The organism is Streptomyces lusitanus (assembly GCF_042647945.1).
Lineage (GTDB): Bacteria > Actinomycetota > Actinomycetes > Streptomycetales > Streptomycetaceae > Streptomyces > Streptomyces pseudogriseolus.
In genome coordinates, this window is sequence record NZ_JBHRWL010000030.1 from 56,481 (window position 1) to 113,356 (window position 56,876).

Annotated in this window: 50 protein-coding genes, 4 tRNA genes and 1 pseudogene (1 of these 55 only partly in view); 40 read left to right on the forward strand and 15 right to left on the reverse strand. The window is 70.1% G+C overall.

Going from position 1 to position 56,876, the window contains the following annotated elements:
• The 6 genes from nuoK to ACFOSY_RS30955 form a co-directional block, all read left to right on the forward strand.
• Positions 1-110, forward strand: the end of a protein-coding gene (gene nuoK, locus ACFOSY_RS30930; RefSeq protein WP_394313307.1) for an NADH-quinone oxidoreductase subunit NuoK. 304 nt of this gene lie to the left of the window's left edge; only the last 110 of its 414 coding nucleotides appear in the window; the start codon falls outside the window, past its left edge; the stop codon is at positions 108-110.
• Positions 107-2,101: an NADH-quinone oxidoreductase subunit 5 family protein gene (locus ACFOSY_RS30935; RefSeq protein WP_394313309.1), complete on the forward strand. Its 1,995-nt coding sequence runs from the start codon at positions 107-109 to the stop codon at positions 2,099-2,101. The genes nuoK and ACFOSY_RS30935 overlap by 4 nt, the downstream gene beginning before the upstream one ends.
• Before the next feature lie 6 nt (positions 2,102-2,107).
• Positions 2,108-3,682: a complex I subunit 4 family protein gene (locus tag ACFOSY_RS30940; protein WP_394313311.1), complete on the forward strand. Its 1,575-nt coding sequence runs from the start codon at positions 2,108-2,110 to the stop codon at positions 3,680-3,682.
• Positions 3,679-5,205: an NADH-quinone oxidoreductase subunit N gene (locus ACFOSY_RS30945; protein ID WP_394313314.1), complete on the forward strand. Its 1,527-nt coding sequence runs from the start codon at positions 3,679-3,681 to the stop codon at positions 5,203-5,205. The genes ACFOSY_RS30940 and ACFOSY_RS30945 overlap by 4 nt, the downstream gene beginning before the upstream one ends.
• A gap of 239 nt (positions 5,206-5,444) precedes the next feature.
• Complete coding sequence (gene htpX, locus ACFOSY_RS30950; protein ID WP_006133065.1) at positions 5,445-6,305, forward strand: zinc metalloprotease HtpX; 861 nt, start codon at positions 5,445-5,447, stop codon at positions 6,303-6,305.
• Positions 6,302-6,697 carry a YccF domain-containing protein gene (locus ACFOSY_RS30955; RefSeq protein ID WP_006133063.1) on the forward strand — a complete coding sequence of 132 codons (396 nt, stop codon included), beginning with the start codon at positions 6,302-6,304 and terminating at the stop codon, positions 6,695-6,697. Before htpX ends, ACFOSY_RS30955 begins: the two co-directional genes overlap by 4 nt.
• Positions 6,698-6,855: 158 nt before the next feature.
• Here ACFOSY_RS30955 and ACFOSY_RS30960 read toward each other — a convergent pair whose 3' ends face one another.
• Positions 6,856-8,136, reverse strand: coding sequence for an APC family permease (locus tag ACFOSY_RS30960; RefSeq protein WP_394313318.1), 1,281 nt, complete (start codon positions 8,134-8,136; stop codon positions 6,856-6,858).
• A gap of 93 nt (positions 8,137-8,229) precedes the next feature.
• Here ACFOSY_RS30960 and ACFOSY_RS30965 point away from each other — a divergent pair, with 93 nt between their 5' ends.
• Positions 8,230-8,496 (forward strand): GlsB/YeaQ/YmgE family stress response membrane protein, encoded by a 267-nt coding sequence (locus ACFOSY_RS30965; RefSeq protein ID WP_394313321.1) that lies wholly within the window; start codon positions 8,230-8,232, stop codon positions 8,494-8,496.
• Positions 8,497-8,629: 133 nt separating this feature from the next.
• On the opposite strand, the gene ACFOSY_RS30970 is transcribed toward ACFOSY_RS30965, so the two are convergent.
• Entirely contained in the window at positions 8,630-9,118 is a 489-nt protein-coding gene (locus ACFOSY_RS30970) for a YajQ family cyclic di-GMP-binding protein (RefSeq protein WP_006133059.1), read from the reverse strand.
• A gap of 235 nt (positions 9,119-9,353) precedes the next feature.
• Between ACFOSY_RS30970 and ACFOSY_RS30975 the strand changes: the two genes are divergently transcribed.
• Both ACFOSY_RS30975 and ACFOSY_RS30980 read left to right on the forward strand, forming a co-directional pair.
• Positions 9,354-9,435: transfer RNA gene (locus ACFOSY_RS30975), tRNA-Tyr, on the forward strand.
• Between the two features lie 72 nt (positions 9,436-9,507).
• Positions 9,508-10,275, forward strand: a complete 768-nt coding sequence (locus tag ACFOSY_RS30980; RefSeq protein ID WP_394313324.1) for a class I SAM-dependent methyltransferase — start codon at positions 9,508-9,510, stop codon at positions 10,273-10,275.
• Positions 10,276-10,333: 58 nt separating this feature from the next.
• On the opposite strand, the gene ACFOSY_RS30985 is transcribed toward ACFOSY_RS30980, so the two are convergent.
• A complete protein-coding gene (locus ACFOSY_RS30985; RefSeq protein WP_394313326.1) occupies positions 10,334-10,870 on the reverse strand; it encodes a hypothetical protein in 537 nt (178 codons plus the stop codon).
• A 125-nt stretch (positions 10,871-10,995) separates the two neighbouring features.
• Between ACFOSY_RS30985 and ACFOSY_RS30990 the strand changes: the two genes are divergently transcribed.
• Positions 10,996-11,208 carry a hypothetical protein gene (locus ACFOSY_RS30990; RefSeq protein WP_093765450.1) on the forward strand — a complete coding sequence of 71 codons (213 nt, stop codon included), beginning with the start codon at positions 10,996-10,998 and terminating at the stop codon, positions 11,206-11,208.
• Between the two features lie 31 nt (positions 11,209-11,239).
• On the opposite strand, the gene ACFOSY_RS30995 is transcribed toward ACFOSY_RS30990, so the two are convergent.
• Both ACFOSY_RS30995 and ACFOSY_RS31000 read right to left on the reverse strand, forming a co-directional pair.
• Positions 11,240-11,896, reverse strand: coding sequence for an NAD(P)H-binding protein (locus ACFOSY_RS30995; protein WP_394313330.1), 657 nt, complete (start codon positions 11,894-11,896; stop codon positions 11,240-11,242).
• Between the two features lie 136 nt (positions 11,897-12,032).
• Entirely contained in the window at positions 12,033-13,301 is a 1,269-nt protein-coding gene (locus tag ACFOSY_RS31000) for an amidohydrolase family protein (protein WP_394313332.1), read from the reverse strand.
• A 209-nt stretch (positions 13,302-13,510) separates the two neighbouring features.
• Between ACFOSY_RS31000 and ACFOSY_RS31005 the strand changes: the two genes are divergently transcribed.
• The 7 genes from ACFOSY_RS31005 (at position 13,511) to ACFOSY_RS31035 (ending at position 16,913) form a co-directional block, all read left to right on the forward strand.
• Positions 13,511-13,583 (forward strand) — tRNA-Thr (locus tag ACFOSY_RS31005).
• Positions 13,584-13,629: 46 nt separating this feature from the next.
• Positions 13,630-13,702: transfer RNA gene (locus ACFOSY_RS31010), tRNA-Met, on the forward strand.
• Positions 13,703-13,790: 88 nt separating this feature from the next.
• Positions 13,791-13,955: a 50S ribosomal protein L33 gene (rpmG, locus tag ACFOSY_RS31015; protein ID WP_003948671.1), complete on the forward strand. Its 165-nt coding sequence runs from the start codon at positions 13,791-13,793 to the stop codon at positions 13,953-13,955.
• A gap of 119 nt (positions 13,956-14,074) precedes the next feature.
• Positions 14,075-14,527, forward strand: coding sequence for a MaoC family dehydratase N-terminal domain-containing protein (locus ACFOSY_RS31020; RefSeq protein WP_006130613.1), 453 nt, complete (start codon positions 14,075-14,077; stop codon positions 14,525-14,527).
• An 8-nt stretch (positions 14,528-14,535) separates the two neighbouring features.
• Complete coding sequence (locus ACFOSY_RS31025; protein WP_225654515.1) at positions 14,536-14,964, forward strand: MaoC family dehydratase; 429 nt, start codon at positions 14,536-14,538, stop codon at positions 14,962-14,964.
• A gap of 97 nt (positions 14,965-15,061) precedes the next feature.
• A complete protein-coding gene (locus ACFOSY_RS31030; RefSeq protein ID WP_394313337.1) occupies positions 15,062-16,123 on the forward strand; it encodes a UDP-N-acetylmuramate dehydrogenase in 1,062 nt (353 codons plus the stop codon).
• Between the two features lie 70 nt (positions 16,124-16,193).
• The gene (locus tag ACFOSY_RS31035) at positions 16,194-16,913 is read left to right on the forward strand and encodes a hypothetical protein (protein ID WP_394313339.1); all 720 of its coding nucleotides are present in this window, start codon (positions 16,194-16,196) and stop codon (positions 16,911-16,913) included.
• On the opposite strand, the gene ACFOSY_RS31040 is transcribed toward ACFOSY_RS31035, so the two are convergent.
• Together ACFOSY_RS31040 and ACFOSY_RS31045 are read right to left on the reverse strand one after the other, a co-directional pair.
• On the reverse strand, positions 16,858-17,898 hold the full coding sequence (locus ACFOSY_RS31040; protein ID WP_394313341.1) for an adenosine deaminase: 1,041 nt from the start codon (positions 17,896-17,898) through the stop codon (positions 16,858-16,860). The genes ACFOSY_RS31035 and ACFOSY_RS31040 overlap by 56 nt on opposite strands.
• A 126-nt stretch (positions 17,899-18,024) precedes the next feature.
• Positions 18,025-19,251: a pyridoxal phosphate-dependent aminotransferase gene (locus ACFOSY_RS31045; protein WP_369157640.1), complete on the reverse strand. Its 1,227-nt coding sequence runs from the start codon at positions 19,249-19,251 to the stop codon at positions 18,025-18,027.
• 284 nt (positions 19,252-19,535) lie between these two features.
• Here ACFOSY_RS31045 and ACFOSY_RS31050 point away from each other — a divergent pair.
• From ACFOSY_RS31050 to ACFOSY_RS31125, 16 genes are all read left to right on the forward strand, one after another.
• A tRNA-Trp gene (locus ACFOSY_RS31050) sits at positions 19,536-19,608 on the forward strand.
• A 108-nt stretch (positions 19,609-19,716) separates the two neighbouring features.
• Positions 19,717-19,986, forward strand: a complete 270-nt coding sequence (secE, locus tag ACFOSY_RS31055) for a preprotein translocase subunit SecE (protein ID WP_225654460.1) — start codon at positions 19,717-19,719, stop codon at positions 19,984-19,986.
• An 80-nt stretch (positions 19,987-20,066) separates the two neighbouring features.
• A complete protein-coding gene (gene nusG / locus ACFOSY_RS31060) occupies positions 20,067-20,924 on the forward strand; it encodes a transcription termination/antitermination protein NusG (RefSeq protein WP_394313346.1) in 858 nt (285 codons plus the stop codon).
• 178 nt (positions 20,925-21,102) lie between these two features.
• Positions 21,103-21,537, forward strand: coding sequence for a 50S ribosomal protein L11 (rplK, locus tag ACFOSY_RS31065; RefSeq protein WP_024883170.1), 435 nt, complete (start codon positions 21,103-21,105; stop codon positions 21,535-21,537).
• Between the two features lie 82 nt (positions 21,538-21,619).
• The gene (gene rplA / locus ACFOSY_RS31070) at positions 21,620-22,345 is read left to right on the forward strand and encodes a 50S ribosomal protein L1 (RefSeq protein WP_006130604.1); all 726 of its coding nucleotides are present in this window, start codon (positions 21,620-21,622) and stop codon (positions 22,343-22,345) included.
• Positions 22,346-22,513: 168 nt separating this feature from the next.
• Complete coding sequence (locus ACFOSY_RS31075; RefSeq protein ID WP_394313350.1) at positions 22,514-23,455, forward strand: hypothetical protein; 942 nt, start codon at positions 22,514-22,516, stop codon at positions 23,453-23,455.
• 295 nt (positions 23,456-23,750) lie between these two features.
• A complete protein-coding gene (gene rplJ, locus ACFOSY_RS31080) occupies positions 23,751-24,281 on the forward strand; it encodes a 50S ribosomal protein L10 (RefSeq protein WP_006130602.1) in 531 nt (176 codons plus the stop codon).
• Between the two features lie 114 nt (positions 24,282-24,395).
• Entirely contained in the window at positions 24,396-24,785 is a 390-nt protein-coding gene (gene rplL, locus ACFOSY_RS31085) for a 50S ribosomal protein L7/L12 (RefSeq protein ID WP_394313353.1), read from the forward strand.
• A 581-nt stretch (positions 24,786-25,366) separates the two neighbouring features.
• Positions 25,367-28,852 (forward strand): DNA-directed RNA polymerase subunit beta, encoded by a 3,486-nt coding sequence (gene rpoB, locus ACFOSY_RS31090; RefSeq protein ID WP_394313355.1) that lies wholly within the window; start codon positions 25,367-25,369, stop codon positions 28,850-28,852.
• A gap of 94 nt (positions 28,853-28,946) precedes the next feature.
• Positions 28,947-32,846, forward strand: coding sequence for a DNA-directed RNA polymerase subunit beta' (locus ACFOSY_RS31095; RefSeq protein WP_394313358.1), 3,900 nt, complete (start codon positions 28,947-28,949; stop codon positions 32,844-32,846).
• 190 nt (positions 32,847-33,036) lie between these two features.
• Positions 33,037-33,567, forward strand: a complete 531-nt coding sequence (locus ACFOSY_RS31100; protein WP_394313360.1) for a DUF1707 and DUF4190 domain-containing protein — start codon at positions 33,037-33,039, stop codon at positions 33,565-33,567.
• A 326-nt stretch (positions 33,568-33,893) separates the two neighbouring features.
• Positions 33,894-34,265 (forward strand): 30S ribosomal protein S12, encoded by a 372-nt coding sequence (gene rpsL / locus ACFOSY_RS31105; protein ID WP_003948652.1) that lies wholly within the window; start codon positions 33,894-33,896, stop codon positions 34,263-34,265.
• 2 nt (positions 34,266-34,267) lie between these two features.
• Positions 34,268-34,738 carry a 30S ribosomal protein S7 gene (rpsG, locus tag ACFOSY_RS31110; RefSeq protein ID WP_003998848.1) on the forward strand — a complete coding sequence of 157 codons (471 nt, stop codon included), beginning with the start codon at positions 34,268-34,270 and terminating at the stop codon, positions 34,736-34,738.
• A gap of 39 nt (positions 34,739-34,777) precedes the next feature.
• Positions 34,778-36,904: an elongation factor G gene (gene fusA, locus ACFOSY_RS31115; RefSeq protein ID WP_394313364.1), complete on the forward strand. Its 2,127-nt coding sequence runs from the start codon at positions 34,778-34,780 to the stop codon at positions 36,902-36,904.
• Positions 36,905-37,073: 169 nt separating this feature from the next.
• Positions 37,074-38,267 carry an elongation factor Tu gene (gene tuf, locus ACFOSY_RS31120; protein ID WP_006130799.1) on the forward strand — a complete coding sequence of 398 codons (1,194 nt, stop codon included), beginning with the start codon at positions 37,074-37,076 and terminating at the stop codon, positions 38,265-38,267.
• Positions 38,268-38,781: 514 nt separating this feature from the next.
• A complete protein-coding gene (locus ACFOSY_RS31125) occupies positions 38,782-39,252 on the forward strand; it encodes a hypothetical protein (RefSeq protein WP_394313368.1) in 471 nt (156 codons plus the stop codon).
• Positions 39,253-39,324: 72 nt separating this feature from the next.
• On the opposite strand, the gene ACFOSY_RS31130 is transcribed toward ACFOSY_RS31125, so the two are convergent.
• Positions 39,325-39,945, reverse strand: a complete 621-nt coding sequence (locus tag ACFOSY_RS31130) for a TetR/AcrR family transcriptional regulator (RefSeq protein WP_394313370.1) — start codon at positions 39,943-39,945, stop codon at positions 39,325-39,327.
• A gap of 144 nt (positions 39,946-40,089) precedes the next feature.
• Between ACFOSY_RS31130 and ACFOSY_RS31135 the strand changes: the two genes are divergently transcribed.
• The 3 genes from ACFOSY_RS31135 to ACFOSY_RS31145 all read left to right on the forward strand — a co-directional run bounded on the left by ACFOSY_RS31135 (position 40,090) and on the right by ACFOSY_RS31145 (position 43,362).
• Positions 40,090-41,115 carry an aldo/keto reductase gene (locus tag ACFOSY_RS31135; protein ID WP_394313372.1) on the forward strand — a complete coding sequence of 342 codons (1,026 nt, stop codon included), beginning with the start codon at positions 40,090-40,092 and terminating at the stop codon, positions 41,113-41,115.
• Positions 41,116-41,146: 31 nt separating this feature from the next.
• Positions 41,147-42,046, forward strand: coding sequence for an LLM class flavin-dependent oxidoreductase (locus ACFOSY_RS31140; RefSeq protein WP_394313374.1), 900 nt, complete (start codon positions 41,147-41,149; stop codon positions 42,044-42,046).
• A gap of 134 nt (positions 42,047-42,180) precedes the next feature.
• The gene (locus ACFOSY_RS31145) at positions 42,181-43,362 is read left to right on the forward strand and encodes an endo-1,4-beta-xylanase (RefSeq protein WP_394313376.1); all 1,182 of its coding nucleotides are present in this window, start codon (positions 42,181-42,183) and stop codon (positions 43,360-43,362) included.
• A 184-nt stretch (positions 43,363-43,546) separates the two neighbouring features.
• Here ACFOSY_RS31145 and drmC read toward each other — a convergent pair whose 3' ends face one another.
• From drmC to drmA, 3 genes are read right to left on the reverse strand one after another with little or no spacing between them, the layout of a single operon-like run.
• A complete protein-coding gene (gene drmC / locus ACFOSY_RS31150) occupies positions 43,547-44,482 on the reverse strand; it encodes a DISARM system phospholipase D-like protein DrmC (protein WP_394313378.1) in 936 nt (311 codons plus the stop codon).
• Positions 44,377-46,230 (reverse strand): DrmB family protein, encoded by a 1,854-nt coding sequence (drmB, locus tag ACFOSY_RS31155; RefSeq protein ID WP_394313380.1) that lies wholly within the window; start codon positions 46,228-46,230, stop codon positions 44,377-44,379. Before drmB ends, drmC begins: the two co-directional genes overlap by 106 nt.
• Positions 46,227-49,841 (reverse strand): DISARM system helicase DrmA, encoded by a 3,615-nt coding sequence (drmA, locus tag ACFOSY_RS31160; protein ID WP_394313382.1) that lies wholly within the window; start codon positions 49,839-49,841, stop codon positions 46,227-46,229. Before drmA ends, drmB begins: the two co-directional genes overlap by 4 nt.
• Before the next feature lie 233 nt (positions 49,842-50,074).
• On the opposite strand from drmA, the gene ACFOSY_RS31165 reads away from it, so the two are divergent.
• The 4 genes from ACFOSY_RS31165 to ACFOSY_RS31180 all read left to right on the forward strand — a co-directional run bounded on the left by ACFOSY_RS31165 (position 50,075) and on the right by ACFOSY_RS31180 (position 53,855).
• Entirely contained in the window at positions 50,075-50,689 is a 615-nt protein-coding gene (locus ACFOSY_RS31165) for a DUF4365 domain-containing protein (RefSeq protein WP_394313384.1), read from the forward strand.
• Positions 50,686-51,861 carry a hypothetical protein gene (locus tag ACFOSY_RS31170; RefSeq protein WP_394313386.1) on the forward strand — a complete coding sequence of 392 codons (1,176 nt, stop codon included), beginning with the start codon at positions 50,686-50,688 and terminating at the stop codon, positions 51,859-51,861. The genes ACFOSY_RS31165 and ACFOSY_RS31170 overlap by 4 nt, the downstream gene beginning before the upstream one ends.
• 204 nt (positions 51,862-52,065) lie before the next feature.
• Complete coding sequence (locus tag ACFOSY_RS31175) at positions 52,066-52,767, forward strand: hypothetical protein (RefSeq protein WP_394313389.1); 702 nt, start codon at positions 52,066-52,068, stop codon at positions 52,765-52,767.
• Complete coding sequence (locus ACFOSY_RS31180) at positions 52,764-53,855, forward strand: hypothetical protein (protein ID WP_394313391.1); 1,092 nt, start codon at positions 52,764-52,766, stop codon at positions 53,853-53,855. Before ACFOSY_RS31175 ends, ACFOSY_RS31180 begins: the two co-directional genes overlap by 4 nt.
• 59 nt (positions 53,856-53,914) lie before the next feature.
• On the opposite strand, the gene ACFOSY_RS31185 is transcribed toward ACFOSY_RS31180, so the two are convergent.
• The 4 genes and pseudogenes from ACFOSY_RS31185 to ACFOSY_RS31200 all read right to left on the reverse strand — a co-directional run bounded on the left by ACFOSY_RS31185 (position 53,915) and on the right by ACFOSY_RS31200 (position 56,446).
• Positions 53,915-54,814 (reverse strand): helix-turn-helix domain-containing protein, encoded by a 900-nt coding sequence (locus ACFOSY_RS31185; protein WP_394313393.1) that lies wholly within the window; start codon positions 54,812-54,814, stop codon positions 53,915-53,917.
• Between the two features lie 244 nt (positions 54,815-55,058).
• Positions 55,059-55,507, reverse strand: a pseudogene (locus tag ACFOSY_RS31190) (ATP-binding protein).
• 184 nt (positions 55,508-55,691) lie between these two features.
• Positions 55,692-56,150 (reverse strand): hypothetical protein, encoded by a 459-nt coding sequence (locus ACFOSY_RS31195; protein ID WP_394313395.1) that lies wholly within the window; start codon positions 56,148-56,150, stop codon positions 55,692-55,694.
• The gene (locus tag ACFOSY_RS31200; RefSeq protein ID WP_394313397.1) at positions 56,150-56,446 is read right to left on the reverse strand and encodes a hypothetical protein; all 297 of its coding nucleotides are present in this window, start codon (positions 56,444-56,446) and stop codon (positions 56,150-56,152) included. The genes ACFOSY_RS31195 and ACFOSY_RS31200 overlap by 1 nt, the downstream gene beginning before the upstream one ends.
• Between the last annotated feature and the right edge of the window lie 430 nt (positions 56,447-56,876).

The window sequence follows — 56,876 nt, forward strand, 5'->3', positions numbered from 1 at the left end:
ACACCGCCGAGGGTCACGGCCCCGACGACCCCGACGACACCGACAGCGACGCCACCGGCCGCGCGATCCCCGCCCCGGCCGCCGGCGAGAAGGCCGAGGCCACCGCGTGACCACGACCACCCTCGCCGTCCTCGTTCCCCTCCTTCCGTTCCTCGGCGCGCTCGCCGGACTGCTGCTGGGCCGCACCGCACCCGGCTTCGTCCGCCCGCTCGCCGTCCTCCCGGCGCTCGCCTCCCTCGCGCTCGCCGCCACCGTCGCCGCGCGCCAGGGCGGCGGCGCCCCGGTCGACGCCGCGACGGAGCTCACCCCCACCGGCTCGGTCCCCGTCGAACTCGCCCTGCACATCGACGGCTTCGCCGCCCTCACCGCCGTGGTCGTCGGCACCGTCGCCACCTGCGTGCAGATCTACTCCACGGGCTATCTGCGCGACGACCCGCGCTACCCGTCGTACGCCGCTCTCGTCTCGCTGTTCACCTCCGCGATGCTGCTGGTCGTCTACACCGGCGACCTGATGGTGCTGCTGGTCGGCTGGGAAGTCATGGGCATCTGCTCCTACTTCCTCGTCGGCCACTACTGGGAGACCCCCGAGGCGCGCGCCGCCTCGCTGAAGGCCTTCCTGGTGACCAAGCTCGGCGACGTCCCCTTCCTCATCGGCCTGTTCGCGCTCGCCGCCGACGCCGGGTCCTTCCGCATCACCCGGATCCTCGGCGCCGTCACGCACGGCGGCATCGACCACCCGACCCTGATCGCCCTGCTGCTCCTCGCGGGCGTGGCCGGCAAGTCCGCGCAGTTCCCGCTGCACACCTGGCTGCCGGACGCGATGGCGGGCCCCACACCCGTCTCCGCGCTGATCCACGCCGCGACGATGGTCGCCGCCGGCGTCTACTTCGTCGCCCGTCTCCTTCCGCTGTTCGAGGCCTCGCAGGCCGCGATGACCGTCCTCGCCGTCATGGCCGCCGTGACGATGACCGGCTCGGCGCTCGCCGCCCTCGCCCAGGACGACGTCAAACGCGTCCTCGCCTACTCGACGATCGGCCAGCTCGGCTACATGACCGGCGCCCTGGCCGTCGCCGACCGCGGCGCCGCCGTCTTCCACCTCCTGTCCCACGGCGCCTTCAAGGCGCTGCTGTTCCTCGCCGCCGGCGTGATCATCCACGCCGCCGGCACCAACTCGCTGGCCGCCATGTCCCGCATGAGCCACCTGCGCGACCGCGTCCCCGACGCCTACTGGACGATGACCGTGGCGCTCCTCGCGCTCGCCGCGATCCCGCCGTTCAGCGGCTTCTTCTCCAAGGAGGCCGTCCTCGGCGTCGCCGAGCACGTCGTCACCGGCCACACCGGCAACGCCCCCGCCGCCGCGGGCTGGATCGTCCTCCTCGCCGGACTGCTCACCGCCCTCCTCACCGCCGCGTACGCGACGCGACTGTGGCTGCTCGCCTTCCGTGGCAGCGGCACCGAGGCGCCCGACCACGGCCGGCAGCCGCTCACCATGACGACCGTGCTGTGGGTGCTCGCCGTGCCGTCCCTGGCGTTCGGCGGCTTCGCCTTCCGGGTGCTGCCCGACTGGTTCGACGGCCACGACCTGACCCCGACCCTCACCACCTCCGTGCTCGGCACGGGCGTGGCCCTGGTCGGCGGCATCGTCACCTATGCCACCTGGCGGCACACCACCGCGCACGCCGCCCGGGTCCCCCTCGGCGCCGTCGCCGCCCACCCCGGCGGCGACGCCGGACAGGTCGAGGCGGAGGCCATCGCGAGCCACGAACCGGCCTACGGGGACGTCGCGTACGCGGCCGACCCGTCGGACCCCGGGCGGCTGCTGCTCGGCCGGCTGCACCGGCACGCCGCCGTCGGCTTCCACCTGGACGCCGTGTACTCGGCGCTCTTCGTCCGCCCGGTCCGGGCCGGCGCGAGCCTCGTGCGGTTCCTCGACCGGGAGGTCGTCGACACCTACGTACGCGGCGCGGGCACCCTGCCCCGCTGGCTCGGCGCCGCCGTCCGGCGGGCCCAGACCGGCAATCTGCAGACCTATGTGAGCGCGCTGCTCGCCGGCACCGTCGTCCTCGCGGTCGCCGCCGTCCTCGTCGCCACGGGAGCGTGAGCAGGCGTGATCGATATCAACGAGTCCGTGATGCAGTTCCTTCTGGCGTTCCTGGTCGTCGGCCCGCTCCTCGGCGCCGCCGCCGCTCTGCTGCCCGCCCCGCCCGGACTGAAGGGGAAGTCGCCCGAGCAGGCCGTGCTCCGCCACGGCGTGACTGTCACCGGCGTGATCCTGGCGGCGGCGATCGTCCTCGCGCTCGGCTTCGACCACCACCACCCGTCGACGATGCAGGCCACGACGGACATCAGCTGGATCCCCGCACTCGACGTGCGCATCCACCTCGGCACCGACGGCATCTCGCTCCCCCTTCTGGTCCTGACCGCCCTGCTGACCTTCCTCAGCGCCCTCTACTCGTATTTCAAGCCGCCCGCGGGACCGTCCCCGAAGGCCTTCGTCGCCCTGCTGCTCGTCCTCGAGTCCGGCACCCTGGCGACCTTCGCCGTCCTCGACCTGATCCTCTTCTTCCTCGCCTTCGAGACGGTCCTCATCCCCATGTACTTCCTCATCGCCCGCTGGGGCGGCGAGGGCCGGGCCGAGGCCGCCTGGAAGTTCATCCTGTACACGCTGCTCGGCTCCGTGGTCATGCTGCTCGGCCTGCTCCTGACCGGGATCGAGGCGGGCACGTTCGACATGGTGGCACTCGCCACTGACAACGGCCGGTCACTCAGCGTGTCCGTGCAGGTCATCGCCGTACTCGCGATCGGGATCGGACTCGCGGTGAAGACGCCGATGTGGCCCCTGCACAGCTGGCTGCCCGACGCCCACACCGCCGCCCCCACCGTCGGCTCCGTCCTGCTCGCCGGCGTTCTGCTGAAGATGGGCACGTACGGCTTCGTCCGCATCCTGCTCCCGGCCGCCCCCGACGGCTTCCGCACCTTCGCGCCGTACCTCGCCGCGTTCGCCGTCGTCGGCATCGTCTACGGGTCCCTCGCCTGCCTCGCCCTGGCCAGGAAGGGCGCGAAGGGCGACCTCAAGCGCCTGATCGCCTACTCCTCCGTCGGCCACATGGGGTTCGTCCTGCTCGGCATCGCCACCATGACCCCGACGGGAGTCAACGGCGCCCTGTTCGCGAACGTCGCCCACGGCCTCATCACCGGCCTGCTGTTCTTCCTGGTCGGCGGCCTGAAGGAGCGCACCGGCAGCACCGACCTGGACGCCCTCGCCCAGGAGACCGGGGCCGCCCTCTACGGCAGGGCCCCCCGCCTCGGCGGGCTGCTGGCCTTCGCCGCCGTCGCCTCCCTCGGCCTGCCCGGCCTCGCCGGGTTCTGGGGCGAGATGCTGGCGCTGTTCGGCGCGTTCGACCCCGCCGACGGGCTCAGCAGGCCGGCCTTCCTCACGTTCATGTCGATCGGCGCGTTCGGCACCCTGCTCACCGCCGCCTACCTGCTGATCGTGGTCCGCCGGGTCTGCATGGGCGCCGCGCCGAAGGACACGCCGGCCTGGGCCGACGTGCGCTCCTACGAGTTCGCGGCCTGGACCCCGCTCGTCGTCCTCACCGTCGTCGCCGGCCTGTGGCCCAAGGCCCTTCTGGGCCTGACCGACCCGGCCGTGCAGCAGCTCCTCGCAGGAGGCACCCGATGAGCTCCCTCGTCCAGTCCGTCGACTGGCTGGCCGTCGCACCGCCCACCGTCGCGGCGGTCGTCGGACTCGTCGTGCTCGTCGCCGACCTGTTCGTCACCGAGTCCAGGAAGCCGCTGCTCGGCTGGATCGCGGTGGCCGGACTCGCGGCCTCCGCGCTCCTGCTGCTGCCCCTCCTCGACGCCGACCGCTCCACGTTCTGCCTGGTCGGCGACACCGAGGTGTGCAGCTACACCGCGGACCGCTTCACCCTCGTCATCCAGTTCCTGGTGCTCGGCGGCGCCCTGCTCTGCGCCCTGCTGTCGGTCACCGCGCTGAAGGACTCCGGCAAGCGGTTTCCCGAGGGCGAGTACTGGTTCCTGTTCCTCTCCTCCGCCGCCGGCGCGGCCCTGCTGCCCGCCTCCCGGGACCTCGCGACCCTCGTCGTCGCCCTGGAGGTGGCGTCCCTGCCCGCCTTCGCCCTGGTCGGCCTGCGGCACGGCGACCGCAGGTCCTCCGAGGCGGCCCTGAAGTTCTTCCTGTCCTCCGTCACCGCCACCGCGGTCAGCCTGCTCGGCATCAGCTTCGTCTACGCCGCCACCGGCACCCTCCACCTCACCCGGGTCGCCGAACGCATCCAGCACGTCGACGGGCAGCTCCAGACCCTCGCGCAGACCGGCGTCGTCCTCACCCTCGTCGGCTTCGCCTTCAAGACGGCCGCCGTCCCCTTCCACTTCTGGGTGCCCGACACCTATGTGGGCGCCCCGCTGCCTGTCGCCGCCTACCTGTCCGTCATCGGCAAGGCGGTCGGCTTCTCCGGCCTCATCCTGGTCACCGTCGTCGCCCTCCCTTCGTACGCCGACGCCTGGGCCCCCGCCCTGGCCGTGCTGGCCGCGCTGACCATGACCGTCGGCAACGTGGGCGCCCTGCGCCAGCGGTCCACGCGCGCGTACAGCGCCGTACGCCTGCTCGCCTGGTCGTCCGTCGGCCAGGCCGGGTACCTGCTCGTGCCGATCGCCGCCGCCGGGTACTCCGACGACCCCGAGAAGCAGATCGGCTCCACCCTCGCCTACGCCCTCATGTACGGCGCCGTGAACCTGGGCGCCTTCGCGGTGGCCGCCCTCGTCGGGCGCGCGCACCGGCTCAACCGGGTCGCCGACTACCGCGGCCTGTACGCAGCGAGCCCCCTCACCGCGCTGCTCATGGGCTTCTTCCTGCTGTGCCTCGCCGGTCTCCCGCCGGGCGTCATCGGCCTCTTCGCCAAGGTCACCGTGTTCGCGGCGGCCGTCGACGCGGGGCTCGGCTGGCTGGCCGTCGTCATGGCCGTCAACGTCGTCATCGCGCTGGTGTACTACCTGCGCTGGACGGCGCTGCTGTTCCGCGCGCCGGAGACGGCCCCCGAGGGGGCGGCGGCGGGAGACGCGGCCGCGACCCGCCGCCTGCCCGCCCCGCTGACCGCGGCGCTCGCCCTGACCGGCGTCCTCGGCATCGCCCTGTCCGGGGCCCCGCAACTGGTGCTGCGCTTCACGGAGACCGGCCTCTTCTGAGCGGTACGCCTCTTCCGGGCGGCACGCGCGCGTGGCCGCTCGTCCGGCCCCGCGCGGCCGTTCACCCGGACGGTTGACACGCGCCACCACGCGCACAAGGGAACTAGTGCCCTTCGCCTGGCGTTGACCGGTACGGGAGGGTCCACTGGACGTGACACCGCGCCATCAGTGGGCAGCGCAGGTCAGACGGAAGATCCGCCGCAAGGGTTCCCCCTGCCGCACGACTTGGAGGGCGTACCGTGCACCGCCGGCACAACGGGCTCAGGACCGCGGTCCTCCTCGGGGGACTGTCCGCGCTCATCATCGTCATCGGCAGCTTCTTCGGCCGCACGGGGCTCGTCATCGCCGTCGTCGTCGCGCTGGGCACCAACGCCTACGCGTACTGGAACAGCGACAAGCTGGCCCTGCGGGCGATGCGGGCCCGCCCGGTCAGCGAGTTCGAGGCCCCCGGCCTGTACCGGATGGTCCGGGAGCTGTCCACGCAGGCCCGCCAGCCCATGCCCCGCCTCTACATCTCGCCGACGGAGGCCCCCAACGCCTTCGCCACCGGCCGCAACCCGCGCAACGCGGCCGTGTGCTGCACGGAGGGCATCCTGCGCCTCCTCGACGAGCGGGAGCTGCGCGGCGTCATCGGCCACGAGCTCAGCCATGTCTACAACCGCGACATCCTGATCTCCTCGGTCGCCGGCGCCCTCGCCTCCGTGATCATGTTCCTGGTCAACTTCGCCTGGCTGATCCCGATCGGCCGCTCGGACGACGACGACGGCCCGGGCCTGCTCGGCATGCTGCTGATCCTGATCCTGGGCCCGCTCGCGGCGTCCCTCATCCAGCTCGCCATCAGCCGCTCGCGTGAGTACGAGGCGGACGCCTCCGGCTCCCAGCTCACCGGCGACCCCCTGGCCCTGGCGAGCGCCCTGCGCAAGCTGGAACACGGCACCAAGCAGCTCCCCCTGCCGCCCGAGCCTCGCATCGAGACGGCCAGCCACATGATGATCGCGAACCCCTTCCGCCCGGGGCAGGGGCTCGCGAAGATGTTCTCCACCCACCCGCCGATGGCGGAACGCATCGCCCGGCTCGAGAAGATGGCAGGTCACCTGTGAAGACCATCCTGAATCTCATCTGGCTCGTCTTCAGCGGCTTCTGGCTGTTCCTCTGCTACATGTTCGCCGGCGTGCTGCTGTGCGTCACGATCATCGGCATACCGTTCGGTGTGGCCGCGTTCCGCATCGGCGTCTACGCCCTGTGGCCCTTCGGGTACACGACGGTGGAGCGCCGCGACGCGGGAGCCCCGTCCTTCGTCGTCAACGTGCTGTGGCTGATCCTCGCGGGCTGGTGGCTCGCCCTCGGCCACATCGTCACGGGCCTCGCCCTCTGCGTGACGATCATCGGCATCCCGCTCGGCATCGCCAACTTCAAGCTGATCCCGGTCTCGCTGTTCCCGCTGGGCCGCGAGATCGTCCGCACGGACCGGGCGTTCACGGACCGCTGGTGAGGTGAGCGGCGGCCCTTGCCGGGGCCGGGGGTGGACGGGCGGGACGTCGTCCACAACCCCGGCGTTGTCCACGAACCCGCCGTTGTCCACAAGCCCCGCGTTTTCCACAGCCCCGCACACGCCTCGCCGCCGCCGCGCATCATGAACGCGTGGACGGGCTACCGCCCGCCCGGACCGCCCTGCCGCCGACCCCACACGTTCCGCACCCCGTACGCCACCACACCCGCACCGAGCACCGCCGCGCCCACGGCCACCGAGGTCCACGGCAAGGAGAACGCCAGCACCAGGCACCCGGCGAAGCCCACCGCCGGCACCACCCGGGCCACGAGACCCGAACGCAGGGTCCAGGCCGAGGCGTTCGCCACGGCGTAGTACGTCAGCACACCGAAGGAGGAGAACCCGACAGCGCCCCGCACATCGACGACGGCGGCCAGGACGGCGACGACACCGCCCACGGCCAGCGCCGCCCGGTGCGGCACATGGAACCGCGGATGGACGGCGGCCAGCGGCCCCGGGAGATGCCGGTCCCGGGCCATGGCCAGCGTCGTCCGCGACACCCCGAGCAGCAGGGCGAGCAGCGACCCGAGCGCGGCGACCGCCGCCCCCACCCGCACCACCGGCGCGAGCCCGGGCACCCCGGCCGCTCGCACCGCGTCGGCGAGCGGCGCGACGGACGCACCCAACGACTCGGCACCCAGCACGGAAAGGACGGCGACAGCGACAGCCGCGTACGCGGCCAGCGTGATGCCCAGGGAAATCCGGACCGCCCGCGGGACGGTGCGCGCCGGATCCCGCACCTCCTCGCCGAGGGTCGCGATCCGCGCGTACCCGGCGAACGCGAAGAAGAGCAGACCGGCCGCCTGGAGCACCCCGCCGGCCCCGCCCGGCACGCCCTCGTGCAGCCGGCCCGGGTCGGCGTCCCCCGACGTCAGACATACGACCACCACGGAAGCGAGGACCGCCAGGACCACACCCACGATCACCCGCGTCAGACACGCGGACTTCTGCACCCCGCCGTAGTCGACCGCCGTGACCAGCACCACGGCGGCGACAGCCACGGCATGCGCCTGCCCCGGCCAGACGTACGCGCCGACGGTGAGCGCCATCGCCGCGCAGGACGCCGTCTTGCCGACGACGAAGGCCCACCCGGCCAGGTAGCCCCAGAACGCCCCGAGCCGCTCCCGCCCGTACACGTACGTGCCGCCCGAGGCCGGGTACAGGGCGGCCAGGCGCGCCGAGGAGCCGGCGTTGCAGTAGGCGACGACGGCGGCGACGGCCAGCCCGAGGAGCAGCCCGGAGCCGGCGGCCCGCGCGGCGGGCGCGAGCGCGGCGAAAATGCCCGCGCCGAGCATCGCGCCCAGGCCGACGACGACGGCGTCGCCCGTGCCGAGGGTGCGGCGCAGTGCGGAGGGGGCGGGTTCGGCGGGGGCGTCGGTCATGAGGCCGCACCCTACTGACCGGGGGCAACCGGAAAGTGTCCCCGTGACGTCGTTCATGGTGCAAAGGCCGGCGGCAAAGGGCAGGTACTCGGCATGACGATCATCAGCTGGATCATTCTGGGCCTGCTGGCCGGAGCCATCGCGAAGTTCCTGCTGCCCGGCCGCGACCCGGGCGGCCTGGTCGGCACGACCCTGATCGGCGTGGCCGGCGCCTTCATCGGCGGCTGGATCTCGTCCCGCTGGCTGGACCACCCGATCAGCAAGGACTTCTACGACGGCACCACGTGGGTGGCCGCGATCGGCGGTTCCCTGGTCCTGCTGATCGCCTACCGCATCCTGTTCGGCAACTCGCGCGACTGACGACGTCGCGAAGGACGACGACGCGTAGGGCGACGAGACGACGGACACACAGAGGGTGGGCGCCCGAGCGGCACCCACCCTCCTCCAGCCGTCCAGCCGTCCAGCCGTCCAGCCGTCCGGCGCGTCGGCCGTCCTACCGGTAGTTCACGAACTGCAACGCGAAGTCGAAGTCCTTGCCCTTGAGCAGCGCGATGACGGTCTGGAGGTCGTCCCGGCTCTTGGAGCTGACGCGCAGCTCGTCGCCCTGCACCTGGGCCTTCACGCCCTTCGGGCCCTCGTCGCGGATGATCTTCGCGACCTTCTTCGCGTTCTCCTGGGAGATGCCCTCCTCGATCGTCGCGAAGATCTTGTACTCCTTGCCCGAGAGCTGCGGCTCACCCGCGTCCAGGGCCTTCAGGGAGATGCCCCGCTTGATCAGCTTGGACTGAAAGACGTCGAGGACAGCCTTCACCCGGTCCTCGGAGTTCGCCTCCATGAGGATCTTCTCCCCGGACCACGAGATCGAGGCGCCCACGCCCTTGAAGTCGTAGCGCTGCGAGATCTCCTTGGCGGTCTGGTTGAGGGCGTTGTCGACCTCCTGCCGCTCGACCTTCGAGACGATGTCGAAACTGGAGTCGGCCATGTCCTGTGGCTCCTTGATTCGGGGTGCGTATCGGGCTGCGCACCGGCTGCGTACCGGCGTACTGAGGCGGCCCCCGAGCCCGGCATCGGCCCCGGACCGCATCCGGACCAGCCTAGTCACCCCCCGGCCCCGGGGTGGCGATCAATCGGGTGGCGGAGCACCCCTGTCCATCGGGTATTGTTTACGTCGTTGCCAGCGAGCACCGCCGGAAGGCGGGGTTCAGCGCAGCAACCCCGGCGGTGTGCCCGAGCGGCCAAAGGGAGCAGACTGTAAATCTGCCGGCTCAGCCTTCCCAGGTTCGAATCCTGGCGCCGCCACACGACCGAAAGGGTCTGTGATCAGCACAGCTGATCACAGACCCTTTCGTCATTCCGATGGAGGTGGTCGCGGTGGCTGGTTACGGTGCGCTTTCCGAGGTGTACGAGTGGCTGATCGGGGACGACAAGCTGACCCCCGCTCAGGCGGCCTCGGCCTACTGCACCGATGTCGTGGGCCCTCTGCCGCCCGACACGCGCGTCCTCGACTGCTCGTGCGGAACCGGCCAGCTCGCCGTCGGCCTCGCGGGTCTTGGCCTCGACGTGGTCGCCGCCGACGCCAGTGAGGGGATGGTCCGCCGGACCGAGAGGCTCGCCGGCGAGCAGGGTGTCCCGCTTCGCACCCTCCGCGCGAGCTGGGACCAGCTGCCCGGCCACCTGGAGGACTCCACGTTCGACCTGGTGTTCTGCGTCGGCAACTCGCTCGGGCACGCCGAGGGCGCAGCCGGGCGCCTGGCCGCACTGGAAGCGATGGCGCGGCTGCTGAAGCCGGGCGGACGCCTCGTGCTCACGTCACGCAACTGGGAGCTCGTGCGCTCCGCCGGCTCACGGGTGGACGTGCGCGACCGGCTGATCCGCCGCAACGACCGCGACGCGGTCGTCAGCTACTACTGGCAGATCGAGCAGGGCTGGGAGCAGGAACACTTCCTCGAGATCGTGGTCGCCCGGATCGAGCCGGACAGGGAAGTGCGAGCCATCTCGGAGCGGTTGTCCATCTGGCCCTACCGGTACGAGGACCTCGTGGCGCAGTTGCGGAGCGTCGGGCTCACGGTGCGGTCCACCACCTTCGACCCCGAGGCCGACAACTACGTGGTGGTCACCGGCCGCGACCAGGAGCACTGATCCGCTCCGCGTCGTGGCCGACCCGCATATCCGCCGACCTCCTGGCTCGCGACCGCCGTCAGCGGGTGCCGGGGCCGGCCGTCGCCAGGACCCCGTTCACCGCCTGCCGCAGCGAGCGCTGCGTGAGCCGGCTGTTCTTCCCGCCGGTCAGGCCGGCCACGGCGCGGCCCACCCAATCCGGGTCGCCGAGAAGGTGCGGCTTCCCGTCGTCGACGAGCTGCCGCAGCAGACTCTCCAGCCGGAGGGCGTCCACCGCCCGGTACGGGCGCGCGTGTTGGTCGAAGCGCAGCTGGTCGTCCTCGTACGGGTGGCGCAGCGTCATGTGCAGCCAGCCCCCGTCGCGCCCGGCGACCATCCCGCCGAACGTGTACATGCCCCTGCTGTTCGTGTCCCAGGAGCGCTTGCCCCAGGTGAGCCGGATGCCGGTCATGAGCCGCGACCACGGGATCAACCGTCCCTCGGAGTCCGGCTCGTGCTGGTGGAGTCCCTCCGGGCGGAACTCCACCCAGTGGGCGTCCGGTCGTGTGGCGTCTCCAACTGCCCAACGCCCACCGGTCAGTTCCAGCGGTCCCAAGTACGTGACATCCGTCCCCATACGGGCATTGAAACACGCGATACGGGCATGGAAACACGCGTTCGCGTACGCGTGCGGCCGTGCCGGAGGCGGCCTCCGCCGGTGACTTCCCCTCCGGTGGGGCGGGGCGCGGGCACACTGGGGGCATGTCGCCGCGTCGCCGTCCCTGCCCCGAGTGCCGTCGTGAGATCGCCGTCGTCGCCGGGCGGTACGCGCGGCACGACCCGCCCGGCGCCCGCGGCAGCGGGGAGCTGACCTCCTGCCCGGGATCTCGCCGGCACGCCCAACCGGGCGCCGAGCAGCCGTCGTTGGACGGTTACGTCGTCCCGCCGTTCCCCGGGCAGATGCCCCTCTTCTGACGTCCGGGCCCGCGCCTCGGCTGCCCGCGCCTCAGTTGCCCGCGACCGACCTCACCGCCACCGACGCCGGTACGGAGCCGCTGATCAGTTCCAGGGTCAGGCCCGCCGTCGCGGGCGTGTCCACCAGTTCGGCGAGGACGGCCGCCACGTCGTCGCGGGGGATCGGACCGCGGCCCGTGCGGGCCTCCAGGCGGACCAGGCCCGTGCCCGGCTCGTCCGTGAGCTGCCCCGGCCGCAGGATCGTCCAGTCCAGGGCGTCCAGGCTCCGCACGTACGCGTCCGCCTCGCCCTTGGCGCGCAGGTACACGTCGAAGACCTCGTCCCCCTGGTGCTCCGCGTCCGCGCCCATCGACGACACGATCACGAACCGGCGCACGCCCGCGCGCACGGCCGCGTCCGCGAAGAGGACCGCCGCCGCCCGGTCCACGGTGTCCTTGCGGCCCACACCGCTGCCCGGCCCGGCGCCCGCCGCGAACACCGCCGCGTCCGCGCCCTCCAGGACCCTCGCGACCTCCTCCACGGACGCCGACTCCAGGTCGAGCACGATCGGCTCCGCGCCCAGCTCCCGCAGGTCGTCCGCCTGTTCGGGTTTGCGGATGATGCCCGCCGCCTCGTCCCCGCGCGCGGCGAGCAGCCGCTCCAGCCGCAGCGCGATCTGACCATGACCACCAGCGATGACAATGCGCATGCCTTCGACCGTACGCCGCACCGCGCCCGTCCGCCGTGCGACGCAACCGTGCGACACCCACGCCCCCAAGCCCCCACCCGAACCCCTGCCAAGCCCTCTGCCCAAGCCCCATGCCTGAGCCCCCCGCCCGAGCCTCCTACGCCGGCCCCCGCCCCTGCCGCGGCAGCCCCGCCCCCGAGCCCGACGCCTCCGAGTCGCGGTACTCCCGTACCGCGCTCGTGCGGGCGACCACACGCCCCCCGTGCACCACGATCCGGCTGTACGCCAGGGACAGCGCGGCCGGCAGGCCGTCGCCCCGGACCGCCAGCAGGTCGGCCGGGAACCCCGCCTCCACCCGCACCTCCGACAGCCCCATCGCCGCCCGCGCCCGCGTGCTCACCGCCGCGTACGCGTCCTCGGGGGACAGGCCCTGACAGGACGCCAGCAGGTACGCCGCCTCCAGCGGGTCGCCCCGGCCCACCGGGTTCGACACGTCCCGCAGCGAGCCGCTGCCGGCCGCCACCCGTACGCCCGCCGCGCGCAGCAGCCGTACCGGTGCGGCGTCCCGGCCGTCCGCCGCGCCGCAGCCGCCCTGGGGCAGGCACACCACCGTCACCCCGGCCGCCGCGAGCCGGTCCGCCGTACGGGCCGCGACGTCGGAGGGGAGGGCGGACAGCCCCCCGCACGGGCCGAGGGTCACACCGGGGCGCAGGCCGCCCGCCATCGCCGCGAGGCGGGCCAGCCGGGCCGGGTCGGACGCGTCCGTGTGCAGGTCGACGGGCAGGCCGTGCTCGGAGGCCGTCTCCAGCACCGCCTCCACATAGCCCGTGGGATCGGGGTCGAGGTCCGGGCAGCCGCCCACCACGGACGCGCCCATCTTCACCGCGTCCCGCAGCACCGCCAGCCCGTCCGCGCCGGCCGCCCCCGTCAGCACCCTGGGCATCGCCACCGTGGCCAGCTCGGCCAGCCCGCGCAGGGAGCGCGCCGCGCGCAGCACGGCCCGCAGCGCGCCGAGTCCCGCCATGTCCCCCACGCGCACGTGCGCGCGCAGGGCCGTCGCCCCGTGCCCGAGCTGGAGCAGCGCCGCCTCCGTCGCGCGGCGCTGGACGTCCTGGGGGTCGTGGGAGACGGGGCCGGGCTCGTCGGCGGACAGGGCGGTGTCCGCGTGGGCGTGCGGTTCGGCCGGGGCCGGCAGCAGCAGGTAGCCGGTGAGGTCGAGCCGTGCCACGCACGCGCGCGTGGCGTCCGCGACGAGGCTGCCCGCCGTGCCGACGGCCTCGATGCGCCCGCCGCCGAGCCGTACGTCCACGGTCCGGCCGTCGGTGAGGCGGGCGCCGCACAGCAGGAGCGGGGGCGGGCCGGCCGGGCCCGAACCGGAGGGCGAGGACCACGGGTGGGACGGTGGCTGCGGCCGGTTGTCGGGCATCGCGCTCCTGGGGCTCGGGCTGCGCACGAGGACGCACGTCACGCTGAGACAAGATCACGCAGAGTGAGTCGAGCCTAGGACGGCCCTCCGTCCCGCGCCGGGAGGAGCGCAATAGTCGTACCGGTGTGGCCCGTCCGCCCGGGAGGGGGACAGGGGACCGAAACGGATTTGGGCGAACGGCGGCGGACCGTGTAATGTCTTCATCGCTCGCCCCAATAGCTCAGTCGGCAGAGCGTCTCCATGGTAAGGAGAAGGTCAACGGTTCGATTCCGTTTTGGGGCTCTGGTGTGTGAGGTTCCCGCCGTGAGGCGGGGCCCGATCGCATCAAAGCGGTGTAGCTCAGTCGGTAGAGCAAGCGGCTCATAATCGCTGTGTCACCGGTTCAAGTCCGGTCACCGCTACTCTCAGTAGCCGATTGCGGGGTCGGTCCTTCGATCGGCTACTCTTCTTGCGTTAAACAGTCCATCCGTTCGTCTTAGGAGCACTCACGTGGCTGCCACCGACGTCCGCCCGAAGATCACGCTGGCCTGCGTGGAGTGCAAGGAGCGGAACTACATCACCAAGAAGAACCGGCGTAACAACCCGGACCGTCTTGAGATGAAGAAGCACTGCCCGCGTTGCAACGCGCACACCGCGCACCGCGAAACGCGATAAATCAGGCTCGTACACGAGGCCGTCCCCCCACTCGGGGGGCGGCCTCGTGTCGTTTCCCCACCGACACCACACACCGTGAGACATGTCGGTTCCGGACCGACACAGGAGGTGCCGCGCGCATGGCGCTCGACCAGTCCTTCGTGGGGCGGACCTACCCGCCCACCGAGCCCTACGAGGTGGGCCGCGAGAAGATCCGCGAGTTCGCCGAGGCGGTGGGGGACGCCAACCCGGCGTACACGGACACGGAGGCGGCCAAGGCGCTCGGCCACCCCGACGTGATCGCCCCGCCGACCTTTGTGTTCGCCATCACGTTCAAGGCCGCCGGCCAGGTGATCGCCGACCCGCAGCTCGGCCTCGACTACAGCCGGGTGGTGCACGGCGACCAGAAGTTCGCCTACAAGCGCCCGGTGCGCGCGGGCGACCGGCTCACGGTCACCTCCACCATCGAGACCATCCGCACGATGGCGGGCAACGACATACTGGACGTCCGCGGCGAGGTGCACGACCAGAACGGCGAGCACGTCGTGACCGCCTGGACCAAGCTGGTGGCCCGCGCGGCCGAGGAGGCGTGAACCACACCATGACGGCGAAGATCTCCTACGCCGACGTCGAGGTCGGCACCGAGCTGCCCGCGCAGACGTTCCCCGTGACCCGCGCCACCCTTGTCCAGTACGCGGGCGCCTCCGGCGACTTCAACCCCATCCACTGGAACGAGCGGTTCGCCAAGGAGGTCGGCCTGCCCGACGTCATCGCGCACGGCATGTTCACCATGGCCGAGGCGATCCGCGTGGTCACCGACTGGGCGGGCGACCCGGGCGCGGTCGTCGAGTACGGCGTCCGCTTCACCCGCCCCGTCGTCGTGCCCGACGACGACAAGGGCGCCGTCATCGAGGTCAGCGGCAAGGTCGCCGCCAAGCTCGACGACAACACGGTCCGCGTGGACCTCACCGCGACCAGCGCCGGACAGAAGGTCCTCGGCGCCTCGCGGGCGGTCGTCCGCCTGGCCTGAGCCGGGCCGCCGCGGCGGCGGGGGAGCGGCGACGGGGGAGCGGGGACGGGGGAGCGGGGACGGAGAGCCGAGGCGGCCGTCTCGTAGTCTTGAGCCCGTGCAGGAACTCCACGACGCTCCCCTCGCCCCGCTGACCACCTTCCGGCTGGGCGGCCCCGCCGCCCGGCTGGTCACCGCGACCACCGACGACGAGGTGATCGCCGCCGTCCGCGAGGCCGACGCCGCCGGCACCCCGCTGCTGGTCATCGGCGGCGGCTCCAACCTGGTCATCGGCGACAAGGGCTTCGACGGCACCGCCCTCGTCGTCGCCACCAAGGGCGTCACCCTCGACGGCACCGGCCTGGAGCTGGCCGCCGGCGAGGTGTGGACCGACGCCGTCGCGGCGAGCGTGGAGGCCGGACTCGCCGGCATCGAGTGCCTGGCCGGAATCCCCGGCTCCGCCGGCGCCACCCCCATCCAGAACGTGGGCGCGTACGGCCAGGAGGTCGCCTCGACGATCACCGAGGTCGTCGCCTACGACCGGCGCTCCGGCGAGACCGTCACGCTCTCCAACGAGGAGTGCGCCTTCTCCTACCGGCACAGCCGCTTCAAGGCCGACCCCGAGCGGTACGTCGTCCTGCGCGTCCGCTTCCGGCTGGAGGACGCCGGCGGGATGTCCGGCCCGGTCAAGTACGCCGAGACCGCCCGCGTGCTCGGCGTCGCGCCCGGCGAGCGGGTGCCGCTGGCCACCGCCCGCGACACGGTGCTGAAGCTCCGCGCAGGCAAGGGCATGGTGCTGGACCCCGAGGACCACGACACCTGGTCGGCCGGCTCCTTCTTCACCAACCCGATCCTCGACGACGAGACGTTCGCCGCATTCCGTACGCGTGTGCGGGAGCGGTTGGGCGAGGACGTCGAGCCGCCCGCCTACCCCGCCGGCGAGGGGCGCACCAAGACCTCCGCGGCCTGGCTGATCGACAAGGCCGGCTTCACCAAGGGGTACGGCAGCGGACCCGCCCGCATCTCCACCAAGCACACCCTCGCCCTCACCAACCGCGGCGACGCCATGACGGAAGACCTGCTGGCGCTGGCCCGCGAGGTCGTGGCGGGCGTCCGGGACGCGTTCGGGGTCACCCTGGTCAACGAGCCGGTCATGGTCGGCGTCGGCCTGGAGCCGTAAAACTCCGTTGCCGCGCCCGGCCCCTCGCGCGTATCCCTGACGTCATGAGGACGTCGATGAGGGAGCATCCGTGCGGCTGAGGGTCGAGGAGTTCCGGCCGCGCGCCGGGCGCTACGCCTTCCGGGTCGTCCAGCCGCGCCCCGCGCTGCGGCACACCACGCTCAGCGACCCGCTGCGCGACTGGGGCTACCTGGTCGGGGACCACGACGGACTGGCCCGCCTCGCCGGGCTGTTCTCCTTCGCGGCGTACTCCCCGCACACGGTCGTCCACGTCCCGCTCCGGCGAAGCGTGCCCCGGGACTACGCCCCGGGCGTGCCCGTCGACCTGGTGCTCGCCCACCAGTCGCTCGGACTGCGGCCCTCCGTGTGGCCCGCCCTGCGCCGCGGACTCACCCACGGCATCCCGGGGACCGTCCGCACCGACGAACGGCGCACCGCGCGCCACGGCTCGGCCTGGGAGGAACGCTGGGAGCGGCGCTGGGACCGCCTGCCCCGGGCCGACCGCATCCAGCCCGCCGTCCACGCCCGGACGCTGTTCCTGTCCGGCGCGCGGGACACCTTCGCCGCCGCGTCCCTGCAACTCGCCTGGGCGGCCGGTGTCGGCCCGCTCAGCAAGAGGGCGGGCATGGGGTACGACGTGCTCAGCGCCTCGCTCACCACGCTGCTGCCCCTGTCCCGGGGGCGGGGGACGGAGCTGGACATCGGCTTCCAGGCGTATCCGCCCCTGGCCCACTTCAGACGACCGGGGCGGCCAGCCAGGCGTCGACGTCCGACAGCAGTGTGGCCTTGACGTCCTCGGGCGCCGCCGAGCCCCGGACCGACTGCCGGGCCAGCTCGGCCAGCTCCGCGTCCGTGAAGTCGTGGTGCCGGCGCGCGATCTCGTACTGCGCCGCCAGCCGGGAGCCGAACAGCAGCGGGTCGTCCGCGCCCAGCGCCATCGGCACACCCGCCTCGAACAGCGTGCGCAGCGGCACGTCCTCCGGCTTGTCGTACACGCCGAGGGCGACGTTCGACGCCGGGCACACCTCGCAGGTGACGCCCCGGTCCGCGAGCCGCTTCATCAGCCGCGGATCGTCCGCCGCCCGCACCCCGTGACCGATCCGGTGCGCCTCCAGGTCGTCCAGGCAGTCCCGCACCGACGCGGGGCCCGCCAGCTCGCCGCCGTGCGGCGCCGACAGCAGCCCGCCGTCGCGCGCGATGGCGAAGGCCCGGTCGAAGTCGCGCGCCATGCCGCGCCGTTCGTCGTTGGAGAGGCCGAAGCCGACGATCCCCCGGTCGGCGTAGCGCACGGCGAGGCGGGCCAGCGTGCGGGCGTCCAGGGGGTGCTTCATCCGGTTGGCGGCCACCAGGACCCGCATGCCGAGCCCGGTGTCGCGGGACGCCGCGTCCACGGCGTCGAGGATGACCTCCAGCGCCGGGATCAGCCCGCCCAGCCGGGGCGCGTACGAGGTCGGGTCGACCTGGATCTCCAGCCAGCGCGAGCCGTCCTTCAGGTCCTCCTCGGCCGCCTCCCGCACCAGGCGCTGGATGTCCTCCGCCGACCTGATGCACGAGCGTGCCGCGTCGTACAGGCGCTGGAAGCGGAACCAGCCGCGCTCGTCCGTGGCCCGTAGCCGCGGCGGTTCCCCGCCGGTCAGGGCGTCGGTCAGCGCCTCGGGGAGTCGCACCCCGTACCTGTCGGCCAGTTCCAGCAGGGTGCCGGGCCGCATGGACCCGGTGAAATGCAGATGCAGATGGGCCTTCGGCAGCTCAGAGACATCACGTACACGCTCCATTCCAGGATCCTGCCGTACGTCACGGCCGTCCCGGTAGCGCTTTCCCCGTACGTGGTCTTGCTCGCACAGACGAACGGGGGCACCCAGGACTGTCCTGGGCGCCCCCGGAGCGGAACGGAAGGGACGTCAGTCGCGCGCCTCCGCCAGCAGCTTCTGGATCCGGCTCACGCCCTCGACGAGGTCCTCGTCGCCCAGCGCGTAGGACAGCCGCAGGTATCCCGGTGTGCCGAACGCCTCACCCGGGACCACCGCGACCTCGGCCTCCTCCAGGATCAGCGCGGCCAGCTCCACGGTGTCCTGCGGGCGCTTGCCGCGGATCTCCTTGCCGATCAGCGCCTTCACCGACGGGTAGGCGTAGAACGCGCCCTCGGGCTCGGGGCAGACCACGCCGTCGATCTCGTTGAGCATCCGCACGATGGTCTTCCGGCGCCGGTCGAACGCCTCACGCATCGCCGCGACCGCGTCCAGGTCGCCGGAGACGGCGGCGAGGGCGGCGGCCTGCGCGACGTTCGACACGTTGGACGTGGCGTGCGACTGGAGGTTGGTCGCGGCCTTCACGACGTCCTTCGGGCCGATGACCCAGCCGACCCGCCAGCCGGTCATGGCATAGGTCTTGGCGACGCCGTTGACCACGACGCACTTGTCGCGCAGCTCGGGCAGGAGCGCCGGCAGCGAGACGGAGACGGCGTCGCCGTACACCAGGTGCTCGTAGATCTCGTCGGTGAGCACCCACAGGCCGTGCTCGACGGCCCAGCGGCCGATGGCCTCGGTCTCGGCCTCGCCGTAGACCGCGCCGGTCGGGTTGGACGGGGAGACGAAGAGGACGACCTTCGTCTTCTCCGTGCGGGCCGCCTCCAGCTGCTCGACGCTCACCCGGTAGCCGGTGGTCTCGTCGGCGACGACCTCCACCGGGACACCGCCCGCGAGCCGGATCGACTCGGGGTACGTCGTCCAGTACGGCGCCGGGACGATGACCTCGTCGCCCGGGTCGAGGATCGCGGCGAAGGCCTCGTAGATGGCCTGCTTGCCGCCGTTGGTGACCAGGATCTGGGAGGGGTCGACCTCGTAGCCGGAGTCGCGCAGCGTCTTGGCGGCGATCGCCTGCTTCAGCTCGGGCAGACCGCCGGCCGGGGTGTACCGGTGGTACTTCGGGTTCTTGCAGGCCTCGATCGCGGCCTCGACGATGTAGTCGGGTGTCGGGAAGTCGGGCTCACCGGCGCCGAAGCCGATCACCGGTCGCCCGGCGGCCTTGAGGGCCTTGGCCTTGGCGTCCACGGCGAGGGTGGCGGACTCGGAGATCGCGCCGACTCGGGCGGAGACCCGGCGCTCGGTGGGAGGGGTTGCAGCGCTCATGAGGCCCATCGTTCCAGACACGAAACACGGACGGCACAGCGGTTTCACGGACTGAACAACACCGGGCAAAGGGTGGAACACCAGTCCGGTTCACGCGTCCGCGAGCCGGGCCCGCCAGGACGATCACCGTCCTTCCGTGGCCGGTGCGTCCCCTCCCAGGCACTTTCTGTTCGACGCCCGGCCCAGGAACACGTACACTCTCACCTCGTTGGCCTTCAGCGGCCCGCACTCAGCCGGTGCACACCAAGCTTCCGGCCGGATGCGGTACGTTGGGGGACGCACAAAGGGTCGTAGCTCAATTGGTAGAGCACTGGTCTCCAAAACCAGCGGTTGGGGGTTCAAGTCCCTCCGGCCCTGCTACACACACCTTCGCCAGGATGTGTGCGCATGTACGTACAGCAATGCACCGCCGTGCGGCTCAGACCGGGCGCGGCACGGCCACGACCCGGAATCAGGTGAGGACGAGTGACGGACGCCGTGGGCTCCATCGACATGCCTGATGCCCAGGAGCAGAAGCCCCGCAAGGGCGGCAAGCGTGCCAAGAAGGGCCCCCTGAAGCGTCTCGCGCTCTTCTACCGCCAGATCGTCGCGGAACTCCGCAAGGTCGTCTGGCCCACTCGCAACCAGCTGACGTCGTACACGACCGCGGTCATCGTCTTCGTGGTGCTGATGATCGGCCTGGTGACCCTGATCGACTATGGCCTCAGCAACGCCGCCAAGTACGTCTTCGGCTGATCCCCGAGCGAAGAGCGCCGAGGTACCCGGCGCTCCTTTCGCATGTTCCACCCCTATGTATCCAGGAAGAAGCAGCCACCGTGTCTGACCCGAACGTGAACGACGCCGTCGAGCCTTACGGCGAAGGGGCCGAGTCCGCCGAGGACGCGCTCGCCGCCGTCGAGGGCGCGGACGTCGAGGACACCGAGGCCTCCGCCGAGGCCGAGGCTGCCGACACCACCGACGCCGAGGCCGACGAGGCCGCGGACGAGAAGTCCGCCGACGCCGAGGAAGAGGCCGACGAGGCCGCGGAAGAGGCCGAGGCCGAGCCGGAGGACGACCGGGACCCGGTCGAGAAGCTCCGCGAGGAACTGCGGTCCCTGCCCGGCGAGTGGTACGTCATCCACACCTACGCGGGTTACGAGAACCGCGTGAAGACCAACCTCGAGCAGCGCGCCGTGTCGCTGAACGTCGAGGACTACATCTTCCAGGCCGAGGTGCCGCAGGAAGAGGTCGTCCAGATCAAGAACGGCGACCGCAAGACGATCAAGCAGAACAAGCTCCCGGGCTACGTCCTGGTCCGCATGGACCTGACGAACGAGTCCTGGGGCGTCGTCCGCAACACCCCCGGCGTGACCGGCTTCGTGGGCAACGCCTACGACCCGTACCCGCTGACGCTGGACGAGATCGTCAAGATGCTCGCCCCGGAGGCCGAGGAGAAGGCCGCCCGCGAGGCCGCCGAGGCCGAGGGCAAGCCGGCTCCGCAGCGCAAGGTCGAGGTCCAGGTGCTGGACTTCGAGGTCGGCGACTCGGTCACCGTCACCGACGGCCCGTTCGCCACGCTCCAGGCGACCATCAACGAGATCAACCCGGACTCCAAGAAGGTCAAGGGCCTGGTGGAGATCTTCGGCCGCGAGACGCCGGTCGAGCTCTCCTTCGACCAGATCCAGAAGAACTAGCCCTTCCGGACCGGCTGGCACACAGCTTCCGCGCAGGTCAGGCGAACGCTCGCGCGTACGTCTGACCTGCTCGGTTTTTGGCCGCGCATCCATACCCGTTATCGTTGTGCGGTATGCCTGCGTCCTGGATGTTTCCGGGACACGGGCAGGACCCGAATTCGAAAGGACCCGGAGAGCCATGCCTCCCAAGAAGAAGAAGGTCACGGGGCTCATCAAGCTCCAGATCCAGGCCGGTGCCGCGAACCCGGCCCCGCCGGTCGGCCCCGCGCTGGGCCAGCACGGCGTGAACATCATGGAGTTCTGCAAGGCCTACAACGCCGCGACCGAGTCGCAGCGCGGCTGGGTCATCCCGGTGGAGATCACGGTCTACGAGGACCGTTCCTTCACCTTCATCACCAAGACCCCGCCGGCCGCGAAGATGATCCTCAAGGCCGCGGGCGTGGAGAAGGGCTCCGGCGAGCCGCACAAGACCAAGGTCGCGAAGATCACCGCCGACCAGGTCCGTGAGATCGCCACGACCAAGATGCCCGACCTCAACGCCAACGACCTGGACGCCGCGTCGAAGATCATCGCCGGCACCGCCCGCTCCATGGGCATCACGGTCGAGGGCTGACCTCCACCCCCGTAAGCCAAGCAGTAGTGGCAGGGCCTGCTCGGCCCGGACCACGACTCCTCGAAACGCACAGGAGCTTTCAGTGAGCAAGCGCAGCAAGTCTCTCCGCGCTGCGGACGCCAAGATCGACCGGGAGAAGCTGTACGCCCCGCTCGAGGCCGTCCGTCTCGCCAAGGAGACGTCCACGACCAAGTTCGACGGCACCGTCGAGGTCGCCTTCCGTCTGGGTGTCGACCCGCGCAAGGCCGACCAGATGGTCCGTGGCACCGTGAACCTCCCGCACGGCACCGGTAAGACCGCCCGGGTCCTGGTCTTCGCGACCGGTGACCGTGCCGAGGCCGCGCGTGCCGCGGGCGCCGACATCGTCGGCGCCGACGAGCTGATCGACGAGGTGTCGAAGGGCCGTCTGGACTTCGACGCCGTCGTCGCCACCCCGGACCTCATGGGCAAGGTCGGCCGCCTGGGCCGCGTGCTCGGTCCCCGCGGTCTGATGCCGAACCCGAAGACCGGCACCGTGACCCCGGACGTCACCAAGGCCGTCAACGACATCAAGGGCGGCAAGATCGAGTTCCGTGTCGACAAGCACGCGAACCTGCACTTCATCATCGGCAAGACGTCCTTCGACGACACCAAGCTGGTGGAGAACTACGGCGCGGCCCTGGAGGAGATCCTCCGTCTGAAGCCGTCCGCCGCCAAGGGTCGCTACATCAAGAAGGCCGCCGTCAGCACCACGATGGGCCCCGGCATTCCGCTCGACCCGAACCGCACCCGCAACCTCCTCGTCGAGGAGGACCCGGCCGCCGTCTGAGCCGGGTGAGCCGGCCGACGGGCCGGTGCGCGCACGCGTGAAGAACCCGTCCCCATGCCCAACTCGGGTGTGGGGGCGGGTTTTTTCGTACGCGTGTGTCGGTGGCGTCCGCTACGGTTCACAGGAATCACACAAGTGGTGCGGAGAGACAGCAGGGGTGGGATCGGTATGGCCATGGCCGCATGGAAGCGCGCGGGTGTCTGTCTGACGGCCGCGGCGGTCGTCGTGGGCCTCGCGGGGTGCCAGGACGGTGACGGCGGGGGGAGCAAGAAGAAGGCCGGCGCCTCCTCCGGCTCCGCGGCCCAGTCGCGGACCGAGGCGGCAGAGGTGCTCCAGGCCGCGTTCAAGAAGACGTCCGAGGCGAAGTCCTCGAAGGTGCGGATGACCATCGAGACGTCCGGGGCCGCCGCGCAGGGCGGCACCATGGAGATGTCCGGGGTGCAGGGCTGGGACCCGGCGGTCATGGACGTCACCATGAAGGGCGGCGGGTTCGCCGCCGCCGGTCCCGGGGCCCCCGAGCAGATGCGCGTGATCATGCTCGACGGCGTCATGTACATGGACATGGGCGCCGAGCAGGCCGCGGAGATGGACGGCAAGCGCTGGGTGAAGATGGACTTCAAGGCCCTCGCCGACGCGACGGGCGACCCGAAGATCCAGAAGCAGATGACCGGCGGCCTGGAGAACATGAACCAGGACCCGGCGCAGCAGCTCGCCCTGCTGCTGGAGTCGCCGAGCCTGAAGCACGTGGGCCCCGAGAAGGTCGACGGCGTGGAGGCGCAGCACTACAAGGGCACGCTCAGCTTCGAGGAGATGATCGACGCCAACACCTCCTTCGACCTGCTCTCGAAGGAGGAGCGGGACGAGCTCGTCGCCACGGCCGAGAAGTCGGGGATGAAGGGCTACGACACCGAGATCTGGGTCAACGAGGACGACCTCCCGGTCAAGATGGTGGTCGGCATGACCATGGCCCAGGGCACGACGAAGATGACCTCGCACTTCTCGGACTACGGCGCCAAGGTTGAGGTCGAGGCCCCGCCGGCCGGCGAGACCTTCGACTTCATGGAGATGCTCGAGGAGCTTCAGTCGCTGGGCGCCGGCGGGACCGCCTAGGACGGCCCCCGGGCCGATTTGCCTGGCGCCGACCCCGTCCCGTACTCTTCCGGGGAAGCCAAAGACCGCTGGTCGTTGCCGTGCGCTCGCAAGAGGGTGCGGTGGCCGAAGGATCCGCTGAACTGCGGACGACCCGCGCAGGTGACAGTGGAAGAGTTCCCGGTGGGCCGCAGCCGTGAGGCGCGGAGAACCGGTCGAGCTTCGCCCCGTGCGCCTGCGCCCGGGGCGTTTCGTTTTCCCCAGTCCTCCTTCGGGTCCGCGCGGTCCGAATCACCCGGAAGGAGGCCGAGGCTCTATGGCGAGGCCCGACAAGGCTGCCGCGGTTGCCGAGCTGACGGACAAGTTCCGCAGCTCCAACGCCGCCGTGCTGACCGAGTACCGCGGTCTCACCGTGGCGCAGCTCAAGACGCTGCGCCGTTCGCTCGGTGAGAACGCCCAGTACGCCGTGGTGAAGAACACGCTGACCAAGATTGCGGCCAACGAGGCCGGGATCACGCTCGACGACCAGCTCTTCGCTGGCCCGACGGCGGTCGCCTTCGTCACCGGTGACCCGGTGGAGTCGGCGAAGGGTCTTCGTGACTTCGCCAAGGACAACCCGAATCTCGTCATCAAGGGCGGTGTCCTTGACGGCAAGGCGCTGTCCGCCGACGAGATCAAGAAGCTCGCGGACCTCGAGTCCCGCGAGGTGCTGCTCTCCAAGCTGGCCGGTGCCTTCAAGGCGAAGCAGTCCCAGGCTGCCTCCGTCTTCCAGGCGCTGCCGTCGAAGCTCGTCCGCACCGTGGACGCGCTCCGTGCCAAGCAGGACGAGCAGGGCGGTGCCGAGTAATTCGGCTCGCTTTCCGGCCCTCGCCGCATGACGTGAGGGCCGTTGCGGGCCCGAGTAACGCCCGCCTCACCCAGTACACCCGGCACCTGCCGATTTAGTGGAAGGACCGCCATCATGGCGAAGCTCACCCAGGACGAGCTGCTGGCCCAGTTCGAGGAGATGACCCTCATCGAGCTCTCCGAGTTCGTGAAGGCCTTCGAGGACAAGTTCGACGTCACCGCCGCCGCGGCCGCCCCGGTCGTCGTCGCCGGTGGTGCCGCCGGTGGCGCCGCCGCCGAGGCCGTCGAGGAGAAGGACGAGTTCGACGTCGTCCTCACCGGCGCCGGCGACAAGAAGATCCAGGTCATCAAGGTCGTGCGCGAGCTGACCTCCCTGGGTCTGAAGGAGGCCAAGGACCTCGTCGACGGCACCCCGAAGCCGGTCCTCGAGAAGGTCAACAAGGAAGCCGCCGACAAGGCCAAGGAGGCCCTCGAGGGCGCCGGCGCCTCCGTCGAGGTCAAGTAAGACCTTCCGGGTCCGCAAGGATCCGTCACGCGCCTTCGCGGGCGTGTAACGCTCATGTGCCGAGGAGCGATCATCCATCCGGGTGGTCGCTCTTCGGCGTATCGGGGGGTCGGCCGCGACCGCCTTGCACCCGGGACGGCGGGGGGTATGGTGATCTTCGTTGCGCCTCCGAGGGGCCGCGGAGATGAGCCGGACGGCGGCGGTTCGGGCAAGGGGGGCCCTTGACGAACCGCACGCAGCGCGCAATTCTCAGGACGCGTCGTCACAAGGATCCGAATCCGAGGCATGGATCGACGGCAAAGAGGGCAGTATCACCGTGCGTTGAGGGCAGCGCCTTGCCGCAGGAGTTGATGACAACGAGGGCCTCCAACCGGTCTCGTACACCGCACTGGACATCAGTGTGCCAAGTGGCTACACTGACCCTTTGCGCTGCCTGTTAGCTGTCCCCTGCCCGTCACCAGGGGCATGCCCTCACTCGAGCATGGACGACCGGATCATCTCCGACCTGGAATGTCCGTCTCTGCGCCCAGTGGGGGGCCGGTACGCGCGTAGTGAGTCCGAGCCCTCGGAAGGACCCCCTCTTGGCCGCCTCGCGCAACGCCTCGACCGCGAATACGAACAACGGCGCCAGCACCGCCCCGCTGCGCATCTCCTTTGCAAAGATCAAGGAGCCCCTCGAGGTTCCGAACCTTCTCGCGCTGCAGACCGAGAGCTTTGACTGGCTGCTCGGCAACGACGCGTGGAAGGCTCGCGTCGAGGAGGCTCTCGAGAACGGGCACGACGTCCCCACCAAGTCCGGTCTGGAGGAGATCTTCGAAGAGATCTCCCCGATCGAGGACTTCTCCGGGTCGATGTCGCTGACCTTCCGCGACCACCGCTTCGAGCCGCCGAAGAACTCCATCGACGAGTGCAAGGAGCGCGACTTCACGTACGCGGCCCCGCTCTTCGTCACCGCCGAGTTCACCAACAACGAGACCGGCGAGATCAAGTCCCAGACCGTCTTCATGGGCGACTTCCCGCTCATGACGAACAAGGGCACCTTCGTCATCAACGGCACCGAGCGTGTCGTGGTGTCCCAGCTGGTGCGCTCGCCCGGCGTCTACTTCGACTCCTCCATCGACAAGACGTCCGACAAGGACATCTTCTCCGCCAAGATCATCCCGTCCCGGGGCGCCTGGCTGGAGATGGAGATCGACAAGCGCGACATGGTCGGTGTGCGCATCGACCGCAAGCGCAAGCAGTCCGTCACCGTGCTTCTGAAGGCGCTCGGCTGGACCACCGAGCAGATCCTCGAGGAGTTCGGCGAGTACGAGTCCATGCGCGCCACCCTGGAGAAGGACCACACCCAGGGCCAGGACGACGCGCTGCTCGACATCTACCGCAAGCTGCGTCCGGGCGAGCCCCCCACCCGTGAGGCCGCGCAGACGCTGCTCGAGAACCTCTACTTCAACCCCAAGCGCTACGACCTCGCCAAGGTCGGCCGCTACAAGGTGAACAAGAAGCTCGGCGGCGACCAGCCGCTCGACGCCGGCGTGCTCACCACCGACGACATCATCGCCACGATCAAGTACCTGGTGAAGCTGCACGCCGGTGAGACCGAGACGGTCGGCGAGTCGGGCCGCGCGATCATCGTCGAGACCGACGACATCGACCACTTCGGCAACCGCCGCATCCGTAACGTCGGCGAGCTGATCCAGAACCAGGTCCGTACGGGTCTCGCCCGTATGGAGCGCGTCGTGCGCGAGCGCATGACCACCCAGGACGTCGAGGCGATCACGCCGCAGACCCTGATCAACATCCGGCCGGTCGTCGCCTCCATCAAGGAGTTCTTCGGCACCAGCCAGCTGTCCCAGTTCATGGACCAGAACAACCCGCTGTCGGGGCTGACGCACAAGCGTCGTCTGAACGCCCTCGGCCCGGGTGGTCTCTCCCGTGAGCGGGCCGGCTTCGAGGTCCGTGACGTGCACCCGTCGCACTACGGCCGCATGTGCCCGATCGAGACGCCGGAAGGCCCGAACATCGGTCTGATCGGTTCGCTCGCCTCCTACGGGCGGATCAACCCGTTCGGCTTCATCGAGACGCCGTACCGCAAGGTCGTCGACGGCCAGGTCACCGACGAGGTGGACTACCTGACCGCCGACGAGGAGGACCGCTTCGTCATCGCGCAGGCCAACGCGCCGCTCAACGACGACATGCGCTTCGTCGAGAACCGCATCCTGGTCCGCCGCCGCGGCGGCGAGGTCGACTACGTCCCCGGCGACGAGGTCGACTACATGGACGTCTCGCCGCGCCAGATGGTGTCGGTCGCGACCGCCATGATCCCGTTCCTCGAGCACGACGACGCCAACCGTGCCCTCATGGGCGCGAACATGATGCGCCAGGCCGTGCCGCTCATCAAGAGCGAGGCCCCGCTCGTCGGCACCGGCATGGAGTACCGCTCCGCCGTCGACGCCGGCGACGTGGTCAAGGCGGAGAAGGCGGGTGTGGTCCAGGAGGTCTCCGCGGACTACATCACCACGGCCAACGACGACGGCACGTACATCACGTACCGCCTGGCCAAGTTCTCCCGCTCCAACCAGGGCACCTCGGTCAACCAGAAGGTCATCGTCTCCGAGGGCGACCGCGTCGTCGAGGGCCAGGTCCTCGCCGACGGTCCGGCCACCCAGAACGGCGAGATGGCGCTGGGCAAGAACCTGCTCGTGGCGTTCATGCCGTGGGAGGGTCACAACTACGAGGACGCGATCATCCTGTCGCAGCGCCTCGTGCAGGACGACGTCCTCTCCTCGATCCACATCGAGGAGCACGAGGTCGACGCCCGTGACACCAAGCTCGGCCCCGAGGAGATCACCCGGGACATCCCGAACGTCTCCGAGGAGGTCCTCGCCGACCTCGACGAGCGCGGCATCATCCGCATCGGCGCCGAGGTCATCGCCGGCGACATCCTCGTCGGCAAGGTCACGCCCAAGGGCGAGACCGAGCTGACGCCCGAGGAGCGCCTGCTGCGCGCGATCTTCGGTGAGAAGGCCCGTGAGGTCCGTGACACCTCGCTGAAGGTGCCGCACGGCGAGACCGGCAAGGTCATCGGCGTCCGCGTCTTCGACCGCGAGGAGGGCGACGAGCTTCCCCCCGGTGTGAACCAGCTGGTGCGCGTGTACGTGGCGCAGAAGCGCAAGATCACCGACGGTGACAAGCTCGCCGGCCGTCACGGCAACAAGGGCGTCATCTCCAAGATCCTGCCCATCGAGGACATGCCGTTCCTCGAGGACGGGACCCCGGTCGACATCATCCTCAACCCGCTGGGTGTGCCGTCCCGAATGAACCCGGGACAGGTGCTGGAGATCCACCTCGGCTGGCTCGCCAGCCGCGGCTGGGACGTCTCCGGCCTCGCGGAGGAGTGGGCGCAGCGGCTCCAGGCCATCGGCGCCGACAAGGTCGAGCCCGGCACCAACGTCGCCACCCCGGTCTTCGACGGTGCGCGTGAGGACGAGCTCGCGGGTCTGCTCCAGCACACCATCCCGAACCGCGACGGCGAGCGCATGGTGCTCCCGACCGGTAAGGCGCGGCTGTTCGACGGCCGCAGCGGTGAGCCGTTCCCGGACCCGATCTCGGTCGGCTACATGTACATCCTGAAGCTGCACCACCTGGTCGACGACAAGCTGCACGCCCGTTCGACCGGTCCGTACTCCATGATCACCCAGCAGCCGCTGGGTGGTAAGGCTCAGTTCGGTGGCCAGCGGTTCGGCGAGATGGAGGTGTGGGCACTCGAGGCGTACGGCGCCGCCTACGCGCTCCAGGAGCTGCTGACCATCAAGTCCGACGACGTCACCGGCCGCGTGAAGGTCTACGAGGCCATCGTCAAGGGCGAGAACATCCCCGAGCCCGGCATCCCCGAGTCCTTCAAGGTCCTCATCAAGGAGATGCAGTCCCTGTGCCTGAACGTGGAGGTGCTGTCCAGCGACGGCATGTCCATCGAGATGCGCGACACCGACGAGGACGTCTTCCGCGCTGCGGAGGAGCTTGGCATCGACCTGTCCCGGCGCGAGCCGAGCAGCGTCGAAGAGGTCTGACGGGAGTCCGGCGGCCTTCGTCATGAAGGCCGCCGGCCCCAGGACCCCCGTATCAGACCCCATGACTTACAACCCTGAGAGGGATTGACGCATAGTGCTCGACGTCAACTTCTTCGACGAGCTCCGGATCGGTCTGGCCACCGCTGACGACATCCGTCAGTGGAGCCACGGCGAGGTCAAGAAGCCCGAGACCATCAACTACCGCACCCTCAAGCCCGAGAAGGACGGACTCTTCTGCGAGAAGATCTTCGGTCCGACCCGGGACTGGGAGTGCTACTGCGGCAAGTACAAGCGCGTCCGCTTCAAGGGCATCATCTGCGAGCGCTGCGGCGTCGAGGTCACCCGCGCCAAGGTGCGCCGTGAGCGGATGGGCCACATCGAGCTGGCCGCCCCCGTCACGCACATCTGGTACTTCAAGGGTGTCCCGAGCCGGCTGGGCTACCTGCTGGACCTGGCCCCGAAGGACCTCGAGAAGGTCATCTACTTCGCCGCGTACATGATCACGTACGTGGACGAGGAGCGCCGTACCCGCGACCTGCCCTCGCTGGAGGCCCACGTCTCCGTCGAGCGCCAGCAGATCGAGAACCGCCGGGACGCCGACCTGGAGGCCCGCGCCAAGAAGCTCGAGACCGACCTGGCCGAGCTGGAGGCCGAGGGCGCCAAGGCCGACGTGCGCCGCAAGGTGCGCGAGGGCGCCGAGCGTGAGATGAAGCAGCTGCGCGACCGTGCGCAGCGCGAGATCGACCGCCTCGACGAGGTGTGGAACCGGTTCAAGAACCTCAAGGTCCAGGACCTCGAGGGCGACGAGCTGCTCTACCGCGAGCTGCGTGACCGCTTCGGCACGTACTTCGACGGCTCGATGGGCGCCGCGGCGCTGCAGAAGCGCCTGGAGTCCTTCGACCTCGAGGAGGAGGCCGAGAAGCTCCGCGAGATCATCCGCACCGGCAAGGGCCAGAAGAAGACCCGTGCGCTCAAGCGCCTCAAGGTCGTCTCCGCGTTCCTGCAGACCAGCAACAGCCCCAAGGGCATGGTGCTCGACTGCGTCCCGGTCATCCCGCCGGACCTGCGTCCGATGGTGCAGCTGGACGGTGGCCGCTTCGCGACCTCCGACCTGAACGACCTGTACCGCCGTGTCATCAACCGCAACAACCGCCTGAAGCGGCTTCTCGACCTCGGCGCGCCCGAGATCATCGTGAACAACGAGAAGCGCATGCTCCAGGAGGCCGTCGACGCGCTCTTCGACAACGGCCGCCGCGGCCGCCCGGTCACGGGCCCCGGCAACCGTCCGCTGAAGTCGCTGTCCGACATGCTCAAGGGCAAGCAGGGCCGCTTCCGTCAGAACCTGCTCGGCAAGCGCGTGGACTACTCCGCGCGTTCCGTGATCGTCGTCGGCCCGCAGCTCAAGCTGCACCAGTGCGGTCTGCCGAAGGCGATGGCGCTGGAGCTGTTCAAGCCGTTCGTGATGAAGCGCCTGGTCGACCTGAACCACGCGCAGAACATCAAGTCGGCCAAGCGCATGGTCGAGCGCGGCCGCACGGTCGTGTACGACGTGCTGGAAGAGGTCATCGCGGAGCACCCGGTTCTGCTGAACCGCGCGCCCACGCTGCACCGCCTCGGCATCCAGGCCTTCGAGCCGCAGCTGGTCGAGGGCAAGGCCATCCAGATCCACCCGCTCGTCTGCACCGCGTTCAACGCGGACTTCGACGGTGACCAGATGGCCGTCCACCTGCCGCTCTCCGCGGAGGCGCAGGCCGAGGCCCGCATCCTGATGCTGTCCTCGAACAACATCCTCAAGCCGGCCGACGGCCGCCCGGTGACGATGCCGACCCAGGACATGGTCCTCGGTCTGTTCTTCCTCACCACCGACGGCGAGATGCGTGACCTCAAGGGCGAGGGCCGTTCCTTCGCCTCGGTCGCGGAGGCGATCATGGCCTTCGACGCGGGCGAGCTGTCGCTCCAGTCGAAGATCGACATCCGCTTCCCGGTCGGCACCATCCCGCCGCGCGGCTGGACCCCGCCGGCGGCCGAGGAGGGCGAGCCGGAGTGGCAGCAGGGTGACCCGTTCCGCCTGAACACCACCCTGGGCCGCGCGCTCTTCAACGAGCTGCTGCCCGAGGACTACCCGTTCGTCGACTACGAGGTCGGCAAGAAGCAGCTCTCCGAGATCGTCAACGACCTCGCCGAGCGCTACCCGAAGGTCATCGTGGCGGCGACGCTCGACAACCTGAAGGCGTCCGGCTTCTTCTGGGCGACCCGTTCCGGCGTCACCGTGGCCATCTCCGACGTCGTCGTGCCCGAGGCGAAGAAGGAGATCGTCAAGGGCTACGAGGCGCAGGACGAGAAGGTCCAGAAGCAGTACGAGCGCGGTCTGATCACCAAGGACGAGCGCACGCAGGAGCTCATCGCGATCTGGACCAAGGCGACCAACGAGGTCGCCGAGGCGATGAACGACAACTTCCCGAAGACCAACCCGATCTTCATGATGGTGAACTCGGGTGCACGAGGCAACATGATGCAGATGCGTCAGATCGCCGGTATGCGTGGTCTGGTGTCGAACGCGAAGAACGAGACGATCCCGCGTCCGATCAAGGCGTCGTTCCGTGAGGGCCTGTCCGTGCTGGAGTACTTCATCTCCACGCACGGTGCCCGTAAGGGTCTGGCGGACACCGCTCTGCGTACCGCCGACTCGGGTTACCTCACCCGTCGTCTGGTCGACGTCTCCCAGGACGTCATCATCCGCGAGGAGGACTGCGGCACCGACCGCGGTCTGCGCCTCAAGATCGCGAGCCGGGACGAGACGGGCGTGCTCCGCAAGGAGGGCGACGTCGAGACCTCCGTGTACGCGCGCTGCCTCGCCGAGGACATCGTGGTCGACGGTCAGGTGCTGGCCCCGGCCGGCACCGACCTGGGCGACGTCCTCATCGAGGAGCTCGTCTCCCGCGGCGTCGAGGAGGTCAAGACCCGCTCGGTCCTGACCTGCGAGTCCGCCGTCGGCACCTGCGCGATGTGCTACGGCCGCTCCCTGGCCACCGGCAAGCTGGTCGACATCGGTGAGGCGGTCGGCATCATCGCCGCCCAGTCCATCGGTGAGCCCGGCACCCAGCTGACGATGCGTACCTTCCACACCGGTGGTGTGGCCGGTGACGACATCACCCAGGGTCTGCCGCGTGTCGTCGAGCTCTTCGAGGCCCGTACCCCGAAGGGTGTCGCCCCGATCTCCGAGGCCTCCGGCCGCGTGCGGATCGAGGAGACGGAGAAGACGAAGAAGATCGTCGTCACCCCGGACGACGGCAGCGACGAGACGGCGTACCCGATCTCGAAGCGCGCCAAGGTCCTGGTCTCCGAGGGCGACCACGTCGAGGTGGGCCAGCAGCTCACCGTGGGTGCCACCAACCCGCACGACGTGCTGCGCATCCTGGGTCAGCGTGCCGTCCAGGTCCACCTGGTCGGCGAGGTCCAGAAGGTCTACAACTCGCAGGGCGTGTCGATCCACGACAAGCACATCGAGATCATCATCCGGCAGATGCTGCGCCGCGTGACGATCATCGAGTCCGGCGACGCCGAGCTGCTGCCCGGCGAGCTGGTCGAGCGGTCGAAGTTCGAGACCGAGAACCGTCGTGTGGTCCAGGAGGGCGGTCACCCGGCCTCCGGTCGTCCGCAGCTCATGGGTATCACCAAGGCCTCGCTGGCCACGGAGTCCTGGCTGTCGGCGGCGTCCTTCCAGGAGACGACGCGAGTCCTCACGGACGCGGCGATCAACGCCAAGTCCGACTCGCTCATCGGCCTCAAGGAGAACGTCATCATCGGTAAGCTCATCCCGGCCGGTACGGGTCTGTCCCGCTACCGCAACATCCGGGTCGAGCCGACCGAGGAGGCCAAGGCCGCGATGTACTCGGCCGTCGGCTACGACGACATCGACTACTCGCCGTTCGGCACCGGCTCCGGCCAGGCCGTTCCGCTGGAGGACTACGACTACGGTCCGTACAACCAGTAAGCGAGTCGCCTGAACCGCAGGGCGGTCACTCCGTACGGGGTGGCCGCCCTGCGGCGTGTCCGGGGCGTGTGGTGCGGCCGCTCAGGGGCGCGCGGCACGGGCATGGCTGGAACCGAACGCCCCTCACGCTGCGTTCAAGTGGGTGAATACTCATACTGGGACTGTCCGTCCCGGCCCTGGGGAGGCAGCCGTGTCGTATCCGACCCCCTGGCAGGGCGGCCCGCTGCCGGGCCCAGGCGCCCCGTCGATGCTGGCCTCGCACGCGGACCGCGAGCGCGCGGTGGACGTGCTGCGCGCCGGGTACGGGGAGGGCCGCCTGGACCACCCCGAGTTCGAGAAGCGGGTGGCGCGCGCCTACTCCGCGCGCACGGTGGGCGAGCTGTCGCTGCTGGTGGCCGATCTGCCGCAGGGCCCGATGGCACAGCCCATGACACCCCACGGACCGGTGCCGCCGGCGTTCCTGCCGCGGCCGCAGGCCCGCACCAACGGCAAGGCGCTGGCGTCCATGGTGTGCGGAGTGCTGTGCGTGGCGACCGGAGGCCTCACCGGGCTGCCTGCCGTGATCCTCGGGCACATGGCGCAGTCGGAGATACGCCGCACCGGCGAGGCAGGCGACGGCATGGCCCTGACCGGGCTGATCCTCGGCTGGCTGTCGGTGGCCGGCTGGCTGATCTTCCTGGGTCTCTTCGGCCTGCTGGCGGTGGTGGCGACGTCCGGCTGACGGCCGTTGAGGGTCGGTGCGGGAACCGCGCGCACGGCCTGTCCAGGGCCGTCGGAGGAACCGCAAGAAGTCGGGCGTGTCGCGCTCCACTCCATTTGTTTTGACCGGAGTCCGTGAGCTAGGTACGCTCAGACCTTGTGCCTGGGGTGTGCCCTGGCCTTCGTGCGTGCCATCACACCGCACCGGGGGCTGCGAAACGGCCACCGCAATTCAGCGCTTCCTTCTGCCTTGCGGTGGGAGTCCGCCGGATTCGACACACCCGACCGCGTGGGTCGGAGATGTTCCAGGTTAGCTGTACCCATCGGCACACAGAAACCGGAGAAGTAGTGCCTACGATCCAGCAGCTGGTCCGAAAGGGCCGGCAGGACAAGGTCGAGAAGAACAAGACGCCCGCACTCGAGGGTTCCCCTCAGCGCCGTGGCGTCTGCACGCGTGTGTTCACGACCACCCCGAAGAAGCCGAACTCGGCCCTGCGTAAGGTCGCGCGTGTGCGTCTGACCAGCGGGATCGAGGTCACCGCCTACATTCCGGGTGAGGGACACAACCTGCAGGAGCACTCCATCGTGCTCGTGCGCGGCGGCCGTGTGAAGGACCTGCCGGGTGTTCGCTACAAGATCATCCGTGGCTCGCTCGACACCCAGGGTGTCAAGAACCGCAAGCAGGCTCGCAGCCGTTACGGCGCCAAGAAGGAGAAGTAAGAATGCCTCGTAAGGGCCCCGCCCCGAAGCGCCCGGTCATCATCGACCCGGTTTACGGCTCCCCTCTGGTGACCTCCCTGATCAACAAGGTGCTGCTGAACGGCAAGCGCTCCACCGCCGAGCGCATCGTCTACGGCGCCATGGAGGGCCTGCGCGAGAAGACCGGCAACGACCCGGTCATCACGCTGAAGCGCGCTCTCGAGAACATCAAGCCGACCCTCGAGGTCAAGTCCCGCCGTGTCGGTGGTGCCACCTACCAGGTCCCGGTCGAGGTCAAGCCCGGCCGTGCCAACACGCTGGCGCTGCGCTGGCTGGTCGGTTACTCCCGCGCCCGTCGCGAGAAGACCATGACCGAGCGTCTGCTCAACGAGCTCCTCGACGCCAGCAACGGCCTCGGCGCCGCTGTGAAGAAGCGCGAGGACACGCACAAGATGGCCGAGTCCAACAAGGCCTTCGCGCACTACCGCTGGTAGTCGCAGACCCCATCGAGACCGAGAGAAGACTGAAGCCTTATGGCTACCACTTCGCTTGACCTGGGCAGGGTCCGCAACATCGGGATCATGGCCCACATCGACGCGGGCAAGACGACGACCACCGAGCGGATCCTGTTCTACACCGGCGTTTCGTACAAGATCGGTGAGGTCCACGACGGCGCTGCCACCATGGACTGGATGGAGCAGGAGCAGGAGCGTGGCATCACGATCACCTCTGCTGCCACCACCTGCCACTGGCCGCTGGAAGACGTCGACCACACCATCAACATCATCGACACGCCGGGCCACGTCGACTTCACCGTCGAGGTGGAGCGTTCGCTGCGCGTGCTCGACGGTGCCGTGACGGTGTTCGACGGCGTCGCCGGCGTCGAGCCCCAGTCCGAGACCGTGTGGCGTCAGGCGGACCGCTACGGCGTGCCGCGCATCTGCTTCGTCAACAAGCTCGACCGCACCGGTGCCGAGTTCCACCGCTGCGTCGACATGATCTCCGACCGCCTGGGTGCGCAGCCGCTGGTCATGCAGCTGCCCATCGGCGCGGAGGCCGACTTCAAGGGCGTCGTGGACCTGGTCCGCATGAAGGCGCTCGTGTGGTCCGCCGAGGCCGCCAAGGGTGAGATGTACGACGTCGTCGACATCCCGGACACCCACACCGAGGCGGCCGAGGAGTGGCGCGGCAAGCTGCTCGAGGCCGTCGCGGAGAACGACGAAGAGCTGATGGAGCTGTACCTCGAGGGCACCGAGCCCACCGAGGAGCAGCTGTACGCGGCGATCCGCCGCATCACCATCGCCTCCGGCAAGGGTGAGGGCACCACCGTCACCCCCGTGTTCTGCGGCACCGCGTTCAAGAACAAGGGCGTGCAGCCCCTGCTCGACGCCGTCGTGCGCTACCTGCCCTCCCCCCTGGACGTCGAGGCCATCGAGGGCCACGACCCCAAGGACGCGGAGAAGGTCGTCGCGCGCAAGCCGTCGGACGAGGAGCCCCTCGCCGCGCTCGCGTTCAAGATCATGAGCGACCCGCACCTCGGCAAGCTCACCTTCGTCCGCGTGTACTCCGGCCGTCTGGAGTCCGGCACCCAGGTGCTGAACTCCGTGAAGGGCAAGAAGGAGCGCATCGGCAAGATCTACCGCATGCACGCCAACAAGCGTGAGGAGATCGAGTCGGTGGGCGCCGGCGACATCGTCGCCGTCATGGGCCTGAAGCAGACCACCACCGGTGAGACGCTGTCCGATGACAAGAGCCCGGTCATCCTGGAGTCCATGGACTTCCCGGCGCCGGTCATCCAGGTCGCCATCGAGCCCAAGTCGAAGGGCGACCAGGAGAAGCTCGGCGTCGCGATCCAGCGGCTCGCCGAGGAGGACCCGTCGTTCCAGGTCCACTCGGACGAGGAGACCGGCCAGACCATCATCGGCGGTATGGGCGAGCTGCACCTCGAGGTGCTGGTCGACCGCATGCGCCGTGAGTTCAAGGTCGAGGCCAACGTCGGCAAGCCTCAGGTCGCGTACCGTGAGACGATCCGCAAGTCGGTCGAGAAGGTCGAGTACACCCACAAGAAGCAGACGGGTGGCACCGGCCAGTTCGCTCGCGTGATCATCGCGATCGAGCCGATCGAGGGCGGCGACGCCTCGTACGAGTTCGTCAACAAGGTGACCGGTGGCCGCGTGCCGAAGGAGTACATCCCTTCGGTGGACGCCGGTGCGCAGGAGGCCATGCAGTTCGGCATCCTCGCCGGCTACGAGATGACCGGCGTCCGCGTGACGCTGCTCGACGGCGCGTACCACGAGGTCGACTCGTCCGAGCTCGCGTTCAAGATCGCCGGTTCGCAGGCCTTCAAGGAGGCCGCGCGCAAGGCTTCGCCCGTGCTCCTGGAGCCGATGATGGCCGTCGAGGTCACCACGCCCGAGGACTACATGGGTGACGTCATCGGCGACATCAACTCCCGCCGTGGCCAGATCCAGGCCATGGAGGAGCGGGCGGGTGCCCGCGTCGTGAAGGGTCTCGTGCCCCTCTCGGAGATGTTCGGCTACGTCGGCGACCTGCGCAGCAAGACGTCCGGCCGTGCCAGCTACTCCATGCAGTTCGACTCCTACGCCGAGGTTCCGCGGAACGTCGCCGAGGAGATCATCGCGAAGGCCAAGGGCGAGTAAGGGGCTCCGTTCAACGGACTCCGTGACAACGCTTTAGGCTTGACCCCGGAGCCTGCAAGTGGTCGTTCCGCCGTCACCCGGCGGGACGACCCGGGCCCGGGTTTCCCAGCAAAGATCACCTGGCGCCGATGAAGTAAGGCGTACAGAACCACTCCACAGGAGGACCCCAGTGGCGAAGGCGAAGTTCGAGCGGACTAAGCCGCACGTCAACATCGGCACCATCGGTCACATCGACCACGGTAAGACGACCCTCACGGCCGCCATTACCAAGGTGCTGCACGACGCGTACCCGGACCTGAACGAGGCCTCGGCCTTCGACCAGATCGACAAGGCTCCCGAAGAGCGCCAGCGCGGTATCACCATCTCGATCGCGCACGTCGAGTACCAGACCGAGACGCGTCACTACGCCCACGTCGACTGCCCCGGTCACGCGGACTACATCAAGAACATGATCACGGGTGCGGCGCAGATGGACGGCGCCATCCTCGTGGTCGCCGCCACGGACGGCCCGATGCCGCAGACCAAGGAGCACGTGCTCCTGGCCCGCCAGGTCGGCGTTCCCTACATCGTCGTCGCCCTGAACAAGGCCGACATGGTCGACGACGAGGAGATCCTGGAGCTCGTCGAGCTCGAGGTGCGTGAGCTCCTCTCCGAGTACGAGTTCCCGGGCGACGACGTTCCCGTCGTCAAGGTGTCCGCTCTGAAGGCCCTCGAGGGCGACAAGGAGTGGGGCCAGTCCGTCCTGGACCTCATGAAGGCCGTCGACGAGTCGATCCCGGAGCCGGAGCGCGACGTCGACAAGCCGTTCCTGATGCCGATCGAGGACGTCTTCACGATCACCGGTCGCGGTACGGTCGTCACCGGCCGTATCGAGCGTGGTGTCCTCAAGGTCAACGAGACCGTCGACATCATCGGCATCAAGACCGAGAAGACCTCCACCACGGTCACCGGCATCGAGATGTTCCGTAAGCTGCTCGACGAGGGCCAGGCCGGTGAGAACGTCGGTCTGCTGCTCCGCGGCATCAAGCGCGAGGACGTCGAGCGCGGCCAGGTCATCATCAAGCCCGGTTCGGTCACCCCGCACACCGAGTTCGAGGCCCAGGCCTACATCCTGTCGAAGGACGAGGGTGGCCGTCACACCCCGTTCTTCAACAACTACCGCCCGCAGTTCTACTTCCGTACGACGGACGTGACCGGCGTCGTGACCCTCCCCGAGGGCACCGAGATGGTCATGCCGGGTGACAACACCGAGATGAAGGTGGAGCTCATCCAGCCCGTCGCCATGGAGGAGGGCCTGAAGTTCGCCATCCGTGAGGGTGGCCGGACCGTGGGCGCCGGCCAGGTCACCAAGATCGTCAAGTGACGTTCTGACCTGGTAGCTCCTGCTGCGAGCACCTGAAGGGGCCCGCACGACTTCGGTCGTGCGGGCCCTTTTTGTGTGACGCGGCAGCTCGGAGCGTCAACGAGCGCGGCTCGGTTCGCTCGGTCGCATGACCGCTGCCGCATATCCGCGCGGCGTATGCCAGCGCGCCCGTAGCTTCACCTCATGGTCAGCTCATCCCATGAGGCCCTGCACCGGATCTTCCAGAAGGATCCAGGGCTGTTCGCCCGCGCCACCAGACGCCTCGGCGTCGCCTTCCCGCCTCCCGTCTCCACCACCGCACTCTCCACGGACCTCACGGAGACCCGGCCTCTGGAACGGCGGGTGGACACGCTCCTGCAGATGGACACCGAGGACGGCAGTTTCCTCCTGGCGGTCGAGTCGCAAGGCCGTCCGGCCCCGGGGGACGGCCGAGTGGGCCGCCCGGCAGGTCGACATCGGCCCACGTCAGTGGTGCTCGCTCAGCCTGCGCCCTCTCGTCCTCGGACCCGACGACGTGCCGGTGATCGACAGCCCGGACGAAGCCGCTCGCGACATCCCGCTCACGGTCCTGTCCGCGGCGCTGCACCGTCGTGACCCAGGCGCCGATGCCATACTGAACGCGCTGGCCAAGGCACTCAAGGGCTTGTCGGCCGACGACGAGAACACCGCAACCACCTTCATCGAACTCACGGAACAGGGCCTGGGCACGACGCGGGCCGCGGATTTGTGGAGGCATCTCATGGCCGTCGACCTTTCGTTCTTTCAGTCGCAGACCGCGCAGCAGCTCCGGGCGGAGGGCCGGGCGGAGGACCTGCTGGTCCTCCTCGGGCACCGAGGCGTCGAAGTCTCCGAGGCGGACCATGAGCGCATCGTCGACTGCGGTGATCCCGACGTGCTGGGCCTGTGGTTCAGGAGGGCCCTCACCGCGACGTCGACGGCGGAGATCTTCGCGTCGGACGGGGAGGCCGGGGCGGAGGTCGGCTAAGGGTCTCCCGGTCGGGTTTCCGGCGGGGGCGGTAGCCGTCGCCGAGAAACGGGACTGCGCCTCTCGTCGGCGTCAGGGCGTTCGGCGTAGGCCGTCGACCAGGACGGCGGCGAGGCGGCGGGCGTCGTAGGCGGGGTCGTTCTCCGCGCCGATGCAGAGGTTGCCCACGCCGCGCATCAAAGTGAGCGCGGGGATGTCCTCGCGGATGTCGCCGGCTGTCCTCGCGGCGTCGAGCAGTTGGGTGCAGACGGGGACGAGGCGGTCGAGGAAGTACGCGTGCAGGCCCTCGAAGCCTTGCTGGTCGGAGCGCAGGACGGCGGCGAGGCCGTGCTTGGTGACCAGGAAGTCGACGAACAGGTCGATCCACTGACGCAGGGCGTCGTGCGGGGTCGGGGCGGAGTCGAGGAGGGCCGGGCCGGCCTCGGCGCAGGCCTCCACCTGGTGCCGGTAGACGGCGATGATCAGGTCCGCGCGGGTCGGGAAGTGCCGGTAGAGGGTGCCGAGACCCACGCCGGCCCGGGAGGCGATGTCGCGCACCGGGGCCTCCACGCCGGACGTGACGAAGACCGCGGCGGCCGCCTCCAGCAGCGTCTCCTTGTTGCGCCGGGCGTCCTTGCGCCGTGACGCGGCGCTGCCCGCGTCGCCGTCCTTGCCGTCCCTCTGGTTCACCGCGTCGTCCTCCACCTCACGCATGCCTCCGCATGGTCTCACGCACGCCCGAGGGCGCCTCCGCGTGCCCGGGTCGCCGGTACCACTGGCGAAACGGAACGTTGTTCCGTATCGTAGAACGCGTACCGGAACCTTGTTCCGTTTCCCTGCCCGTGAGGAGACCACGGCATGCAGTACCGCACCCTCGGCCGCACCGGCGTCCAGGTCAGCACCCTCGCTCTCGGAGCGATGAACTTCGGCGCCATCGGGCGCACCACGCAGGAGGAGGCCACCGCCATCGTCGACGCGGCCCTGGAGGCCGGCGTCAACCTCATCGACACCGCCGACATGTACGGCGAAGGCCAGTCGGAGGAGATGGTCGGCAAGGCCATCGCCGGCCGCCGCGACGACATCGTGCTGGCCACGAAGGCGACCATGCCGATAGGGGAGGAGCGCAACCATCGCGGCAGCTCACGCCGCTGGCTGTTCACCGCCCTGGACGACAGCCTGCGCCGCCTCGGCGTCGACCACGTGGACCTCTACCAGATGCACCGCTGGGACCCGACGACCAGCGACGAGGAGACCCTGTCCGCCCTCACCGACCTCCAGCGCGCGGGCAAGATCCGCTACTTCGGCTCCTCGACCTTCCCCGCGTACCGCATCGTGCAGGCGCAGTGGGCCGCCCGCGAGCACCGGCTGAGCCGCTACGTGACCGAGCAGCCCAGCTACTCGATGCTCCAGCGCGGCATCGAGTCCCACGTCCTGCCCGTGACGGAGGAGTACGGCATGGGCGTACTGGCGTGGTCCCCGCTGGCCTCGGGCTGGCTGTCGGGGGCGGTGCGCAAGGGCCGGGACGTCGCCACCCACCGCTCGGCGATCCTGCCGGAGCGCTTCGACCCCTCGCAGCCCTACAACCAGGCCCGGTACGACGCCGTCGAGCGGCTGGCCCGGGTCGCCGACGAGGCCGGGCTCACCCTGATCCAGCTCGCCCTCGGCTTCGTCACCACGCACCCCGCCGTCACGGCCGCGCTCATCGGCCCCCGCACGGTGGAGCACCTCCGGTCGCAGCTCGCCGCCGCGGACACCGTGCTGTCCGCCGACGTCCTCGACGCGATCGACGAGATCGTCGCCCCCGGCACGGACCTGGCCCCCGGCGAGAAGTTCGACACCCCGCCCGCGCTGCTCGACGCCTCCCTGCGCCGCCGCCGTCACTGACCACCGCTCCACCGGAAGGGGGCCTCGGCCCATGTCCGACACGACACACCCGCCCGCCCGGCCGGGACGGCCCAGCTTCGGCATCATGACCGCGCCCATCCAGGTCGGCTACGACGACCTCGTCCGCGTCTGGCGCGAGGCGGACGAGGTGCCCGAGATCGAGCACGCCTGGCTGTTCGACCACCTCATGCCCATCTTCGGCGACCCCGAGGGGCCCGCCTTCGAGGGCTGGACGCTGCTGGCGGCCCTCGCGGCGCAGACGCGGCGGCTGCGGCTGGGCGTCATGGTCACCAGCAACCGGTTCCGGCCGCCCGCCCTGCTCGCCAAGATCGCGACGACCGTCGACATCGTCTCGGACGGCCGGCTCGACTTCGGTATCGGCGTCGGCTCGCGCCCGCATCCGCCCGCGGCGTGGCGCGAGTACCCCGCCCACGGGCTGCCGTTCCACGACCCGGCGCAGGCGGTGGCCGGCCTCGCCGAGGCCTGCGCGCTGATCAGGCGGCTGTGGACGGAGGACAAGCCGTTCGACTTCCACGGCGAACACCACCGGCTGACGGGGGCGTTCGGCAACCCCAAGCCGGTGCAGCGCCCGCATCCGCCGATCCTCGTCGGCGGCCGGGCCTCCGCGACGCTGCGCGTGGCCGCCGAGCACGCCGACCTGTGGAACATCCCGGGCGGCGACATCGACGACGTCGTGCGCCGCAGCGCCCTGCTGGACCGGTACTGCGCCGACATCGGCCGCGACCCCGCGTCGATCGTCCGGTCGATCCACCTCCCGGTCGACACGGACCGGCCCGACGCCGTACGGGAGGCGGTGGGGGAGGCGCTGGAGGCGGGGTTCCGGCACGTCGTGCTCGGGCTGCCGGCGCCGTTCCCCGAGGGCATCGCCCGGTGGGTGGCGGAGGAGGTGATCCGCCCGTCGGCGGGATGAGCGCGGCGAAAACCCCGCGCGTGCACGGGTATTGACGCGCCGCTCGGCAGAACCGTACCGTCCGCCCATCCCTAATGTTTCGTATCTGTCTTCGAAACATTCGAGAACGACGAGACGGGAATGAGAGCCCCCGCATGAGACCCCTTCGTTTCACCACCGTGGCCCTCGCCACCGCGGCACTGGCCCTGCCGCTCCTCGGCGGTTCCGCGTCCGCCGCGGCGCCGGGCGGTCCCAAGCCGCCGCCGCACTCCCACGCCTCGCACGACCGGCTGCGCGCGGCCGCCCCCGAAGGTTTCGTGATCGGCACCGCGGTCGCGGGCGGCGGCCACCACCTGGAGCAGGACTACCCGGACCCCTTCACGCACGACAACGAGTACCGGAAGGTCCTGGGGCGGGAGTTCAGCTCGGTCTCGCCCGAGAACCAGATGAAGTGGGACTACATCCACCCCGAGCGCGACCGCTACGACTTCGGGCAGGCGGACGCGATCGTCGAGTTCGCCCGCAGGAACCACCAGGTGGTGCGCGGACACACGCTGCTGTGGCACAGCCAGAACCCGGCGTGGCTGGAGCAGGGCGACTTCACCAAGGCCGAGCTGCGCGACATCCTGCGCGAGCACATCACCACGGTGGTCGGCCGGTACAGGGGCAGGATCCAGCAGTGGGACGTGGCGAACGAGATCTTCGACGACCAGGGCAATCTGCGGACGCAGGACAACATCTGGATCCGTGAGCTCGGTCCGGGGATCGTCGCGGACGCGTTCCGCTGGGCGCACAAGGCCGACCCCAAGGCGAAGCTGTTCTTCAACGACTTCAACGTCGAGAGCGTCAACGCCAAGAGCGACGCCTACTACGCCCTGGTGAAGGACCTGCGCGCGCAGCGGGTGCCGGTGCACGGCTTCTCCGTGCAGGGCCACCTGAGCACGCGGTACGGCTTCCCCGGCGACCTCGCCGACAACCTGCGCCGCTTCGACGCGCTGGGCCTGGAGACCGCGGTCACCGAACTGGACGTACGGATGGACGTCCCGGAGGGGTCGCTCCCGACGCCGGCGCAGGAGAAGCAGCAGGCCGAGTACTACCAGCGGATGCTCGAGGGGTGCCTGGAGGTCGACGGCTGCAACTCGTTCACCATCTGGGGCTTCACCGACAAGTACTCGTGGGTCCCGGTGTTCTTCCAGGGCGAGGGCTTCGCGACGGTCATGACGGACGACTTCACCCGCAAGCCGGCGTACTACGCAGTGCGCGACACGCTGAAGGAGGCGGCCCTGGAGGACGACTGCAGGAAGCACGGGAAACACCACAAGCACGGGAAGGGCTGAGAACGCCCGGCGGGGGCGCCCCCGGCGGGGACGGCCCCGCCGTCTTGTTCCAGAGGGCCCGGGCCTTGCGGGCCATCACGTACGACGCGCGGCGGCCGGCCTTCTACGGTCGTGAACATCTCGAGGGTCGGGCCCTGACCGGCGTGACGCGCCGGGCGCCCGTCGCCGTGTGGTCCGGGGAGTCCTACCGGGCGCGGCGCATCACCCCGGCTCCAGGGCTGATGAGCCAGCGGAAGTGATCGACCAGGGGTTCCACCACCGCCGGGTCACGGAGTACTACACCCACCTCGATGTTGTCCGACAGCCCGCGATCGGTCAGATTCGCGCTGCCCAGCAGGGCGGTGTGCCGGTCCGCGGCCAGCAGCTTGGCGTGCAGCACTCCCGATCCGCCGCTCCGGTGCCAGACACGTACATCGGCGGGGAGAGCGGTGAAGGCCGTCGCGGCGTGGGTGGACTCCTCCAGGAGCAGGTCGACCTGGACCCCACGCCGGGCCGCCCCGGCTGTCGCCGCGACGACGTCGTCCGCCCCGTGGGCCGCGAAGCTGGCGATCAGCAGTGACGTGGAGGCCGAGCGGATGACCTCCAGCGCGATTCCGCGGGTCAGACGCCCCGGCATGGCGGCGCTGAGGGGCCCGCTCACCACAGGCCGGGCGGGTGGCGGCCGTGGCGACGACCTGACGGCGGTGACCGCCAGGGCGAGCGCCGCGCCGGGCAGGCCGGGACACTCCGCACGCCAGACCTGGACGATCGCTTTCAGCTGCTCGGCCAGGCCCGCTGCGGGCTGACCGGCGGCATAGTGTGTGACACGTGGGTCGTCGGGACCCGTCGCACGGGCCAGGAGCTCTTCCCATTCGGTGAGGAGATCGTCCGGGAGGCGGGCACACAGGGCCGCGAGAAGGCGGGGCAAGCGGTGTCCCGTACCGCCGTCACGAGCGGCGGGCACCCGCGCCCGCGGCCGGCCCGTGGCGTCGCAGGACCCCCGGTCACCGCCGCCTACCGCACCCTGAGGGCCGCTCACGGCCTGAACGCGCACATGTCGCCCGCCAGGGTCTCCACGAGCAGGGCCCGGTCCAGGTAGTGGTTCCCCCGCTCGCAGGACGTCTCCGCCGCGAACAGGCACGCATGGCAGGCGGCGCCGTGCAGCCGGCCGTGGTCCCGCGGATCGTGCTCGGCGCACATCGGGTCGGAACTGCACAGCCTGGCCTCGTCCAGGGCCCGGTCGAGGGCCGGTCCGAGCCGCTCGCCGCGACCGAGGGAGACCAGTCCGCCCAGGGTGCCCTCGCTGTCCGGTGCGGCGGTGTACAGCAGGATGCCGGACATGGGATCGGGGCCGGAGCGGGCGTAGACCCGTTCCGCTATGCCGGAGGCCCCGTAGCCGCACTCCAGGGCGAACTGGCGGATGAGGACGTGCGCGAGGGTGTGCAGCAGGACGTAGCGGATGCCCGGCCAGCGCGGCTCCATTCCCCGGGCCAGGCACCAGTCCAGGTGAGCCGCCCGGAGCACCCGCTCGCGGGCGAGTACGGCCTCCTGCCGTTCCCAGGCGGACAGGTGCGCCTCGTCGAGGGCCAGGAACACCCCCTCCCCGCGCAGTTCGGCACAGGGGACCCACGTCGGGTCCGCCCTGCTGAGCGAGGCTCCGGCCGGTGCCTGGGTCTCCTCGGCCGGCAGCCATTCCGGAGCCTCGATCCGGGTGAAGCCGGTCAGGGCCGACACCTCGCGCAGCCGGTGCACCAGGACCACGCTGTCGAGCCAGTCCGCGGTCCCGGCCGGGACCCGCCGTTCCCGTACGGTCGTGAAGTCGGGCAGTGTGTGGTCACGGGGCTGGGTGAAGGCCCGCCACTCGGGAGTGGTGAGGTCGAACTCGTCGTCCTCCTCGCTCTGTTCACCGGTGAGCGACTGCGCTTCCCGGGTGATCGCGGTCCACACCGCGTCCGCCCCGTACTGCTCCAGTTCCGGCCAGCACGCCTGGGTGGGCAGCAGCATCTTGGCGGCGTCGGCCGGAACCGCGGCGAGCGGGGACAGCAGGCTCCAGTGTTCCTTGACCGCCTGCGTGAGCGGTTCCTCGGCCCGGGGGATGCTGAACACCCGCAGTTGCGAGGCGAACCAGCTGTTGGTGGCGCCGAGCGAGATGGTGCGGGCGTGCTGGTCGCAGCCCGGGGTGAAGGTGCCGAGGTGCGGGTGGTGGCCGCGGCACGCCGGGAGGTTCCGCTCGCCGGCGTGGCCCAGGGCGTCGGCCATGGAGCGGACCTTGTCGCAGGTGCAGCGGACGAAGACGTTGGCGGCCTCACCGGTGGTGCCGGCCACGGTCAGGGTCAGGGTGCCCCCCTCGCAGGGAGCGGCTCCGCCGTGGACGAAGTAGACCCACGGGAAGTCGTCCATGTGCCCGTCCGGGCAGGCGACGAGGAAGCGGGCGGGCAGCGCGGTGGGCTGTCCCTTGCCGCCACCGCCGCAGTTGGCGTGGACGTACTTGGTCTTCTCCGGCCGGTACAGGTTGGGCCGGAACTGGAAGAGACCGCTGGAGGCGGGGGCGAGCTGGTTGCAGCGTTCGCGCGAGCACCGCAGCCAGCGGGGGAACAGGCTGACCGGGACGCCCGTCCTGGTCCAGTCACCGTAGGGGTCGGACGGGTTCTCCGGGAGGTGCGGAGGGGTGCGCAGGGCGGCCACCTGGTTGCCCAGGCGGCGGCGGACGGCGGCGAGCAGCCGGTCCTCGGTCAGCACGCGTGCGCGGACCGGGTCCCAGTCGTCCAGCCCCATGACCATGGTGGACAGGTTGGGCAGGTCGGTGACGGCCCCGATGCCGTAGGTGTGCAGCAGCTGGCTGGGGCGCAGCTCGCCGACGCGGAGCGCCTGGGGCGCGGGGCTGGTCATGAGTTCTCCCAGGGGTCCTCGTCACGGTCACCGTCGGCGGCGGCGTCGGCCGGCTGCTGTCGCGGCACGTAGGGCGGTTCGTCCCCGGCCGCCCCGTCCGCCGGCTCGCCGGAGAAGATCAGACGGACCGGCGGTTCCACCTCGCGCAGCGAGGTCGGGCAGGTCATGAGCCGCCAGGGGCCGCTGTCGGGTTCGATCAGCAGGGGAGCGACATCGCCCTGGCGCCTGGCGGCGCGGTAACCGAGCACGGCCCCCGGTGCCCGCCGCTTCTGCTCCCAGTGGTCCAGGCGTGCGTCGAGCCGGGCGCGCACCTCGTCCACCACGTGCCGGTCCGCGGTGACGTCCCGGGCCCGCAGCTCCAACGAGCGGACGGCGTGGCTGACCACCTCGCCGCGGCGGTCCACGTACTGGGCCCCGCGGTTGGCGTTGTAGTCCGGCTTGAGATTGCGGACCAGCGCCGCCAGGACTCCGGTGAGCCCCCGGTCCACGGCCCGGTCGGCGAAGGGGGTCACGGACAGCGCCTCGACGTGCTGGTAGAGCGTCGCGTGGAAGGACTCGAACGTCTCGTAGTGCGAGAGGTCCCGTGGCCGCGCCCAGTTGAGCAGGGTGAAGACCAGGCCGGGGGCCCGGCGGCCGACACGGCTGGTGGCCTGGATGTACTCGGCGGTCGACTTGGGCTGGTTGTTGACGATCATCACGCCCAGACGTGCGACGTCCACACCGACCGCGATCATGTTGGTGGCGAGCAGCACGTCGATGGGCCGGGGCGAGCCCTTGGCGCGCCGGCCGAACCCCACGTCCAGCTTCTCCAGGATGTCGGGGATGGCCTCGGAGGCCATCCGGCTGGTCAGCTCGGCCGGCTCCCCGATCCGCCGTACGGACAGCCCCCGCTCGTCGGTGCGCAGCAGCCTGGCCGCCACGTCGTCCTCCACCAGCCGCCGCATACCGCCGAGGTCGCGCAGGCTGTTGAAGTAGCCGACCGACGTCATGTAGGGGTCGGTGAGCCCGCTCGCGCCGTACGTCTCGTACAGGTGCTGCGCGGCGGCGAGCTGGGCGACGAAGACCCTGATGGCGACGGACTTCGTCCGCACGCCCGGCGCGCAGATGCCCATGTAGCGGCGGCCGGGTGTCTCGTCGGTGCGGCGGCGCCGGGCGAAGAAGGTGTCGTCCGCGCTCAGCCCGGACGGGGGGAAGACGGCCGTCCGGCGGGCGAAGAGGTCGTGGATCTGCCGGTCGGCGCGGCGGACGGTGGCCGTGGACGCGATCACCTTGGGGCGCACGCTGTGGCCGGGTTCGGGCTCCCACGTGGAGAGCCGGTCCACCGCCGTCTCGTACAGGCCGGTGAGGGAGCCGAGCGGGCCCGAGATGAGGTGCAGCTCGTCCTGGACGATCAGGTCCGGCGGCCGTACCCGCGGAGCGTCGACGGTGGAGGCGGAGGGGTGGTCTCCCGCGGCCGGATGGCTGGACGACTCCCAGTCCGCGTCCACGGCGGACGGGGTGACGTACCCGTGCCGGGTGCACCGCCGGGACACCTGCCCGAACAGGGCCTGGGTGTCGCCCTTCCAGGGAAGCTGGGCGAACTTGTCGACCGTGGCGATGACGAGGGCGGGCGGGAAGCGGTAGATCTCCTCGTCGACCACGAGGACGGGCAGCCCCCGCTCGTCGGCGGGCAGCCCGAAGACGCTCCCGCCGAAGGGGCACTCGTAGGCGTCCGGGCAGGTGACGAAGGTGCGCCGCAGCGTGGTGTCGACGCCGATGTCGCGGCCGGCCTCCATCTTCGAACCGCACCAGGGGCAGCTGGTGAGCTGGTGCGGCGACCCCATCCGGCCGAAGCCGCCGAACCCCTTGTCCCGCTTGCGCTCCTTGGCCCAGTCCGCCGCCTGGTCGGTGGTGTTGGGGGTGACCCGGCCGCCCACCCACAGCCCGATGCGGAACGGGTTGCGTCCCCAGCGGTCGGGTGCCTCACGGCGGATCACCTCGCAGGCGCAGATCAGCGCGGTGGCGCGCTGGAACTGCTGGATGGTGAGCAGCCGCAGCGTGTACCGCATGATGACGGCGACCCCGTGTTCGGCGTCCAGTCCGCCCAGGTGGGGCTTGCGGCGCCGGATCGCCAGGGTGAACGCGGTCAGGCCCAGGTACGCCTCGGTCTTGCCGCCACCGGTGGGGAACCACAGCAGGTCGGCCAGCGCGCCCTGGTCGTCCGCCCGCTCCGGGTGCGCCGGGTCGGCGAGCGAGGGCAGGTTGAGCAGCAGGAACGCCAGCTGGAAGGGGCGCCAGCTGCGGTTCTCCGGGAGATCGGCCCGCTCGACCGCCTCCTCCAGCGACTGCGCCGGTGAGCGCCGGCGGTCGGCCGCCGCGATCGTGTGGACACGCTGATGTGCCATGGCGCGGTTGGTGAACCGGAACGCCGCGAGCGCCTCGGGGTCGTCCCGCAGCAGGTCGATGCCGGCCTGGATGCGGTCGGCCGCCCGCCCGGCCCGCCACATGTTCGCCTCGGCCTCGGAGCGGTAGGCGTCGAGCCCGGAGGCCGGATCGTCCACCGACGCGAGCTGCCGCACGATCCAGGAGCGGTAGCCGTCGACCAGGGGGAGGAGCGCGGCGCGGAGCGGCTCCGGCTCCAGTTCGCTCAGCTCGCGCATGTCCAGCACGAGGTCGGTGAGCTCCGGCAGGTCGTGGTCGCGCTCGTCGCGGTGCGGGTCGGGCACGTCCGTGTGCGGCACCTCGTACGTCGGCGTGGCCGTGGTGGAGAGGCGCACCGCACGCCGCGGGTCGTCCGGGTCCGGCTCGGCGTGCACGCCCGTCCCGTGCCCCACCGCGAACTCGGGGTGGAACCGGTACGTCATGGCGAGCGAACGCCGCTCGTCCTCGTCGCCGCCGGCCGGTTCCGTGTTCCGCCGGGGGAGGAAGGGGGCGGTGCCGGACGCTCCCGTGACCGTCATGGAGGCCTGGAACATCCAGTGGGCCGAACCGGGCCGGTCCTCCTGGCCGTTGACGAGGAAGAGGGACACCAGCCACGAGCCCTCGTGCCGCCGGGCCCGGCCGCGCACGACGATGTGCGGGAAGTCGCGTGCGTGCACCGGCTGTGCCGACAGCTTCCCCTCGACCAGTTTCACCGTGACTCTGCCCGAGCAGGGCACCCGGTGGAACACCCGGCGTGGATTGCCCTCGATCCTCGACTCGCCCCGCTCGTACCGCGCCCAGGAGCAGTCGACGGCGAGCTCCTGCACTCCGTCCTCCACGCGCAGGGTCAGCCCCAGTGTGGAGGGGTGCAGGCTGGGCACGTTGGGCGCGGACGGCTCCGGGTCTCCGGCCTCCGGCTCCTGGTCGGGCATCATGCCGGGCTCGTCGAGCGTGTCCGGCACGATCTCCTTGCCGACCGGCCGCACGCCGCCGTGCTCCTCGCGGCGGCCTCCGGGTGCGAGCCGCCCGATGATGTAGTGGTCCATCGGGTTGCCGGACAGTTCCTCGGGCTCGTCCCCGCTGGGTCCCAGCAAGTCCCGCACCACCAGCTCGGCGAGCCGGTCGCGCAGTTCCTGCGGGGTGGGCGCGGCGAGCACCGGGTCGGCGTCCGCGGAACCGGCACCGATGGTGGCGAGGGGATCCTGGGTCACGCGCACAGACTAAGTGCGGGCACCGACAACCGGCAGGGACTTGTCCGCTCACGCGCCACGCCGCATGCCGCCGCGGACTTCCGGCCGTCCGGCTCCGGCCGGATTCCGATCATCGACGTTGGCAGTGAATGTGACGCTCGTTACTCTGCGCTCCTTGGAGGGTACGAAGCGCGTACGACCGTCGTCGGCGCAAGCGGCGAGGCCGGTGAGGGATCGGGGCACGCGGGGGACGGATGGCAGACAGTACGATCGGCGGTGTCCCGCACCAGATGCCGTATCCGCACTTCGGTGTGGAGCTGGGGCCCGCTCCGGCACCGGACTGGGTGGAGCACTCCACGGGGTTCGGGGACAACAGGCATCGCGGGCACTTCGGTGAGCAGTTCGTCCGGATGCTCGCCGTCGCCGCCAACATCGACGCGGCCCAGCGTGACCGCGACCGGGTCGGTGTCGACTGGCAGCTGGGGCATCCGGGCCGGCCCGGAACCCATCGGTTTCCGGTCATCGAGGCGCAGGTGAAGTGCACCTCTTCCCCGCTGATCCGTGAGGACCACATCGCGTACGACCTCGAGGTGCAGCACTACAACTTGCTGGCGGGACAGGGCTACGACGTTCCCCGGTTCCTCTTCCTCGTTCTGGCGCCGACCGACACGATCACCTGGTCGCACGCCACCCCCGACCGGTTGCTGCTGCGGAACGCCGCCTACTGGGTGTGCCTGCACGACAAGGAGGCCGCCGACGAGACCCAGAAGACGCGCCGGGTCCACATTCCGCGTGCCAACCTTCTGACGGTCGACTCCTTGCACGGCCTGTTCTCCGAGACGTATCGGAATCTGGCGGGGGTGTCATGAACGTCATCACGGACGCGGAGTTCGAGGAGGCCCGGACACTCGATCCCGAGGCCGTACGGCGCTATCTGGGCGGCAAGGGATGGCGCGCGGAACGCAACCTGTCGGGTGCCGAGCTGTGGGAGCGGGCAGCGCAGGACGACGAACCGGGACCGCCGTACGAGGTGCTGGTGCCGTTCGAGCGGAAGCGTGACTATCCGGGCCGGATCGCCGACATCCTGGAAACTCTCGCGGTCGTGGAGGCGCGACGCCCCGGCGACATCCTGCGAGAGATGCGACTGCCGCCGGTGGACTGGCAGTTCTTACGATTGGTGCCGCCTGGCCCGGCCGGCACGGCTCCGCTGCTGGACCTGGTGTCGGCGCTCACTGGTCTGAGGGAACTGCACACGGCCGCCGCGTCCTCCGCGCTCACTCCGCAGGCGGTGCAGCCAGGCCAGAAGCCGCAGGCGGTCAAGGATCATGTGGCGGCGGTCCGGCTGGACCAGACCCGGGTCGGCAGTTACGTCGTTGCGGCGCACACCCCTCTCTCGCCTCTGCCCCGGCCGCGGTGGCCCTCGCTGTTCGACGACGACGCGTTTTCGGACGGTCCGGGATCGCGGCGACCGGAACCATTCGCGCGCAAGGTGTCCCGCACCCTTTTCGCGGGTGTGACCTGTGCCCGTGCGGCGGCGGAGGAGACCCTGGAGCGGGACTCGCTGACCGACTTCGCGCCCTATGCCGAAGCGGGCCTGTCCGCCAACCTCTGCGAGGCCCTGGTGAAGATCGCGGGTGAGGAACGGCGCGGCTTCTCCTTCGCGTTCGCCTGGTCCCCCGAGGTACGGATGGAGCAGGCGTCTCCTCCGGTGGAGATCGCCCGTCGGCATGTGGAGGTGCTGGAGGAGGGCGCGAAGGATCTCAGGGCGCGGCTGGGACGAGAACCCGAGGCGGTGCTGCGCGGTGTGGTCACCCGGCTCAGTGGGCAGGGCGACAGGGAAGCGGCGGTCTACGGTTCGCTGCTCCGCGAGGAGGACTCGCGGGTGCGGAGTGTGCGGGTGGATTTGCGTCCGGAGGACGTGGACAAGGCGACTCGGGCCTGGCGTCGGGGTCTGGAAGTGGCGGTGACGGGTGATCTGGAGCCCTACGGAACAGGCTTGCGCATGCGGCAGGTGGTCGGTTTCGTCGTCCAGGAGGAGTGAGGCAGCGGCCGGGCACGGCTGCGTGAGCCCCACCGCGACGCCGGTGGTGCGCTGTCGCGCCCGGCTCCGCGCTCGTCCGGTGACCGGAGGACCGCACCCTTGCCCCGGTGCCCCGCGGGGGAGACCGTGAGCATCCCGGCGTTGCTCGTCCTGGGGGCGGCGGGCGGTCTGCTGCGCGGGGCTCTGGACGCCTACACGCGGTTCGTGTCCTGGCAGGCCGATCGCCGTTCGCACCGGCAACTGGCAGCCACGGGGACAGGAGTGGGGGAACCCCCTCGGCTCCAGGTGTACTTCGATCCCGCGGTCGACCTCGTCGCGGCCGTCGTGCACAGCCTGATGGGCGCCGGGGCAGCGGTGCTGTTCGGCACCTCAGGACAGATCAGTGGTCAGTACGCGGCCGTGGTGGTCGGTATGTCGGCGCCCATGCTGCTCACCCAGCTCGGCCGCATCCAGTCGGTGAACGACGTGGTGACGGGCGACCGGCAGTGGGCCGGGGCCGCGGAGACGGCCGCGGACACAGGGGCGCCGGCGACCGGTGCCATGGAAGCGGGCGGTGCGGACGGCTCTTCTGCCGGGCCCGACGTGCCACGTGTTGCCCCTCGGTCCGTGACGGCGGCCCTGCCCGCACCGTCCGCGGATCCGGCCCGGCCCGCCGAACCGGCCGGCGAACCGTCTTCTGCCGTACCATCCACGCTTCCGCTCCAGCAGTCCACCACCGTCGCGGGCGATCTCATTCGTGAGCCGATGCGCGACCCGAACCTCGACCGTACTCGGCTCACGGGATCCGTCCGTTCCGGAGACACTGCCATCCCTGCGAGCCCGGTCGACGGAGCCGGATCTGGCGTCGACGACCGGGGCGCAGCACGATGGCGACAAGGGCCGGCGATCGGGGAGGAGGGACGGTGAGCCTCACTCCGCACGCACTGCTGGACGAGGACCGCGCGGATTACGAGCGAATCCTGGACGCCGCGTTGCGCGCCGTCCCGCACACTCCAGGGCTCGCGGCCGGGGGCCAACGGGTCTCAGTCGAGCAGCTGCGCACCATGGCGTTGGCTGCCACTTCGCTCATCACCGCAGCCGCGACGACCGAGTACAACCACTACGTGCGGCTTCGCGAGGAGCTCCGTGGCCGGGCCGCCACTCCTGCTCCGCACGCCTCGTTCCGCTCCGAGGCCCGCCCGCGGGCCGCCGCCGGACCTGCTGCGGAAGCAGCTCCGGGCCGCCGGCTGGGTGCGGCTGTGCTGGGTGTCGTACGGCGGGGTGGCCCTGGCACCGATGGCATGGTCGCCCCACAGCGCTGGGCCCGGATGTCCTACCGCCGTCGGCTGCTGGCAGCGCTGCTGGGCCTGAGCGTACGTCCGGAAGCACCCAGGGCGGTGGGACGGGCGCCCCGCGCCTCTGAGCCGCCTACGCCCGCCGGCACTCCGGTTCGCCGGCGTCCGATCGAACTCGGTTCACTGGGCGGGTATCCGGGAGTGGCCGAAGTTTCCGACAAGGAGGGGGCCGGTCTGTTCGCTGTCCTCGCCGTCCTGTCTGTTTTCGTCTCCGGGGCCACCGCGGTGCTGTCTCTTCTTGTCGGCTACCTTCTCCAGCATTTCGGAGGCGAGTCCACGGTCACCCGGAGCTTGCTCGTCGTCGGCTGGTCTGCCGGAGCCGCGATGGTGATCTTGGCTCTCGTCTGCTCAGTCCTCCTGGTGGTCGTCGCGCTGCGTGCTCAGGGCCAGCCTGCTTCGGAGACCAGAGACCGTTACGCATCGAGCGCGGAACTGGTGGAGGCCAGAGAGGCATGGAGGGAAGCCCTGCTGGAACGCGGCATCCTTCCCTTCCTGCACGTCACCCTCAACGATCCCGCCACGCCGCCCTCGTCCCCGGACTCCTCCTACGCTCCCACCCGCAGGGCTCCGCTCCGGACCGGCCGACGCCCGGGACCCGCCCCACGCCCGACGCCCCCCAGAGCCCGCGATACCGCCGGCCCGGAAAAGGGGCGCGAATAGCGAGCGGACGGTGGAAGCGGCGAGAGCGACGCCTCAGGGGCGAAGTGAACGGCGCCTGCTCAACGGCCGGCTCCTGAGGCTGCTCCGGCCGTACGGCAGTCGCGGCAGTGGGTTTCGGTTTCGGGGGCGCGGAAGGCATGGTCGCAGCCGTCGCAGTTGCGCAGCCGGTGGCGGGCCGGTGGTGGCGGACCGGCCGGGGTTCGGTACGGCGGCAGGGGTGGGAGTTGCGCGGCCAGGCGATGGGCGAGAAGGGCGGCGGGACGGCGGAGAGGTTCGTCCGGTAGGTCGGTGGTGAGGGCGCGGCGTACGGCGGCGGGGGTGACCTCGCGTTCCAGCCAGGCGGCGACTCCGGGGGCCAGGTGCTCGGTGTCGGTCGCGGAGAGCAGGAGGCGGGGGTCTTGGCGGCGCAGGGCGGCGAGGAGGTCGGTGGCCTGCTGGAGGAGGGCCGGGGCGGTGTAGCCGGGCTGGGGGACGGCGGGGAGTGCCTTGCGGGGGCGGGAGCCGCGCGGGTGGGGCGTGCGCTCCGGCGCCGGTCGGGCTTGCGGGGCGGCGCAGCCGGTGTCGGCTGCCTGCCGCGAGTGGCCCGGCTGGTTGCAGGAGATCGTGCGGGTGACGATGCGGCCGGCGGGGGTGCGGACGCGTTCCCGGCGCAGGTAGCCGTGGGTCTCCAGCTCCCGTAGGGCGTCGCTGATGCGCTTGGTGCCCTCTTTGAAGCGGGAGGCGAGGCTCTTGATGTCCACGGGGGTGCCGGTGGGGAGCGACTGGATGTGGCAGCCGAGGCCGATTGCGAGGAGCGAGAGCTCCTTGTGCTGGGTGAGGTGGTTGCCGATCACCACGAAGCGAGTGGTGTGGCGGGTGTTCTCGTGGATGACGCCGCCGATGTGGTGACGCGATCGGGTCGGATTGCCGTCGGGGGCTGACTGGGCGCGCGAGGGCGCGCTAGGGTTTTGGGTATCCATCGGGAAGGTTCCAGCTTCCTTGGTGGTCAGGCCCTCGCACTGGGATGCCAGTCCCGGCGGGGGCCGAAGTCTTTTTCGGGTTGTGTGCGCTGAGCGTAGAGGCGTTGGGGGTCCGAAAATCCAGCTGAGCCGGTGATGTTCACCCGCCTGAGTGATCGCGCGCCTCGGGCGGGAAAGGGTGGGGCTTGGTGGGGTGCTTTCCCCTCAAGTCCTTGATTGGTAAGGCACTGACGGCACCGGATCTTCAGATCTCGGGTTCCGGTGCCGTAAGCCGTAGTTCGGCCCAGACGGTCTTGCGTGGGAAGCGGTCCTCGGTCACGCCCCAGCGGTCCGCGAGCGCCTCCAGAAGAAGGAGGCCGCGGCCCGACTCGGTGTCGGGGGAGGGCGGTTGGGGCTCGGGCAGGCGTTCGCCCCGCGTGTCGGTGACCTCGATGTGGAGGGTGTGGTCCACCACGTGGAACTCAAGACGGAAGTCCCGGCTCGGGACGCGGCCATGGGTGACGGCGTTGGCCGCCAGTTCGGCCACGACGTGGCGTGCGGCGTCCGAGTCGTATCCCGGCTGCGGAGCTGGGCGCCCGTGAGGAGACGGGCGAGGCGGGCACTGCGCGGGGTGGCGGAGAGCAGCACGCTGAAGTGGGGGGGAGTGGCTGGTCGGTTGAGCCGTGGTGCCGGCGATTTTCTGATGCACGGCATTCAGAATGGTGGGTCGCATCCGTCGCCTTGCGTGATTACGAGGGCGAGTGCCGCTCCTGTCGGTGATGTGTCCGAGGCTGTCGGCGTTGTCGGCGCGGGGCAGCAAAGAGGGCTCGGTTCCTGTACCGAGCCCTCTTCACGACCGCTGCTCAGTGGCTGGAGAAGCCGGCTTCGCTGCCCGTGCTCACTGCTTGGGGACTTGGATGCTGACGTACCAGCGGACGGACTCCTCCGTCACCACGGTGAAGTGGAGCTTGCGGGGCGAATTCAGATTCATCTGGTTCGCGTTTTTCTCCACCTCCACACCGGAGCACCCCAGGGAGAACCCTCCGATGCCTTCGAGGGAGATTTCGAGATCAACCGGCATCGAGCGCGAAATGCAGTTCACCTTGATCCAGGACTCTCCCTTCGGGAGTTCTATCGTGCCGAACTGCTGGACTCCGCGATGAGGGCCTTCGGAGAGGATTTCCTTGTATCCGGCGTCCACCTCGGGGGCGGTCAACGGTTCCTGGGGAGGTGGTGCGACGGTCGACTGGGACGAGTCCGGAACGTTGGGTTTGTCCGAGCCGTCCTCGCCCGTGCAGGAGGTCAGCACCCCGCACAGGACGGCTGCCGTGGCGAGGGCCGCGCGACGGGATCGCATCAGGAACTCGTTTCCCAGTACTTGAATCCGACGGTCTCGTTGGCGACGTCAGCTTCCCCGTACGAGATCTGGGTCTTCTTGCAGTTGGGCAACTGGTAGTACTTCTGCCACTTGACGTGGTGACCCCATGAGCCGAACTGCGCGTTGCCGTACTTGTTGCGGCTGATGTCGCGCCGGTACTGGTGCTGCGTCTCCCAGGACACCTCCTTGACCGACTCGCGGCTCACCTCGGCCTTCGCCTCGGCCACAATGCCGCTGACGGACACTCCTCCGCCGACCGTGATTTTGGTCGCCACGGATCCGGCTTTCACTCGCGTCAGAACCATGGTCCCCCCGGGGCCGTCCTTGTAGATCGGTCCCTTGCCCAGGTGCTTCTTCGAATGGGCGTAGATGTCGGTCTTCCATCCCCCGTCACAGACGCCCAGCGGCGCAGGTTCCGGAGAATCTGCGAAGGCGACTCCCGGAGTCGCGACGGTGATGGCGCATATGGCAACGACTGCGAATGCAGCGCGCTTCATTTTTCCCCCAGATCTGACTTGCATGCTGCCGGGGACTGGTTAATTCGCCCGGCTTATCGGTCGCGATCAGATCATGCTTTGATCGACATCGGGGGGCATCTGCCCATCCCGTTACCCACTCGTTATCACTTGAGTTTCTTTTGAGCTTCCATAAAAGGGGTGTCTGTGGGTTCCATCTTCGTTGGTTCAGGGGGAGTAATTAAATTCA

Excerpts from the sequence above, each read along its gene's own strand:
- ACFOSY_RS30945 (WP_394313314.1), top strand. The coding sequence starts at position 3,679 with ATGAGCTCCCTCGTCCAGTCCGTCGACTGGCTGGCCGTCGCACCGCCC.
- ACFOSY_RS30960 (WP_394313318.1), bottom strand. The coding sequence starts at position 8,136 with ATGACCGACGCCCCCGCCGAACCCGCCCCCTCCGCACTGCGCCGCACC.
- ACFOSY_RS30965 (WP_394313321.1), top strand. The coding sequence starts at position 8,230 with ATGACGATCATCAGCTGGATCATTCTGGGCCTGCTGGCCGGAGCCATC.
- ACFOSY_RS30970 (WP_006133059.1), bottom strand. The coding sequence starts at position 9,118 with ATGGCCGACTCCAGTTTCGACATCGTCTCGAAGGTCGAGCGGCAGGAG.
- ACFOSY_RS30985 (WP_394313326.1), bottom strand. The coding sequence starts at position 10,870 with ATGGGGACGGATGTCACGTACTTGGGACCGCTGGAACTGACCGGTGGG.
- ACFOSY_RS30990 (WP_093765450.1), top strand. The coding sequence starts at position 10,996 with ATGTCGCCGCGTCGCCGTCCCTGCCCCGAGTGCCGTCGTGAGATCGCC.
- ACFOSY_RS30995 (WP_394313330.1), bottom strand. The coding sequence starts at position 11,896 with ATGCGCATTGTCATCGCTGGTGGTCATGGTCAGATCGCGCTGCGGCTG.
- ACFOSY_RS31000 (WP_394313332.1), bottom strand. The coding sequence starts at position 13,301 with ATGCCCGACAACCGGCCGCAGCCACCGTCCCACCCGTGGTCCTCGCCC.
- ACFOSY_RS31020 (WP_006130613.1), top strand. The coding sequence starts at position 14,075 with ATGGCGCTCGACCAGTCCTTCGTGGGGCGGACCTACCCGCCCACCGAG.
- ACFOSY_RS31025 (WP_225654515.1), top strand. The coding sequence starts at position 14,536 with ATGACGGCGAAGATCTCCTACGCCGACGTCGAGGTCGGCACCGAGCTG.
- ACFOSY_RS31040 (WP_394313341.1), bottom strand. The coding sequence starts at position 17,898 with ATGGAGCGTGTACGTGATGTCTCTGAGCTGCCGAAGGCCCATCTGCAT.
- ACFOSY_RS31045 (WP_369157640.1), bottom strand. The coding sequence starts at position 19,251 with ATGAGCGCTGCAACCCCTCCCACCGAGCGCCGGGTCTCCGCCCGAGTC.
- rplK (WP_024883170.1), top strand. The coding sequence starts at position 21,103 with ATGCCTCCCAAGAAGAAGAAGGTCACGGGGCTCATCAAGCTCCAGATC.
- ACFOSY_RS31075 (WP_394313350.1), top strand. The coding sequence starts at position 22,514 with ATGGCCATGGCCGCATGGAAGCGCGCGGGTGTCTGTCTGACGGCCGCG.
- rplJ (WP_006130602.1), top strand. The coding sequence starts at position 23,751 with ATGGCGAGGCCCGACAAGGCTGCCGCGGTTGCCGAGCTGACGGACAAG.
- rplL (WP_394313353.1), top strand. The coding sequence starts at position 24,396 with ATGGCGAAGCTCACCCAGGACGAGCTGCTGGCCCAGTTCGAGGAGATG.
- rpsG (WP_003998848.1), top strand. The coding sequence starts at position 34,268 with ATGCCTCGTAAGGGCCCCGCCCCGAAGCGCCCGGTCATCATCGACCCG.
- fusA (WP_394313364.1), top strand. The coding sequence starts at position 34,778 with ATGGCTACCACTTCGCTTGACCTGGGCAGGGTCCGCAACATCGGGATC.
- ACFOSY_RS31130 (WP_394313370.1), bottom strand. The coding sequence starts at position 39,945 with ATGCGTGAGGTGGAGGACGACGCGGTGAACCAGAGGGACGGCAAGGAC.
- ACFOSY_RS31135 (WP_394313372.1), top strand. The coding sequence starts at position 40,090 with ATGCAGTACCGCACCCTCGGCCGCACCGGCGTCCAGGTCAGCACCCTC.
- ACFOSY_RS31140 (WP_394313374.1), top strand. The coding sequence starts at position 41,147 with ATGTCCGACACGACACACCCGCCCGCCCGGCCGGGACGGCCCAGCTTC.
- ACFOSY_RS31145 (WP_394313376.1), top strand. The coding sequence starts at position 42,181 with ATGAGACCCCTTCGTTTCACCACCGTGGCCCTCGCCACCGCGGCACTG.
- drmB (WP_394313380.1), bottom strand. The coding sequence starts at position 46,230 with ATGACCAGCCCCGCGCCCCAGGCGCTCCGCGTCGGCGAGCTGCGCCCC.
- ACFOSY_RS31165 (WP_394313384.1), top strand. The coding sequence starts at position 50,075 with ATGGCAGACAGTACGATCGGCGGTGTCCCGCACCAGATGCCGTATCCG.
- ACFOSY_RS31170 (WP_394313386.1), top strand. The coding sequence starts at position 50,686 with ATGAACGTCATCACGGACGCGGAGTTCGAGGAGGCCCGGACACTCGAT.
- ACFOSY_RS31185 (WP_394313393.1), bottom strand. The coding sequence starts at position 54,814 with ATGGATACCCAAAACCCTAGCGCGCCCTCGCGCGCCCAGTCAGCCCCC.
- ACFOSY_RS31195 (WP_394313395.1), bottom strand. The coding sequence starts at position 56,150 with ATGCGATCCCGTCGCGCGGCCCTCGCCACGGCAGCCGTCCTGTGCGGG.